General features: G+C 71.3%; 54 protein-coding genes and 1 pseudogene. 34 read left to right on the top strand and 21 right to left on the bottom strand.

All coding sequences use genetic code 11. The annotated features are described in order from the left end of the window. Window positions 1-58 precede the first annotated feature (58 nt). Complete coding sequence (locus tag BUB75_RS38235) at window positions 59-1,792, bottom strand: thiamine pyrophosphate-binding protein (protein WP_084742214.1); 1,734 nt, start codon at window positions 1,790-1,792, stop codon at window positions 59-61. 173 nt (window positions 1,793-1,965) lie between these two features. On the opposite strand from BUB75_RS38235, the gene sucC reads away from it, so the two are divergent. The 6 genes and pseudogenes from sucC (at window position 1,966) to gcl (ending at window position 8,028) form a co-directional block, all read left to right on the top strand. Next, window positions 1,966-3,132: an ADP-forming succinate--CoA ligase subunit beta gene (gene sucC, locus BUB75_RS38230; RefSeq protein ID WP_073264655.1), complete on the top strand. Its 1,167-nt coding sequence runs from the start codon at window positions 1,966-1,968 to the stop codon at window positions 3,130-3,132. A gap of 1 nt (window position 3,133) precedes the next feature. Further along, the gene (gene sucD, locus BUB75_RS38225) at window positions 3,134-4,015 is read left to right on the top strand and encodes a succinate--CoA ligase subunit alpha (protein WP_073264653.1); all 882 of its coding nucleotides are present in this window, start codon (window positions 3,134-3,136) and stop codon (window positions 4,013-4,015) included. Window positions 4,016-4,085: 70 nt separating this feature from the next. Beyond that, window positions 4,086-4,445 carry a helix-turn-helix domain-containing protein gene (locus BUB75_RS38220; protein WP_073264651.1) on the top strand — a complete coding sequence of 120 codons (360 nt, stop codon included), beginning with the start codon at window positions 4,086-4,088 and terminating at the stop codon, window positions 4,443-4,445. A 130-nt stretch (window positions 4,446-4,575) separates the two neighbouring features. Then, window positions 4,576-5,382, top strand: a pseudogene (locus BUB75_RS48670) (hydroxypyruvate isomerase family protein); the annotation flags it as partial. 84 nt (window positions 5,383-5,466) lie between these two features. Next, window positions 5,467-6,330, top strand: a complete 864-nt coding sequence (locus BUB75_RS48665; protein ID WP_342761170.1) for an NAD(P)-dependent oxidoreductase — start codon at window positions 5,467-5,469, stop codon at window positions 6,328-6,330. Beyond that, a complete protein-coding gene (gene gcl / locus BUB75_RS38205; protein WP_073264649.1) occupies window positions 6,331-8,028 on the top strand; it encodes a glyoxylate carboligase in 1,698 nt (565 codons plus the stop codon). Here gcl and BUB75_RS38200 read toward each other — a convergent pair. Genes BUB75_RS38200 through BUB75_RS38185 form a run of 4 tightly spaced genes read right to left on the bottom strand, consistent with a single transcriptional unit; the run spans window position 8,025 to window position 12,701 of the window. Next, entirely contained in the window at window positions 8,025-9,509 is a 1,485-nt protein-coding gene (locus BUB75_RS38200; RefSeq protein WP_143175683.1) for a hypothetical protein, read from the bottom strand. The two genes, gcl and BUB75_RS38200, sit on opposite strands and share 4 nt — an antisense overlap. A 16-nt stretch (window positions 9,510-9,525) precedes the next feature. Then, complete coding sequence (locus tag BUB75_RS38195; protein ID WP_073264645.1) at window positions 9,526-11,796, bottom strand: ATP-binding cassette domain-containing protein; 2,271 nt, start codon at window positions 11,794-11,796, stop codon at window positions 9,526-9,528. A 52-nt stretch (window positions 11,797-11,848) separates the two neighbouring features. Further along, window positions 11,849-12,196, bottom strand: coding sequence for a TraR/DksA family transcriptional regulator (locus tag BUB75_RS38190; protein WP_073264643.1), 348 nt, complete (start codon window positions 12,194-12,196; stop codon window positions 11,849-11,851). Window positions 12,197-12,200: 4 nt separating this feature from the next. Next, the gene (locus BUB75_RS38185; RefSeq protein WP_073264641.1) at window positions 12,201-12,701 is read right to left on the bottom strand and encodes a mycothiol transferase; all 501 of its coding nucleotides are present in this window, start codon (window positions 12,699-12,701) and stop codon (window positions 12,201-12,203) included. A gap of 103 nt (window positions 12,702-12,804) precedes the next feature. Between BUB75_RS38185 and BUB75_RS38180 the strand changes: the two genes are divergently transcribed. Together BUB75_RS38180 and BUB75_RS38175 are read left to right on the top strand one after the other, a co-directional pair. After that, window positions 12,805-13,605, top strand: coding sequence for a hypothetical protein (locus BUB75_RS38180; protein ID WP_143175682.1), 801 nt, complete (start codon window positions 12,805-12,807; stop codon window positions 13,603-13,605). A gap of 71 nt (window positions 13,606-13,676) precedes the next feature. Continuing rightward, a complete protein-coding gene (locus BUB75_RS38175) occupies window positions 13,677-14,081 on the top strand; it encodes a DnaJ family domain-containing protein (RefSeq protein WP_073264638.1) in 405 nt (134 codons plus the stop codon). A gap of 41 nt (window positions 14,082-14,122) precedes the next feature. Here the strand turns inward: BUB75_RS38175 and htpG are convergent, their stop codons facing one another. Further along, window positions 14,123-15,967, bottom strand: coding sequence for a molecular chaperone HtpG (gene htpG, locus BUB75_RS38170; RefSeq protein WP_073264636.1), 1,845 nt, complete (start codon window positions 15,965-15,967; stop codon window positions 14,123-14,125). Between the two features lie 71 nt (window positions 15,968-16,038). Between htpG and BUB75_RS38165 the strand changes: the two genes are divergently transcribed. The 5 genes from BUB75_RS38165 (at window position 16,039) to BUB75_RS38145 (ending at window position 20,558) form a co-directional block, all read left to right on the top strand. Continuing rightward, window positions 16,039-16,698, top strand: a complete 660-nt coding sequence (locus tag BUB75_RS38165) for a TetR/AcrR family transcriptional regulator (RefSeq protein WP_073264740.1) — start codon at window positions 16,039-16,041, stop codon at window positions 16,696-16,698. A 144-nt stretch (window positions 16,699-16,842) separates the two neighbouring features. Continuing rightward, complete coding sequence (locus tag BUB75_RS38160) at window positions 16,843-18,009, top strand: thiolase family protein (RefSeq protein WP_073264634.1); 1,167 nt, start codon at window positions 16,843-16,845, stop codon at window positions 18,007-18,009. 13 nt (window positions 18,010-18,022) lie between these two features. After that, a complete protein-coding gene (locus tag BUB75_RS38155) occupies window positions 18,023-18,790 on the top strand; it encodes a 3-hydroxyacyl-CoA dehydrogenase (RefSeq protein WP_073264632.1) in 768 nt (255 codons plus the stop codon). Then, the gene (locus BUB75_RS38150; RefSeq protein ID WP_073264630.1) at window positions 18,787-19,785 is read left to right on the top strand and encodes an NAD(P)H-dependent flavin oxidoreductase; all 999 of its coding nucleotides are present in this window, start codon (window positions 18,787-18,789) and stop codon (window positions 19,783-19,785) included. The genes BUB75_RS38155 and BUB75_RS38150 overlap by 4 nt, the downstream gene beginning before the upstream one ends. Beyond that, the gene (locus BUB75_RS38145) at window positions 19,785-20,558 is read left to right on the top strand and encodes an enoyl-CoA hydratase (protein ID WP_073264628.1); all 774 of its coding nucleotides are present in this window, start codon (window positions 19,785-19,787) and stop codon (window positions 20,556-20,558) included. Before BUB75_RS38150 ends, BUB75_RS38145 begins: the two co-directional genes overlap by 1 nt. 39 nt (window positions 20,559-20,597) lie before the next feature. Here BUB75_RS38145 and BUB75_RS38140 read toward each other — a convergent pair whose 3' ends face one another. Genes BUB75_RS38140 through BUB75_RS38130 form a run of 3 tightly spaced genes read right to left on the bottom strand, consistent with a single transcriptional unit; the run spans window position 20,598 to window position 23,393 of the window. Continuing rightward, a complete protein-coding gene (locus BUB75_RS38140; RefSeq protein WP_218618017.1) occupies window positions 20,598-21,596 on the bottom strand; it encodes an SMP-30/gluconolactonase/LRE family protein in 999 nt (332 codons plus the stop codon). A gap of 43 nt (window positions 21,597-21,639) precedes the next feature. After that, the gene (locus BUB75_RS38135) at window positions 21,640-22,242 is read right to left on the bottom strand and encodes a response regulator transcription factor (RefSeq protein WP_073264626.1); all 603 of its coding nucleotides are present in this window, start codon (window positions 22,240-22,242) and stop codon (window positions 21,640-21,642) included. Beyond that, window positions 22,239-23,393, bottom strand: coding sequence for a sensor histidine kinase (locus BUB75_RS38130; RefSeq protein ID WP_073264624.1), 1,155 nt, complete (start codon window positions 23,391-23,393; stop codon window positions 22,239-22,241). The genes BUB75_RS38135 and BUB75_RS38130 overlap by 4 nt, the downstream gene beginning before the upstream one ends. A 147-nt stretch (window positions 23,394-23,540) precedes the next feature. On the opposite strand from BUB75_RS38130, the gene BUB75_RS38125 reads away from it, so the two are divergent. The 5 genes from BUB75_RS38125 (at window position 23,541) to amaB (ending at window position 28,944) form a co-directional block, all read left to right on the top strand. After that, window positions 23,541-24,113: a hypothetical protein gene (locus tag BUB75_RS38125; protein ID WP_073264622.1), complete on the top strand. Its 573-nt coding sequence runs from the start codon at window positions 23,541-23,543 to the stop codon at window positions 24,111-24,113. Between the two features lie 18 nt (window positions 24,114-24,131). Further along, window positions 24,132-24,593 (top strand): Lrp/AsnC family transcriptional regulator, encoded by a 462-nt coding sequence (locus BUB75_RS38120; RefSeq protein ID WP_073264620.1) that lies wholly within the window; start codon window positions 24,132-24,134, stop codon window positions 24,591-24,593. Between the two features lie 95 nt (window positions 24,594-24,688). After that, on the top strand, window positions 24,689-26,017 hold the full coding sequence (lat, locus tag BUB75_RS38115; protein WP_073264618.1) for an L-lysine 6-transaminase: 1,329 nt from the start codon (window positions 24,689-24,691) through the stop codon (window positions 26,015-26,017). Continuing rightward, window positions 26,018-27,451 carry a 2-oxoadipate dioxygenase/decarboxylase gene (gene hglS, locus BUB75_RS38110; RefSeq protein ID WP_073264616.1) on the top strand — a complete coding sequence of 478 codons (1,434 nt, stop codon included), beginning with the start codon at window positions 26,018-26,020 and terminating at the stop codon, window positions 27,449-27,451. Then, window positions 27,448-28,944, top strand: a complete 1,497-nt coding sequence (gene amaB / locus BUB75_RS38105; protein WP_073264614.1) for an L-piperidine-6-carboxylate dehydrogenase — start codon at window positions 27,448-27,450, stop codon at window positions 28,942-28,944. Before hglS ends, amaB begins: the two co-directional genes overlap by 4 nt. Window positions 28,945-28,947: 3 nt before the next feature. Here the strand turns inward: amaB and BUB75_RS48315 are convergent, their stop codons facing one another. Beyond that, entirely contained in the window at window positions 28,948-29,973 is a 1,026-nt protein-coding gene (locus BUB75_RS48315) for a hypothetical protein (protein ID WP_143175681.1), read from the bottom strand. A gap of 101 nt (window positions 29,974-30,074) precedes the next feature. Here BUB75_RS48315 and BUB75_RS38095 point away from each other — a divergent pair, with 101 nt between their 5' ends. Beyond that, the gene (locus BUB75_RS38095; RefSeq protein ID WP_073264610.1) at window positions 30,075-30,461 is read left to right on the top strand and encodes a VOC family protein; all 387 of its coding nucleotides are present in this window, start codon (window positions 30,075-30,077) and stop codon (window positions 30,459-30,461) included. On the opposite strand, the gene BUB75_RS38090 is transcribed toward BUB75_RS38095, so the two are convergent. Together BUB75_RS38090 and BUB75_RS38085 are read right to left on the bottom strand one after the other, a co-directional pair. Next, window positions 30,425-31,540 carry a class II histone deacetylase gene (locus tag BUB75_RS38090; protein WP_073264608.1) on the bottom strand — a complete coding sequence of 372 codons (1,116 nt, stop codon included), beginning with the start codon at window positions 31,538-31,540 and terminating at the stop codon, window positions 30,425-30,427. The genes BUB75_RS38095 and BUB75_RS38090 overlap by 37 nt on opposite strands. A gap of 22 nt (window positions 31,541-31,562) precedes the next feature. Then, entirely contained in the window at window positions 31,563-32,399 is an 837-nt protein-coding gene (locus tag BUB75_RS38085) for a methyltransferase domain-containing protein (protein WP_073264606.1), read from the bottom strand. A 110-nt stretch (window positions 32,400-32,509) separates the two neighbouring features. On the opposite strand from BUB75_RS38085, the gene BUB75_RS38080 reads away from it, so the two are divergent. Both BUB75_RS38080 and BUB75_RS38075 read left to right on the top strand, forming a co-directional pair. Beyond that, window positions 32,510-32,902 carry a response regulator transcription factor gene (locus BUB75_RS38080; protein ID WP_073264604.1) on the top strand — a complete coding sequence of 131 codons (393 nt, stop codon included), beginning with the start codon at window positions 32,510-32,512 and terminating at the stop codon, window positions 32,900-32,902. Continuing rightward, a complete protein-coding gene (locus BUB75_RS38075; RefSeq protein ID WP_073264602.1) occupies window positions 32,899-34,953 on the top strand; it encodes an ATP-binding protein in 2,055 nt (684 codons plus the stop codon). The genes BUB75_RS38080 and BUB75_RS38075 overlap by 4 nt, the downstream gene beginning before the upstream one ends. Here BUB75_RS38075 and BUB75_RS38070 read toward each other — a convergent pair. Both BUB75_RS38070 and BUB75_RS38065 read right to left on the bottom strand, forming a co-directional pair. Continuing rightward, on the bottom strand, window positions 34,950-35,255 hold the full coding sequence (locus BUB75_RS38070) for a hypothetical protein (RefSeq protein WP_073264736.1): 306 nt from the start codon (window positions 35,253-35,255) through the stop codon (window positions 34,950-34,952). The genes BUB75_RS38075 and BUB75_RS38070 overlap by 4 nt on opposite strands. Before the next feature lie 49 nt (window positions 35,256-35,304). Further along, the gene (locus BUB75_RS38065; protein ID WP_073264600.1) at window positions 35,305-36,231 is read right to left on the bottom strand and encodes an EamA family transporter; all 927 of its coding nucleotides are present in this window, start codon (window positions 36,229-36,231) and stop codon (window positions 35,305-35,307) included. 46 nt (window positions 36,232-36,277) lie between these two features. Between BUB75_RS38065 and BUB75_RS38060 the strand changes: the two genes are divergently transcribed. Continuing rightward, entirely contained in the window at window positions 36,278-36,769 is a 492-nt protein-coding gene (locus BUB75_RS38060) for a MarR family winged helix-turn-helix transcriptional regulator (protein WP_073264598.1), read from the top strand. Between the two features lie 67 nt (window positions 36,770-36,836). On the opposite strand, the gene BUB75_RS38055 is transcribed toward BUB75_RS38060, so the two are convergent. Beyond that, complete coding sequence (locus BUB75_RS38055) at window positions 36,837-37,994, bottom strand: glycoside hydrolase family 16 protein (RefSeq protein WP_073264596.1); 1,158 nt, start codon at window positions 37,992-37,994, stop codon at window positions 36,837-36,839. Between the two features lie 102 nt (window positions 37,995-38,096). On the opposite strand from BUB75_RS38055, the gene BUB75_RS38050 reads away from it, so the two are divergent. Further along, window positions 38,097-38,642, top strand: a complete 546-nt coding sequence (locus tag BUB75_RS38050) for a hypothetical protein (protein ID WP_073264594.1) — start codon at window positions 38,097-38,099, stop codon at window positions 38,640-38,642. On the opposite strand, the gene BUB75_RS38045 is transcribed toward BUB75_RS38050, so the two are convergent. Together BUB75_RS38045 and BUB75_RS38040 are read right to left on the bottom strand one after the other, a co-directional pair. Further along, a complete protein-coding gene (locus BUB75_RS38045) occupies window positions 38,621-39,205 on the bottom strand; it encodes a DUF2238 domain-containing protein (RefSeq protein ID WP_073264592.1) in 585 nt (194 codons plus the stop codon). The genes BUB75_RS38050 and BUB75_RS38045 overlap by 22 nt on opposite strands. A 106-nt stretch (window positions 39,206-39,311) precedes the next feature. After that, window positions 39,312-40,070, bottom strand: a complete 759-nt coding sequence (locus BUB75_RS38040; protein WP_073264590.1) for an IclR family transcriptional regulator — start codon at window positions 40,068-40,070, stop codon at window positions 39,312-39,314. A 140-nt stretch (window positions 40,071-40,210) separates the two neighbouring features. Here BUB75_RS38040 and BUB75_RS38035 point away from each other — a divergent pair, with 140 nt between their 5' ends. The 9 genes from BUB75_RS38035 to BUB75_RS37995 all read left to right on the top strand — a co-directional run bounded on the left by BUB75_RS38035 (window position 40,211) and on the right by BUB75_RS37995 (window position 51,429). Next, window positions 40,211-41,065: an MIP/aquaporin family protein gene (locus tag BUB75_RS38035; protein ID WP_073264588.1), complete on the top strand. Its 855-nt coding sequence runs from the start codon at window positions 40,211-40,213 to the stop codon at window positions 41,063-41,065. A gap of 29 nt (window positions 41,066-41,094) precedes the next feature. Continuing rightward, window positions 41,095-42,600: a glycerol kinase GlpK gene (glpK, locus tag BUB75_RS38030; RefSeq protein ID WP_073264586.1), complete on the top strand. Its 1,506-nt coding sequence runs from the start codon at window positions 41,095-41,097 to the stop codon at window positions 42,598-42,600. 57 nt (window positions 42,601-42,657) lie between these two features. After that, the gene (locus BUB75_RS38025; RefSeq protein WP_073264584.1) at window positions 42,658-44,370 is read left to right on the top strand and encodes a glycerol-3-phosphate dehydrogenase/oxidase; all 1,713 of its coding nucleotides are present in this window, start codon (window positions 42,658-42,660) and stop codon (window positions 44,368-44,370) included. A gap of 74 nt (window positions 44,371-44,444) precedes the next feature. After that, on the top strand, window positions 44,445-45,953 hold the full coding sequence (glpK, locus tag BUB75_RS38020) for a glycerol kinase GlpK (protein WP_073264582.1): 1,509 nt from the start codon (window positions 44,445-44,447) through the stop codon (window positions 45,951-45,953). A 64-nt stretch (window positions 45,954-46,017) separates the two neighbouring features. After that, on the top strand, window positions 46,018-46,350 hold the full coding sequence (locus tag BUB75_RS38015; RefSeq protein WP_073264580.1) for a TfoX/Sxy family protein: 333 nt from the start codon (window positions 46,018-46,020) through the stop codon (window positions 46,348-46,350). 82 nt (window positions 46,351-46,432) lie between these two features. Next, the gene (locus BUB75_RS38010; protein WP_073264578.1) at window positions 46,433-49,714 is read left to right on the top strand and encodes an NACHT and WD40 repeat domain-containing protein; all 3,282 of its coding nucleotides are present in this window, start codon (window positions 46,433-46,435) and stop codon (window positions 49,712-49,714) included. 9 nt (window positions 49,715-49,723) lie between these two features. After that, a complete protein-coding gene (locus BUB75_RS38005) occupies window positions 49,724-50,113 on the top strand; it encodes an MmcQ/YjbR family DNA-binding protein (protein WP_073264576.1) in 390 nt (129 codons plus the stop codon). Window positions 50,114-50,123: 10 nt separating this feature from the next. Continuing rightward, complete coding sequence (locus BUB75_RS38000) at window positions 50,124-50,996, top strand: helix-turn-helix domain-containing protein (RefSeq protein ID WP_073264734.1); 873 nt, start codon at window positions 50,124-50,126, stop codon at window positions 50,994-50,996. Window positions 50,997-51,000: 4 nt separating this feature from the next. Next, the gene (locus BUB75_RS37995) at window positions 51,001-51,429 is read left to right on the top strand and encodes a VOC family protein (protein WP_073264574.1); all 429 of its coding nucleotides are present in this window, start codon (window positions 51,001-51,003) and stop codon (window positions 51,427-51,429) included. A 394-nt stretch (window positions 51,430-51,823) separates the two neighbouring features. Here the strand turns inward: BUB75_RS37995 and BUB75_RS37990 are convergent, their stop codons facing one another. After that, entirely contained in the window at window positions 51,824-52,942 is a 1,119-nt protein-coding gene (locus BUB75_RS37990) for an acyl-CoA dehydrogenase family protein (protein ID WP_073264572.1), read from the bottom strand. A 125-nt stretch (window positions 52,943-53,067) separates the two neighbouring features. Here BUB75_RS37990 and BUB75_RS37985 point away from each other — a divergent pair, with 125 nt between their 5' ends. Next, entirely contained in the window at window positions 53,068-53,340 is a 273-nt protein-coding gene (locus tag BUB75_RS37985; protein WP_143175680.1) for a hypothetical protein, read from the top strand. Between the two features lie 506 nt (window positions 53,341-53,846). Continuing rightward, entirely contained in the window at window positions 53,847-54,323 is a 477-nt protein-coding gene (locus BUB75_RS37980; protein ID WP_073264568.1) for a hypothetical protein, read from the top strand. A gap of 463 nt (window positions 54,324-54,786) precedes the next feature. Here BUB75_RS37980 and BUB75_RS37975 read toward each other — a convergent pair whose 3' ends face one another. The 3 genes from BUB75_RS37975 to BUB75_RS47405 all read right to left on the bottom strand — a co-directional run bounded on the left by BUB75_RS37975 (window position 54,787) and on the right by BUB75_RS47405 (window position 56,208). Then, entirely contained in the window at window positions 54,787-55,053 is a 267-nt protein-coding gene (locus BUB75_RS37975) for a hypothetical protein (protein WP_143175679.1), read from the bottom strand. A gap of 262 nt (window positions 55,054-55,315) precedes the next feature. Next, window positions 55,316-55,801, bottom strand: coding sequence for a hypothetical protein (locus tag BUB75_RS37970; protein ID WP_073264564.1), 486 nt, complete (start codon window positions 55,799-55,801; stop codon window positions 55,316-55,318). 230 nt (window positions 55,802-56,031) lie between these two features. Continuing rightward, window positions 56,032-56,208: a hypothetical protein gene (locus BUB75_RS47405; RefSeq protein WP_218618014.1), complete on the bottom strand. Its 177-nt coding sequence runs from the start codon at window positions 56,206-56,208 to the stop codon at window positions 56,032-56,034. Window positions 56,209-56,358 lie beyond the last annotated feature (150 nt).

Raw genomic sequence — 56,358 nt, 5'->3', positions numbered from 1 at the left:
ACACTTTGTGCCCCTCCAGGGGCACAAAACGTTCATCCTCGATTGTGGACGGACGAGGCTACTTGTACATCGTCTGGTTCATCGTGCCGGGGGCGTAGGCATCGGGGTCCACCCAGACGTTGATCAGGGACGGCAACCCCGACTCGCGGGCCCGCCGTAGCGCCGGGGCGATGTCCGCGGGGTCGCGGACCTCCTCGCCGTACCCGCCGAGCATCTGGGCGAACTTGTCGTAGTGCACGTCGCCGAGCGTGTTCCCGACCCGCTGCCGCGCCTCGCCGTACTTGCGCATCTGCCCGTACCGGATCTGGTTCATCGACGAGTTGTTGCCGACCACCCCGACGAACGGCAGGTTGAACCGCACCATCGTCTCGAAGTCCCACCCGGTGAGGCTGAACGCACCGTCGCCGAACAGGCAGACGACCTCCTTGTCCGGCCGGGCGTACTTCGCCGCCAGCGCGAACGGGACGCCGACGCCGAGCGTCCCGAGCGGGCCCGGGTCCATCCAGTGCCCGGGGGACTTCGGCTGGACGACACCGCCGGAGAACGTCACGATGTCGCCGCCGTCCCCGATGAAGATCGAGTCGGGGGTGAGGAACTCGTTGATCTCGTGTGCGAGCCGCAGCGGGTGGATGGGGGAGGCGTCGGACAGCTGCCGCGGCAACCGCTTCTGGTAGGCGGCGTTCTCCTCCGCGCGCAGCTCCTCGAACCACGCCCTGCGCGACGTGACCCGCCCGGTGACGGCGCGGGTCACCGCGGCCAGCACCGCCCCCGGGTCGCCGACGATGCCGAGGTCGATGTCCCGGTTCTTGCCGACGGTCCGGTAGTCCAGGTCGATCTGGACGACGGTCGCGTTCGGCGGCAACCGGCGGCCGTAGCCCATCCGGAAATCGAACGGCGTCCCGACGATGAGGATCAGGTCGGCATTGTTGAACGCGTACCGGCGGGACAGGTGGAAGTGGTGCGGGTCGCCGGGCGGCAGCGAGCCACGCGCGGAGCCGTTCATGAACACCGGGACGCCGAGCGTGCGGGCGAAGTCGATCGCCGCGTCGGTGCCGCGGCCGGTCCAGACCTGGCTGCCGAGAAGCACCGCCGGCTTCTCCGCGTGCTGGACGAGGTCCGCGAGCCGCTGCACGGATGCGGGATCACCGGCGCTCTTCGTCGACGTCCGGTAGCGGCCGCTCTGCGGGATCGTGCAGTCGGCGAGCGCTACCTCGGCGTCCAGGACGTCCCGCGGAATCTCCAGGAACGACGGCCCGGGTGCGCCGGCGTAACACTCGCGGAACGCCATCGCGACCATGTCCGCGCAGCGGGTGGTGTGCGGGACCGTCGCCGCGAACTTCGTGATCGGCGCCATCATGTCGACGTGCGGTAGGTCCTGGAGCGAGCCCATCTTGTGCTGGCTCAGCGCGCCCTGCCCGCCGATCAGCAGCATCGGGCTCTCCGCCCGGAAGGCGTTCGCGACCCCGGTGACCGCGTCGGTGGTGCCGGGCCCCGCGGTGACGACCGCGGCGCCGGGCTTGCCGGTGATCCGCGCGTACCCGTCGGCGGCGTGGGCCGCGACCTGCTCGTGCCGGACGTCGACCACCGCGATGCCCTCGTCGACGCACCCGTCGTAGATGTCGATGATGTGGCCGCCGCAGAGGGTGAAGATGACGTCGACGCCCTCGGCCTTGAGGGCCTTGGCGACGAGGTGCCCGCCGGAGATGCGGTCCGGGTCCTGGCTGCGCTTCCGCAGGATCTCGGCGGTCGCTTGTGATTCGGACGCCAAGGTGGGCTCGGTTGCGGTGCTCATGTCCCTCAACTCCTCGCAGAACGGGGTCGGGTTGCAGACTGCATACCGTATGCGGCATCCATATCGTCCACCCGTCCGGACGTACTGTCTAGCGGATCGTCTGCAGAACATTGCATACAGTATGGCGCGCGGTTACGCTCGCCGCATCATCCGCACGACCGGAGGACGGTGCTGTGGACCTGTACGAGTACCAGGCCAGGGATCTCTTCGCGGCGTACGGCGTCCCGGTGCTGCCGGGCGTCGTCGTCGCCACGCCGGAGGACGCACGGGCCGCTGCGGCCGACCTCGGGTCCGCGGTGGTCGTGAAGGCGCAGGTGAAGACCGGCGGCCGGGGCAAGGCCGGCGGCGTCAAGCTGGCGAAGGATCCCGACGAGGCGAAGCTGCGCGCCGAGGAGATCCTCGGCATGGCCATCAAGGGCCACCGGGTGAACCGCGTGCTGGTCACCGAGGCCACCCGGATCGTCGACGAGTACTACTTCGCCTACCTCCTCGACCGTTCGGAGCGGACGTTCCTCGCGATGGCGTCGCTCGCGGGCGGCGTCGAGATCGAGGTGACCGCGGCCGAGCGGCCCGAGGCGCTGGTACAGGTCCCGATCGACCCGCTGACCGGCGTCGACGAGACCAAGGCCAGGGAGATCGTCCGGGCCGCCGGACTGCCCGAGGAGGCCGTCGAAGCCGCGCTCACACTCTGGACGACGTTCGTCGCCGAGGACGCGCTGCTGGTCGAGGTGAACCCGCTGGTCCGGGACGCCGACGACACGATCGTGGCGCTGGACGGCAAGGTCACGCTCGACGACAACGCGGCGCCGCGCCACCCCGGCCACGCCGCGCTCCGCGACCCCGACGCGGCCGATCCGCTGGAGGCCAGGGCCCACGCGAAGCACCTGAACTACGTCCGGCTGGACGGCCAGGTCGGGGTGATCGGCAACGGCGCCGGCCTCGTGATGTCGACGCTCGACGTCGTCGCGTACGCCGGGGCGACGTACGGCGGTGTGACACCGGCGAACTTCCTCGACATCGGCGGCGGCGCGTCCGCCGAGGTGATGGCGAACGGCCTGGAGATCGTGCTCGCCGACCCGGGCGTCCGCAGCGTGCTGGTCAACGTCTTCGGCGGCATCACCGCCTGCGACGCGGTCGCGGACGGGATCGTCCGGGCGTTCGCGCTGCTGAAGAGCCGGGGCGAGCCGGTGGACAAGCCGGTCGTCGTCCGGCTGGACGGCAACCGGGCCGACGAGGGCCGGCGCATCCTCCGGGTCGCCGCGTTACCCGGCCTGGAGCTCGTGGACACGATGGACGGAGCAGCGGCCCGAGCCGCCGAGCTCAGCGTCCGGGAGGTGTGAGATGGCGATTTTCCTGACCGAGAAGAGCCGTGTCCTGGTCCAGGGCATGACCGGCGCCGAGGGCACCAAACACACCCGGCGGATGCTCACCGCGGGCACCACGGTGGTCGGCGGAGTGAACCCGCGGAAGGCCGGGACGACCGTGGACTTCGACGGTACGCGGCTGCCGGTGTTCGCCGGGGTCGCCGAGGCGAAACGTGAAACCGGCGCGGACGCCACCGTCCTCTTCGTGCCGCCGGAGCACACGTTGAAGGCCGGGCTGGAGGCGATCAGCGCCGGGATCGAGCTCGCGGTCGTGATCACCGAGGGCGTGCCGGTTCACGACACGGCGGTCCTCTGGGCGCACGCGGTCGCGGCGGGCAACACCACGCGGATCATCGGACCGAACTGCCCCGGCCTGATCAGCCCGGGGAAGGCGAACGCCGGCATCATCCCGGCCGACATCACCGGCCCCGGGCGGATCGGATTGGTGTCCAAGTCCGGGACGCTGACCTACCAGCTCATGTACGAGCTGCGTGATCTCGGGTTCTCCACCTGCGTCGGGATCGGTGGTGACCCGATCGTCGGCACGACCCACGTCGACTGCCTGCGGGCGTTCGAGGACGACCCGGAGACCGACGCGATCGTGATGATCGGTGAGATCGGTGGGGACGCCGAGGAGCGCGCCGCCGAGTACATCGCTGACCACGTGACCAAGCCGGTCGTGGGCTACGTCGCGGGGTTCACCGCGCCGGAGGGCAAGACGATGGGGCACGCCGGGGCGATCATCTCCGGCTCGTCCGGCACGGCGGACGCGAAACAGAAAGCCCTCGAAGTCGCCGGGGTGCGGGTCGGTCGCACGCCGTCCGAGACCGCATCGCTGCTTCGGGAGGTTCTTGCCTAGTCCAGAGAGGACCACTCTGGGTGCGATACGTTCGTTCGCGGCGATCCTTCGACGACGAGGGGAGCGTGCGGTGCGGTGGAACCTGCGGTGGGTGGCGGCGAACGCCGGCGTCTGGCGAGCGAGTGACCTCCTCATCGCGTGCCGGGAGGCCGGGTACTCACCCTCGCTCGGCAAGGTCGCTTCCTGGTGGAACACCACGCCGACGACCGTGCGGCTGGCCGACCTCGACATGATCTGCACGGCGCTGCACTGCCGGGTGGCCGACCTACTCGAGTCCGAGCCCCCTGCCCCGGACCGCAGTGCCCCGGCCGACGCCCGGTCCCCGGCCGACACCCGGTCCCCGGCCGACACCAGGCTCCCGGCCGATGGCGCCGCGCCGCCCACGGCGGCGGTCCCGCCCGAGGCGGGCTCGCCGGCCACCCCCGGCTGAGACGCGCGCCCGGGCTGAGACGTGCGCCCGGCTCGAGTCCTGCCAAGCAGCCCCCGACCTCCCGGTCGGGGGCTGCTTCGTGTCGGCGCGGGCATTGACCGGGTGCCATACTGCATACAGAATGCAATGCATGACGGAGCTACTGCGCTACGACGTCAACCTCTCGATCCTGTTCACCGAGTTACCGCTCCTGGAGCGGCCCGCCGCGGCACGGCGTTCCGGGTTCGACGCGGTCGAGTTCTGGTGGCCGTTCACGGACGCGGTCCCGTCCGATGCCGAGGCAGAGCGGTTCGTCCGCGCGATCCGGGACGCCGGTGTGCAACTGGTCGGCCTCAACTTCTTCGCCGGCGACCTGGCGGGCGGCGACCGGGGCGTCCTCTCCTGGCCGGGCCGCACCGGCGAGTTCCTCGACAGCGTCAACGCCGCGGTCGCGATCGGCGCGCAGCTCGGGTGCCGCCGCTTCAACGCGCTGTACGGCAACCGCCTGGACGGCGTCGACCCCGCCGAGCAGGACGACGTCGCGACCGAGGCGCTGATGCTCGCCGCCCACGCCGCGGCCCGGATCGACGGCGAGGTGCTGATCGAGCCGCTCTCCGGCGCGCCGCGCTACCCGCTGCGGACCGCCGCGGACGCGCTCGGCGTCTTCGACCGGCTCCCCGGCCGCAGCAACCTGCGGTTACTCGCCGACCTGTACCACCTGGCCGTCAACAACGACGATCTGGACGCGCTCGTCGAGCAGCACGTCGCCCGCATCGGCCACGTCCAGATCGCCGACGCGCCGGGCCGGCACCAGCCCGGCAGCGGCACGCTCCCGCTGCGCCGGTACCTCGACCGCCTGTCCGCGAACGGCTACCGCGGCTGGGTCGGCCTCGAGTACGCCCCGGAAGGCCCCAGCGCCGACAGCTTCGACTGGCTGCCGTGTGAGCAGCGAGCATCCGCCGAGCAGATTGCATTTGCGAGGGCTGGGGGTCTTCCGAATGCAATCCGCCCGGAGGTGTCGGCGCCGCGCGGCGCCCGCACGATCGGGTTTCTCGGGCTGGGTGTGATGGGGGCGCCGATGTCCCGGCACCTGGTCGCCGCCGGGCACACCGTCACCGGCTACGACGTCAACGCGGCCGCGGTCGAGGCGTTCGTCGCCGACGGCGGCGCGGGCGCGGGCAGCGTCGCCGACGCGGTGCGCGGCGCCGACGTCGTGATCACGATGCTCCCGAACCACCCGCAGGTGGAGGAGGTCGCCGACGAGGTACTGGCGGTCGTACGGCCGGGCACGCTCTGGATCGACATGAGCACGATCCGTCCCGAGACGTCGGTGGCGGTCGCGGAGCGCGGCGCGGAACAGCGCGTCCGGGTGCTCGACGCCCCGGTCTCCGGCGGCCAGGCCGGGGCGCAGCAGGCGACGCTCTCGATCATGGTCGGCGGCGACGAGGCCGACGTCGCCGACGCCCGGCCGATCCTCGACACGCTCGGCACCACCGTGCGGCACGTCGGTGGCCACGGCGCCGGGCAGGTCGTCAAGGCGGCCAACCAGCTGGTCGTGGCCGGGATCTACGCGCTGGTCAGCGAAGCGATCGTGCTGCTGGAAGGTGCGAAGGTCGACCCGAAGACCGGCCTCGACGTGCTGGCGGGTGGCCTGGCCGCGAACCGGATCCTCGACCTCAAGCGCGAGTCGATGATCGCGCGCGAGTTCGCGCCGGGCTTCCGGATCGACCTGCACCACAAGGACATGACGATCGTGCTCGACGCCGCCCGCCGCGCCGGCGTCGCGCTGCCGGTCACCGGCCTGGTCGCCCAACTCGTCGCCGCCGGTCGCGCGATGGGCTACGGCTCCCTGGACCACTCCGCCCTGCTCAAGGTGGTCGAAGCTCTCTCCGGACAGGAGCACTGAATGCCCAAGATCCCCGCGATGCAGGCCGTGGTCGACGTTCTGGAGTCCGAGGGCGTCGACACCGTGTTCGGCTGTCCTGGCGCCGCGATCCTCCCGCTCTACGCGGCGCTGGAGGTCCACGGCGGCATCGAGCACCTGATCGTCCGCCACGAGGAGGGCGCCACCCACATGGCCGACGGGTGGGCCCGCACCACCGGCAACGTCGGCGTCGCGATCGGCACCTCGGGCCCGGCGGGGACGAACATGATCACCGGCCTCTACACCGCGCAGGCCGACTCGATCCCGATCCTGTGCATCACCGGCCAGGCGGTCTCCAGCAAGCTCCACCAGGAAGCGTTCCAAGCGGTGGACATCGTGGAGATCGCCAAACCGGTCACGAAGTGGGCGGTCCAGGTGAAGGAGGCCGCGCAGGCACCGTGGATCTTCCGGAAGGCGTTCCAGGTCGCTCGTGAGGGACGGCCGGGACCGGTGCTGATCGATCTGCCGCTCGACGTCCAGAAGGAATTGATCGAGTGGGATGCGTCGATCGACGCGCCACTGCCGGTCACGCCGGTCACCCCGCACGGGCCGCGGGTGGAACGCGCGCTCGACCTGCTGCTGGCCGCGCAGCGGCCGTTGATCCTCGCGGGCGGCGGGGTCATCCTCGCGGACGCCGCCGAGGACCTGCGCGAGCTCGCCGAGTACCTGCAGATCCCGGTGCAGGTGACGCTGATGGGCAAGGGCGCGCTCGACGACGACCACGCGCTGCACGCCGGGATGACCGGGATCCAGACGTCCCAGCGGTACGGCAACGCGTCGTTCCTGGAGTCGGACCTGGTGCTCGCGGTCGGCGCGCGGTTCGGTGACCGGCACACCGGCACGCTGGACGTGTACCGCGGCGACCGGGTGTTCATCCACGTCGACGTCGAGCCGACGCAACTCGGGCGGGTGTTCGGGCCCGACCTCGGGGTGGTGTCGGACGCGAAGCTGTTCCTGCGGGCGCTGCTGGAGGCCGCGAAACGGCGCCGGGCCGGACGCCGGCCGGGCGGCTGGGTCACCCGCGTCCAACGGCTGCGCCGCGAACTCACCCGCCGCGAGGACTTCGACGACGTCCCGGTGAAGGCGCCGCGCGTGTACCGGGAGATCAACGACGCGTTCGGCCCGGACACGTACTTCGTCACCGCGATCGGGCTGTACCAGATCTGGGGCGGCCAGCACCAGAAGGTGCACCGGCCGCGGCGCTACCAGGTGTGCGGGCAGGCCGGTCCGCTCGGCTGGGAGATCCCGGCCGCGATCGGGGTCAAGAAGGCCGCGCCGGACGCCGAGGTGGTCGGTGTGGTCGGCGACTACTCGTTCCAGTTCCTCGTCGAGGAGCTGGCGGTGGCCGCGCAGTACGACGTGCCGTTCGTGCTGATCATGCTGAACAACGAGTACCTCGGGCTGATCCGGCAGGCGGAGATCCCGTACGGGATGAACTCGCAAGTAGACATCCACTACGACGTCGTGGGCACCGACAACGTGAAGATCATGGAGGCCTACGGCTGCGCGGGGCGGCGGGTCACCGAGCCGTCCGAGATCCGCGACGCGATCGAGTGGGCGCGCAAGGAGGCCGCACGCACCAGCCGTCCGGCGCTCGTCGAGATCTTCATCGAGCGCGAGGCGAACACGCCGCACGGAGCCGCGATCGACGCGGTGGCTGAGTTCGAACCGCTGCCCTAGTCGTCGGCGTCGTCGCCGTCGGGCTCCTGCGCCGCGGGAGCCCGGCGTGCTTCGGTGCGGATCGCCAGCCGGTCCAGGTAACCGACCTGGGCGAGGATGGCCAGCCCGAGCAGGGCCATGAACACCGGCAGCGGCAGGATCATGTCGACGGCGAGCGCCCGGGTGAGGCTCTCGCCCAGCCCCGCCGTCATCGTCGCCAGCGGTGTCGTCGTGATGTGCGTGTACCCGTCATTGCCGGCCATCGCGGGCCACAGCAGGTCCTGGGCGCCGAGCATCCAGTGCACGACCACGGCGATCCCGGCCAGCGGTATCGCCGACCGCACCGCGGCCTTGGCGGTGGCGCCCTGAGCGAGCCGCCCGCGGAAGAACAGCGTGAAGACGACGAGCGCGGGGATCGAGACCCAGACCGGCGGGACCAGGTCGAACCAGCGGGGATCACCGCCGGTGATTCGGTTCTCGTAGGCGAACACCAGCGGCCCGATACCGACGAAAAGCCAGGGCGCGAACAGCAGCAGCGCCTGCTCGCTCCGCTCGCCCAGCGGGCGCAGGACGCCGAGCGCGTACCCGCCCAGCGCCGCGACCAGCACGCTGACCACGGCGGAGATCAGCGGCGGCAGCCAGGTGTCCCGGTAGATCTCGGCGGCGGAGAAGTCACCGGAGCCGTTCGCGTCGGGCAGCGACTGCCACCAGGGCCCCGCGGTGAGGGCCACGATCGCCAGGAGCAGAACCAGCAACGGCGCCAGCAGGAGCCAGGCCCCGCGCCGCGGCGGCTCGGTGCCTACCACCGGCGCGAACTCGATCCGGGCGCGGCTCCGCAGCAGCAGCCAGGTCGCGAGCAGACCGAGCACGGCCAGCGGGACGAGGAGCAGCAGCGACACTACTGACTGCTCACCCGGCTCGGCGCCGTACAGCGCGGCGCCCAGCGGCGTCGTCATCGGCCGGTGGAACGGATCGGCGACCACCACCACGTACGGCGCAGTGAACACCTGGAGGGCCCCGGCGAGCGAGGCCGCCGCGAGCACGGCCCCGACGACGTACAGCGAACCCTTGGGCCGGTCAGCGTCGCGGAACGCCGCGAGGTACACCGTCGTCGCCGCCGCGATCACGGCACCGGCGGACGCCACCGCCAGCGCCAGGAAAACCGAGTCGGGGCGGCCTTCGTCCCTGGACAGGAACGTCCAGCCGAGCAGGTAGGCGGCCGGCGCGAACCCCGCGAGCGGCACGCAGAGCACTATCCGGGTGACCAGCCGTCCCCGCCGGCCCGCCCGCTGCGCCGCCCACGCGAGCGCCGGAGCCGCCAGCAGCGTGAGGACGAGCGGCACGACCGCCAGTAGCGCGGCGCGCCCCAGGTACTCCGGGTACGACGAGTCGCGCGTCGAGCCGTCGATGTCGAACGTCATCGCGGTCGGGATCACATAGGACCAGAGCAGCGCGAGGAGCGCAGGCGTCAGCAATAACCACCCGAGGCGCGTCCGGCTCATCGTTGACACGGTAGTGCTAACGACCCAGGTATGTCCGGAGATGTTGGGCGGTCAGCGTCTCCGCGTTCGCGACCAGCTCAGCGGGCGTGCCGGTGAACACGACCTCACCGCCGTCGTGGCCGGCGCCGGGGCCCAGGTCGATGATCCAGTCGGCGTGCGCCATCACGGCCTGGTGGTGCTCGATGACGATCACCGTGTTGCCGCCGTCGACCAGGCGATCGAGCAGCCCGAGCAGCTGGTCGACGTCGGCCAGGTGCAGGCCGCTGGTCGGCTCGTCGAGGACGTACGTCACGGCCTTGTCCGCCATCCGGATCGCGAGCTTCAACCGCTGGCGTTCACCGCCGGATAGCGTGGTCAGCGGCTGGCCCAGGCTCAGGTAGCCCAGCCCGACGTCGTCCAGACGCTCGAGGATCACCCGCGCCGCCGGGGGACCCGGGGCGAAGAACGCACGAGCCTCCGCCACCGGCATCGCGAGAACCTCGCTGATGTTCTTGCCGCGCAGCGTGTAACCGAGCACCTCGGGCGTGTACCGCTTGCCCTCGCACTGCTCGCACACCGTGGCGACCCCGGCCATCATCGCCAGGTCGGTGTAGATCAGCCCGATGCCGTTGCACTTCGGGCAGGCGCCCGCGGAGTTCGCGCTGAACAGCGCTGCCTTGACGCCGTTGGCCTTGGCGAACGCCGTGCGGATCGGGTCGAGCAGGCCGGTGTAGGTGGCCGGGTTGGATCGGCGCGAGCCCCGGATCGCGGACTGGTCGACGACCACCACGCCTTCCCGGCCGGGCAGCGCACCGTGGATCAGGGAGCTCTTGCCGGAGCCCGCGACGCCGGTGATGACCGTGAGCACACCGAGCGGGACGTCGACGTCGACGTTCTTCAGGTTGTGCTGGGTCGCGTTCCGGATCGGCAGGTGCCCGGTCGGCGTGCGGACGCTCGGCCGGAGCGTCACCCGGTGGTCGAGATGCCGCCCGGTGAGCGTGCCACCGGCGCGCAGCCCGGCGACGTCCCCGGCGTAACAGAGCGTGCCACCGTGCGGGCCCGCGCCGGGGCCGAGGTCGACGACGTGGTCGGCGATCGCGATGACCTCGGGTTTGTGCTCGACGACCAGCACCGTGTTGCCCTTGTCGCGGAGGAGCAGCAGCAGGCCGTTCATCCGCTGGATGTCGTGTGGGTGCAGCCCGACGGTCGGCTCGTCGAAGACGTACGTGATGTCGGTGAGGCTCGAACCGAGGTGCCGGATCATCCGGACCCGCTGCGACTCACCGCCGGAGAGCGTGCCGGACTCGCGGTCGAGGCTCAGGTAGCCCAGTCCGATCTCGACCAGCGAGTCGAGCGTCTGGCGCAGCGTGGCGAGCAGCGGCGCCACCGACTCGTCGTCGATCGCGTGCACGAAGTCGGCCAGGTCGCTGATCTGCATCGCGCAGCACTCGGCGATGTTCTTGCCGGCGATGCGCGCCTCCAGCGCCGCCGCGTTGATCCGGGCGCCACCGCACGCCGGGCACGGCGCGAACGTCACCGCCCGCTCGACGAACGCCCGGACGTGCGCCTGCGCCGGCTCGCCGCCCTTGTCGATGAACAGGCGCTTGACCTTCACCACCAGGCCCTCGTAGGTGGTGTTGATGCCGCCGAGCTTCATCTTCGTGGCCGGCTTGTAGAGGAAGTCCTCCCGCATCTGCGGCGAGAAGTCCTTCACCTTGAGGTCCGGGTCGACCAGGCCGGACTGCGGGAACGCCTTCCAGTACCAGGAGTCCGGGGTGAAGTTCGGGACGGTGATCGCGCCTTCGTTGAGCGAGCGCTCCTCGTCGACGAGCTCGGCGACGTCGATCGTGGAGACCTTGCCGATGCCCTCGCACTCCGGGCACATGCCCTCGGGCAGGTTGAAGCTGAACGCGCTGGACGTGCCGACGTACGGCTTCCCGAGGCGGCTGAACACGATGCGCAGCATCGTGTGCGCGTCGGTCGCGGTGCCGACCGTCGAGCGCGAGTTCGCGCCCATCCGCTCCTGGTCGACGATGATCGCCGCGGACAGGTTGCGCAGCGCGTCGACGTCGGGGCGGCCGATGCTCGGCATGAACGACTGCAGGAACGCGGTGTAGGTCTCGTTGATCAGGCGCTGCGACTCGGCCGCGATCGTCCCGAACACCAGCGACGACTTGCCCGAGCCGGAGACGCCGGTGAAGACCGTCAGGCGCCGTTTCGGGATGTCGAGCGAGACGTCGCGCAGGTTGTTCTGGCGGGCCCCCCGGACCTCGATGACGTCATGGCTGTCGGCGGCGGGCGAAGACACGGGACCCCCTCGGTCGGCTCGTGTCGAACCTAACCGCCGGGACCGACAATTCTCAGCGCGCGCACCCGATGCAGGTCGTCGCCGCCGGACGTACGGCCAGCCGTTCGGGATCGATCGCACCACCGCACGCCTCGCAGCGGCCGTAGTCGCCGGCCGCGTGCCGGGCGAGCGCGCGGTCGAGCTCCTCCAGCCGGTTCACGGCCGCGGCCAGCTGCGCGGCGGTGTGCGCGCGCTCGTAGGCGATCGTGGTGCCCTCGGGGTCGTGCTCGTCGTCGGTGGCGACCATCGCGGCGGCCTCGATGATCCCGTCGAGGTCGTGGGTGAGCGCGCGGATCTGGGCCGCGGTGTCCGCGCGCTCCTCGGTGAGCACCTGCTGGATCCGGTCGGCGTACTCGTCCATCGGACTAGGAGAGCAACCCGCGGACGTAGGCGGCCTGACCGACGTGCTGGGAGTCGTCGTCGAGGACGCTGACCAGCCGGACGCCGAGCGTGACCGGCGGATCCCACCGCTCGTCGACAACCCGGTCCAGGTCGGCGGGGGAGAGGCCGGCGAGGAACTGGCGGGTGCGGGCGTGCACCGCGTCGTAGTAGTCGATCAGCGCCTGGTCGCTCTCCGGGCGGACGGCCGCGACCTGGGCCGGGGTGTGCCCGTAGCCGGTGTCGGACGCGTCGGACAGCCCGAACCGCCGCGGCCAGCCGTCGGCCGCGTACACCTGGTCCTGCTCCAGGATCTCGGCGACGTGGTCGTCCTGGACCCGGGTGAGGTGCCAGACCAGCCAGCCGATCGAGTTCGCGCCCTCGGCGGGCGCCCAGCGCAGTTGCTCCGGGCTCAGCCCTTTGACGGCGTCGCGGACCAGGTCCGGCAGGCGGTCGTAACCCTCGGTGAGCAGTTCGTTGACGTTCATTCGTCGCGCATTCCCCGGTCGTGGTTTCGATAATCCCGGCTGTTTTCACACTGTAGGCTGCCGATCTGCGCAGACCGTCCGTCCCCGTTCTGGAGTGAGCCGGGTGCAACCACCCACATCAGGAGCCGACCCGTACTACCCGTCCGGCCAGTCGGCCTACCCGGCGTCCGGTGTGCCTGCCTCCGGAGCGCCCGCGTCGCCGTCATCGGGTTACGCGCCGACGTCGAGCTTCCCGGCCGCCGGTTACCCCTCGTACCAGGAGACGCCCGGCTACTCGACGACGCCGCTGCCGCCACCACCGCCCGGCGGGTTCGCCGGGGCGCCGGGGACGTACGGGGCACAGCCGCCCGGGTTCCCACCGCCACCCGCGCCGCCGAAGCGCAACCTGTTACCGCTGATCCTCGGCATCGTCGTGGCGCTGATCGTGGTCGGCGCCGGCTGTTTCGGGTCCGGGTACCTGTTCGGCAAGAACCGCGGTGAGGCGGCGGCGGACTCCGGGCCCCGGGTCGCGGCCACCCCGAAGACGACGACGCTCGGCTCGGCGTCGCCCACGGCCGAGGCGCCCGCCGCGCAGGACGGCGTCACCGGCACCTGGAAGGGCACGTACACGTGCAACCAGGGCGAGACCGGGCTGACGCTGACGATCGAGGGGCAGGACAGCGCGCTGACCGCCACGTTCGAGTTCTATCCGACGTCGTCGAACCCGAACGTCGAGAAGGGCTCGTACAAGATGGGCGGCAACGTCACCGACGGGAGGCTGGCGCTGATCGGCACCGACTGGATCGAGCAGCCCGCCGGCTACGAGATGGTCGACCTCAGCTCGTCGGACTTCAGCGGGACGACGATGAACGGCACGATCGACGGTGCCCCCGGCTGCACGACGTTCTCGGTCACGAGGTCCTGACCCGGGCGTCCTGACCCGGGCGTCCTGACGCGCGAGGGGCGGCGCGCCCGGCGTCCGGGCAGACTGGGGGCATGGCGGAACCCCAGCGGCCGACCGGGCCGATCGAGTCGTGGGTCGAGCGGATGATCAGCGAGGCCATCGAGCGCGGCGAGTTCGACAACCTGCCCGGGGAGGGCAAACCGATCCCGGGCATCGACGACCCGCCGGACCCGCTCTGGTGGGTCAAGCAGAAGATGCGCCGGGAGAACCTCTCGGTGGTGCCGCCGTCGCTGGCACTGCGCAAGGAGGCCGAGGACGCCCTCGATAAGGCGTACGCGGCCCGGAGCGAGCAGCAGATCTGGGACCTGCTGGAGCCGCTCAACAAGAAGATCCGGGCGGCGATCCGGGTGCCGCCACCCGGACCGCCGCTGAACCTGATGCCGATCGACATCGACCGGGTCGTGCGCCGCTGGCAGGAGCAGCGCCGAGCGAGCTGAGCCCGCCCGCGGCCGCGCGGGCGGCCCCAGCGAGCAGCCCGCTACAGCGTCTTCGCCAGACGCTCGGCGAGCAGCCGTGCGAAGCGCGCCGGGTCGGCCAGGTCACCGCCCTCGGCGAGCAGCGCCATCCCGTAGATCAGCTCCGCGGTCTCCGGCAGCGCCGGGTCGTCTGCGGCCCGCCCGTACGCGTCCCGCAACCCGGTGACCAGCGGGTGCGACGGGTTGAGCTCGAGGATCCGCTTCACCGGCGGCAGCGGCTGACCCATCGCCCGGTACATCTTCTCCAGCGTCGGGGTCAGGTCGTCGGCGTCGCCCACCACGCAGGCCGGCGAGCTCACCAGCCGGGTCGACAGCCGCACCTCCTTGACCGTCTCGGACAGCGCGCCGGTCATCCAGGTCAGGAACGCTTCGAAGCCCTCGGCCTCCGGCGGAGCGTCCGCCAGGTCCACCTGCCCCTTCGCCACCGACTTGAGCGGGATGCCGTCGTACTCGGTGACCTGGTCGACCCACACCTCGTCGACCGGGTCGGTCAGCACCAGCACCTCGTACCCCTTGGCGCGGAACGCCTCCAGGTGCGGCGAGTTCTCGATCGTCGCCCGCGAGTCGCCGGTCAGGTAGTAGATCTCGGTCTGCCCCTCCGGACGCCGGTCGACGTACTCCCGCAGCGTCGTCGTGGCCGAGGGATCGGCCGTCGAGGAGAACGACAGCAGGTCGAGGATCTGCTCGCGGTTCGCGGAGTCCTCGATCAGGCCCTCTTTGAGCGCCCGCCCGAACTCGCCCCAGAAGGTGGCGTACTTCTCCGGGTGCTCGGTCTGCAGGTCACGCACCGTTCCGAGCACCTTCTTCACCAAGCGCCGCCGAACCGCCTGGATCTGCCGGTCCTGCTGCAGGATCTCCCGCGACACGTTCAGCGAGAGGTCGGCGGCGTCCACCACACCCTTGACGAAGCGCAGGTACTGCGGCAGCAGCGCCTCGCAGTCGGCCATGATGAACACCCGCTTGACGTACAGCTGGACGCCGCGCTGGGCGTCCCGCGAGTACAGGTCGAACGGCGCGCGGGCGGGCAGGAACAGCAGCGCGTCGTACTCGAACGTGCCTTCGGCCTTGACGTGGATCGTCTCCAGCGGATCGGTCCAGTCGTGGCTGACGTGCCGGTAGAACTCGTGGTACTCGTCCTCGGTGACCTCGCTGCGCGGGCGAGCCCACAGCGCCTTCATCGAGTTGATCGGCTCGTCCGAGTCGCCGAGCCGGATGGGCCACGCGATGAAGTCCGAGTACTTCTTGACGATCGAGCGCAGGACGGCCGGGTCGGCGTAGTCGTGCAGCTGGTCGTCGGTGTCGACCGGCTTGAGGTGCAGCGTGACCGCGGTGCCCTGCGGGGCGTCGTCCACGTCCTCGATCGTGTACGTGCCCTCGCCGCTCGACTCCCACCGGGTACCGGTGGCCTCGCCCGCCTTCCGGGTCACCAGCGTGACCCGGTCCGCGACCATGAACGACGAGTAGAAGCCGACGCCGAACTGGCCGATCAGCTCGGCGGTGTCGTCCGACGACTCGCGCAGCTTCCGCACCAGCTCGGCGGTGCCGGACTTGGCGATCGTGCCGATCAGCGACACGACCTCGTCGTGGGTCATCCCGATGCCGTTGTCGCGGACGGTGAGCGTGCGGGCGTCCCCGTCGGGTACCAGCTCCAGGTGCAGGTCGGAACGGTCGACGTCCAGGTCGGAGTTCACCAGGCTCTCGATACGGAGCTTGTCCAACGCGTCGGAGCCGTTGGAGATCAGTTCGCGCAGGAAAATGTCCTTGTTCGAGTAGATCGAATGGATCATCAGCTGCAACAGCTGCCGCGTCTCGGCCTGGAATTCCAACGTCTCGGTACGACCGGTCACCGTGCGTCCTCTCTGTGTCGTCGCCGGACGAAAATCTTAAGCCGCGCCCGGCGGCTCGTATGCTCGACCGCATGTCGAGTTCGCCGGACGCACCCACCACCGAACCGGAGGCCGTCCGGCGGCGGGGCGCTGAGCGGCGTCCCCAGGCCGAACGGAGCCAGGAAACCCGCACGCGGATCCTCGACGCGGCGGTCGCGCTGCTGGTCGAGGAGGGGTACGCCCGGGCCAACACGCTGGCGATCCAGGCGAAGGCCGGGGTGTCCCGCGGCCGGCTGCTGCATCAGTTCCCCTCCAAGGAGGAACTGCTGGTCGCGGCCGCGCACCACGTCTGGGAGCAGCGGCGCGGGAAGAACGCGCAGGCCGAGACGTCGCTGCCGACCGAACCCGGCGCGCGGATCGACGCGGTCATCGAACTGCTCTGGTCGACGTTCAACGAGAACCAGTTCTGGGCCGCGACCGAGCTCTGGGTGGCGTCCCGCACCGAACCGGCGCTCGCCGACGTGATCCGCCCGGCCGAACGGCGGCTGGGCCGGGCGATCTGGAAGTCGATGGACGACCTGTTCGGCCCGGAGCTGGCGGCGCACCCGACCTACCCGGTCGTGCGGCACACGTTGTTCACGAGCATGCGCGGGGTCGCGCTGACCTACGCGTTCGACCAGCGGGACCCGTCCACCGAGCCGAGCCTGGCGAACTGGAAGCAGCTCGCGAAGGCCCTGCTGCTGCGGGACTGACCCCGACTGACCCGGGAAAGCGACCTGGATCACGTCGCTCAATTTACGGTCTGCCTTGACTGTTTCTGGCTCGCCCGACGAGACTCGGCGGTAGCGAGGGGCGCCGATCGGTGCCCGACGACGGGTCAGCCAAGGGAGGCACCTGTGCGTGACGCGGTCATCGTGGAAGCCGTTCGTACCCCGGCCGGTAAGGGCAAGCCGGGCGGCGCGCTCTCCGACATCCATCCGGTCGACCTGCTCGCCGGTGCGCTGACCGCACTGGTCGAGCGCTCCGGCATCGACCCAGCAGTCGTCGACGACGTGATCGGCGGCTGCGTCGGCCAGGCCGGCGAGCAAGCGCTGAACATCACCCGCAACGCGGTGCTGGCCGCCGGGTTCCCGGAGGCCGTGCCGGCCACCACCGTCGACCGGCAGTGCGGCTCCAGCCAGCAGGCCGCCCACTTCGCCGCGCAGGGCGTGATCGCCGGCGCGTACGACGTCGTGATCGCCTGCGGTGTGGAGTCGATGAGCCGGGTGCCGATGGGCACGTCGGCGGCGGGCAAGAACCCGTTCGGGACGCTGATGCCGCAGCGGTACCCCGAGGGCCTGGTCAACCAGGGCGTCTCGGCCGAGATCATCGCCGCGAAGTGGAAGCTCAGCCGCGAGCAGCTGGACGAGTACTCGGCGACGTCGCACGCGCGCGCCGCCGAAGCCGCCACGACCGGCGCGTTCGAGCGGGAGATCGTGCCGGTCGGGGCCGTCACGACCGACGAGACCGTCCGCGGCGGCACCACCGTCGAGAAGCTCGCCGGCCTCAAGCCCAGCTTCTACTCCGAGGCGTTCGCCGCCCGGTTCCCCGACGTGACCTGGTCGATCACGCCCGGCAACTCGTCGCCGCTGACCGACGGCGCGTCCGCGGTGCTGATCGTGTCCGCCGAGAAGGCCGCCGAGCTCGGCCTGCGGCCGCGGGCCCGGTTCCACTCGTTCTCGGTGGTCGGCGACGACCCGCTGCTGATGCTCACCGGGCCGATCCCGGCGACCCGCAAGGTCCTCGACCGGGCCGGCCTGAGCATCGACGACATCGACGCCTACGAGGTCAACGAGGCGTTCGCGCCGGTGCCGCTGGCCTGGGCGCACGACCTGGGCGCCGACCCGGCCAAGCTCAACCCCCGGGGCGGTGCGATCGCGCTCGGCCACGCGCTCGGCTCGTCGGGCACCCGGCTGCTCACCACGCTGGTGAACTACCTGGAGGACACCGGCGGTCGCTACGGGCTGCAGACCATGTGCGAGGGCGGCGGCATGGCCAACGCCACGATCATTGAACGGCTCTGAGAGGACCTCACCTGTGAAGTTTTTCGACAGCGACGTCGCCCTGGTCACCGGGGGGTCGTCGGGCCTCGGCCTGGCGACCGTCGAGAAGCTGGTGGAGGACGGGGCGACGGTCGTCGTTCTCGATCTCCCCGGCTCGGACGGTAAGGCGGTCGCCGAGAAGTTCGGCCCGAAGGTGACGTTCAGCCCCGGCGACGTGACGTCCGAGGCCGACGTGGAGCAGGCCGTGCGGGTCGCGTCCGAGCAGGGGACGCTGCGGGTCGCGGTCAACTGCGCCGGGATCGGCAACGCGTTCAAGACCGTCGGCAAGGAGAACAAGCCGTTCCCGCTGGACGCGTTCACGAAGGTCATCCAGGTCAACCTGATCGGCACGTTCAACGTGATTCGGCTGGCCGCGGCGCAGATCGCGCAGGCCGACGAGGTCGACGGCGAGCGTGGCGTCATCGTCAACACCGCGTCGGTCGCGGCGTTCGAAGGTCAGATCGGGCAGGCCGCGTACTCGGCGTCCAAGGGTGGCATCGTCGGGATGACGCTGCCGATCGCGCGTGACCTCGCGGCGCTGAAGATCCGGGTCAACACCATCGCGCCGGGTCTGTTCGACACCCCGCTGCTCGGCGGGCTGCCGGACAACATCAAGGCCGCGCTCGGCGCCCAGGTGCCGCATCCGTCCCGGCTCGGTTCCCCGGCCGAGTACGGGCTGCTGGCGAGCCAGATCGTCGCGAACCCGATGCTCAACGGCGAGGTCATCCGCCTCGACGGCGCGATCCGGATGACGCCCCGATGAGCATTCTGAAGACGCGGTTCACCGAGGCTTTTGGTGTCGAGCACCCGATCGTCCAGGGTGGTATGCAGTGGGTCGGCCGGGCCGAGCTCGCCGCCGCGGTCTCCGAGGCCGGAGGCCTCGGCCTGATCACCGCGCTGACCCAGCCGACCCCCGCCGACCTGGCGAAGGAGATCGCCCGGGCGCGGACGCTGACCGACAAGCCGTTCGGCGTCAACCTGACGATCCTGCCGACGATCAGCCCGCCGCCGTACGACGAGTACCGCCGGGTCATCGTCGACGAAGGCATCCGGATCGTGGAGACCGCGGGCTCCAACCCGGAGCCGCACATGGACCTGTTCAAAGAGCACGGCGTCAAGATCATCCACAAGTGCACGAGCGTGCGGCACGCGCTCAAGGCGCAGCGGATCGGTGTCGACGCGGTCTCGATCGACGGGTTCGAGTGCGCCGGTCACCCCGGTGAGGACGACATCCCCGGCCTGATCCTGATCCCGGCCGCGGCCGACAAGCTGACGATCCCGTTCGTCGCCTCCGGCGGGTTCGGGGACGCCAGGGGCCTGGTCGCGGCGCTGGCGCTCGGCGCGGACGGCATCAACATGGGCAGCCGCTTCATGTGCACGGTCGAGTCGCCGATCGACGAGGCCGTCAAGAAGGCCATCGTGGCCGGCGACGAGCGCGACACCGAGCTGATCTTCCGCCCGCTGCGTAACACCGCACGGGTGGCGAAGAACTCGGTGAGCACCGAGGTCGTGCGCATCCTCAACGAGGGCGGCGAGTTCGCCGACGTCCGGGAACTGGTCGCCGGCGCACGCGGCAAGCTGGTGTACGAGAACGGCGACGTCGAGGCCGGGATCTGGTCGGTGGGCCTGGTCCAAGGGCTGATCAACGACATCCCGACCGCCGGTGAGGTGGTGCGCCGGATCGTCACTGAGGCCGCCGACCTGATTCGCGGTAGGCTCGCCGGCCTGGTGGCGGCTGACCCGGTGGGGGTGGCGTGATGGGCGAAATCACGGTCCAGCGCGACGGCGCGGTCCTGACGATCGCGCTCAACCGGCCGGAGCGGCTGAACTCGGTCACCACCGACGTGCTCAACGACCTCGCCGACCTGATCGAGGAAGCCGCGGCGGACGCCGAGGTGCGGGTCATCGTGCTGACCGGCACCGGCCGGGCGTTCAGCTCCGGCGCGGACCTCAAGAGCGGCGCCACGGCGACCGGGAAGCCGGGCACCGACACGATCCTCGCGGCGAACCGGGTCATCCGGGCGCTGCGGGACGCGCGTCAGCCCACGGTCGCGGCGGTCAACGGCCCGGCGGTGGGTGTCGGCTGCTCGCTGGCGCTCGCGTGCGACCTGACGCTGGCCTCGTCGGACGCGTACTTCCTGCTGTCGTTCACCAGCATCGGGCTGATGCCGGACGGTGGTGCGACGGCGCTGGTGCCGACCTCGATCGGCCGGGCTCGGGCGATGGCGATGGCGATGGTGCCCGAGCGGATTCCGGCAGCCGAGGCGGTGGCCTGGGGCCTGATCTACAAGGCGGTGGACGCCGCCGAGCTGGCCGCCGCGCTCAAGGCGCTGACCGACCGGCTCTCGACCGGGGCGCCGCTGGCGCTGGCGGCCACGAAGCGGGCGGTGAACGAGGCGACGCTCACCGCGCTGGAGGGCGCGCTCGGGCGCGAGCTGGAGGGTCAGGGCCGTCTGCTGCAGACCGCGGACGTCGCCGAGGCCGTGATCGCGTTCATCGAGAAGCGCCCGCCGAAGTTCACCGGTAGCTGAGCGGGACGGGCCGGGGCCGCGGGGCCCCGGCCCGATCCGTTACGGCAGGGGGACGCTCACCGCGGTGTACGTCGTGGTGGGCGTCGGCGTCGTCGTGAAGCGGGCGTTCGGCGCGTAGAGCCGGTCACGGAAGACCGCGAGCGTCGTCGGCACGTCGAAGCGCGGATCGGTGATCGTCGTGGTGACCTCCGCGCTCGACCGTCCCAGCGTCAGCGCTGCGATCGTGTTGAGCCGGTTCTGCACCACGAACAGCGTCTGTCCGATCCGGAGCAGCCCGTCGCCGTTCGTCAGCAGGTACTCCGTGCCGTCCCTGGTGACCGGGATCCGCGTCGTCACCCCGGTGCGGGGATCGACGTGGAACAGGAAACCGGTGTTCGACTGGACGATGATCAGGCCCTTGCCGTCCGGCGTCCGCGCGATGCCGTTGGCGTTGTTCACCGCCGGGTCGACCACGAGCGCGCCGCTGAGCCTGATCGTCGTGACGTCCTTCTGGGTCGGTGCGCCCTTGCGCGGGATCGCGACCCGGTAGAGGACCGGCTGCCGCGAGTCGGTGAAGAACGCGGCGGACGGCGTCAGGATCACGTCGTTGACGAACGTCGGGGTGGTCGTCGAGAACGTGAGGTTCGACAGCGTCTTGCCGGTCTCGGTGTCGATCACGCGGCCGGTGCCCGCCACCCCGCCGGCGACGAACAGCCGGCCGCGGTCGTCGAGTTTGAGACCGACCGACGGGGTGCCCGGGCCCTGCGCGAGAACGCGCGATCGCCCGTTCGTCAGGTCCATTTTGAGGATGTCGCCGTCGGCCAGCGATCCGAAGTAGGCGACCGGACGGCGTCCGATCGCGATGCCTTCGGGCCGGAAGCCGTCCGGGAGCTGGTATGTGGTCGGGAACTGGGACTGGGTAGCCGGGGCGGTGGCCGCGGCCGGAGCGACGACGGTGGTCAGGGTCGCGGTGGTCGTGACGCCGGTGAGCAGCGCGGCGACGACGGCCAGGCGCGGTGCGGACTTCCAGAGCCGGGTGTCTCGCGAGTTGGCATCCATAAACCCACTAAAACTACTACAAGCGCCTGTAGGACACACGCCCTCAGATCCAGCCCTGTTGCCAGGCGTGGTGGGCGGCGGCGTGGCGGGTGGGGGCACGCAGCTTCGTCATCGCGGCGGAGAGGTAGTTGCGGACCGTCCCCGGCGCGAGGTGGACCTCGGCGGCGATGTCGTTGATCGAGCCACCGCTGCGCGCGGCCCGCAGCACCTCCAGCTCCCGGTCGGTGAGCGGGCAGTCGTCCTCGGTCAGCGCGGAGGCGGCGATGTCCGGGTCGACGTAACGGCGCCCGGCGGCGATGTCCCGGAGGATTTCCGCGAGCCGCGCGGCGGACGTGGTCTTCGGGACAAAACCGCGGACGCCTGCGGCGAGCGCCCGGCGCAGCACGGCGGGGCGGGCATGGCGGGTGACCAGCACGATCTGGGTGGGGGACCCGTTCCGGATCTCCTCGGCGGCCCGTAAGCCGTCGGTCGGTGGCATCTCCAGGTCGAGAACCGCGATGTCCGGCCGGTGCTCGCGTGCGAGCCGCACGGCCTCCGTCGACGTGGACGCCGTGGCGACGACCGTGAGGTCGTCCTCGAGCGCGAGGAGCGAGGCCAGGGCGCTCCGGAGCAGGTCCTCGTCGTCGGCGAGCAGCAGGCGGATCATCGTGTCTCCTTCCCGGCGGGCAGACACGCGGTGAGTTCGAACCGCTCGCCGTCCCGGGTCCACTCCAGAACTCCACCGGCGGCGTCGAGCCGTTCGGCCAGCGCGCTCAGCCCGGTGCCGGTGTCGGCCGCGGGCTCGAACGCACCGTCGTTGCTCACCTGGAGTCGGGCGACGCCGTCGGCGACCCGGTACTCGATCGACGTCGTCCGGGCCCGGCTGTGGCGGAGCAGGTTCGTGGCCGCCTCCCGCATGACCAGCCCCAGCAGGTGGCGGGCGGACTCGGAGATCGCGCCGGGCTCCACGGTCGTCCGGGCGTCGATGCCCGCCGAGGCGAGCACCCGGGTCGCGTTGGTGATCTCCTCGTTCAGGCTCGTGCGCCGGTATCCGCGCACCACCTCGCGGGTGTCGCGCAGCGCATCGGTGGCCAGCCGCCGCACCTCCTCCATCTCGGCGGCGGCGCGCGTCGCGTCGGCCTCGGCGAGCCGGGCCGCGAGTTCGCTCTTCACCGCGATCACCTGCAGATGATGACCCTGGATGTCGTGCAGGTCGGCGGCGAAGCGGAGACGCTCGTCCTTGACGGCCAGCTCGGCGGAGAGCCGCCGCGCCTCCTCGAGCCGCCCGGCGACGTCCCACGCCCACAGTGGACCGAGCACCGCCCAGCTGGTGAACGCGGTCACGCCCACCGGGAACAGGGCCGCGTACACCAGCTGCCCGTCCCCGGCGAGGAGGCTGACCGCGCCGCCCGGCAGCGCCGCGACCGCGGTCGCCGTCAGCACCAGCCGCCGCCGGGCTCGGCGATCCAGATAGGTGGCGATGACCGCCATCATGATCGCGGGCCCCACCGGCCAGAGACCGTAGTTGCGCAGGGCCAGCGGGCAGACGCCGAGCACGATGGCGGCGAGGACCCCGGCCACCGGCCAGCCCGCCGGCAGACGAGCGGGGGTGCCGCGCAGCCGTACGTCGAGCAGCACCAGGACCGCGGCGACCTCGACCACCAGCGCTGCGGCGCAGAACACGCGCGGCTGGAGCGGCACGTCGCTGTCGAGGACCCACTCGGCGGTGAACAGGATCAGCACACCGACGTTGGTGCCCGGCACCGCCCACCACGTGTACCGGCGGAACCCGGCCAGCCCCGTGCCGGCGTCGCTCACCCCGCCATTGTTTCAGCGGCGCGCTGATCAGGGGCGGTGTCATCCGTCCGGTCTTCGCATGACAGATGTCATCCGGACAGGGCGTGATCCGCCACTACTGCGCCCCGTCCGTGCTCGGCACCGTGAGGACGTCGAAAGGAGAACCTCATGGCTGACGTGGTGGAGGAACGGCCGGGCCTGCTTCGGATGCTGCTGCGGCGCTGGCCCACCGCGGCGGCGCTGGTGGCCGCCGTACTGATCTGGAGCGACGTCGGGGACCTCACCGACACGATTGCCGACCTCGGGCCGCTGGTGCTGCTGTTGGCACTGGAGTACCTGATCCTCAACCAGATCGGCCGGCGCGGGGCGTCCTGGCCGGTGGTGGGCGGCATGGTCGTGGTGATCGTCCTGCTCGACCTTCTTGACGTCGTGTCCCTGTCCACCGCCCTGGTCGTGGCCGCGCTAGTGCTGCTGGTGGCGGGTGCGGTCACCGGAACGCCGAACGGCCGGGCGTCGTTCGGGATCCAGGCCGCCGGGATGGTCGGGTTCGGGGCCATCGCGCTGGTGGGTCTCGCCGTCGATCCCGACCTCGGCCGCTACCTGATCGCGGCCGGGTGGTTGGCGCACGGGGTGTGGGATGCCGTGCACTGGAAGCTCGAGCGGGTGGTGTCCCGCTCCTACGCCGAGGCCTGCTTCGTCGTCGACATCGCAGTCGGTGTGCTGCTGCTGTTCGCGGTCTGACCGGTAGCGTCCCGAGGCGTGACTTCGCCACTGGAAGACGACGTCGACCGCGCGCTCGTCGCGCTGCTGGCCACCGACGGGCGCGCGACGCTCTCGACGCTCGCGGCTGCCGCCGGGCTGTCGGTGTCGGCGACCCAGGCCCGGGTGCGGCGGCTCGAGCAGCGCGGCGTGATCCGCGGGTACGCCGCGGACATCGACCCGGAGGCGCTCGGGCTGCCGCTGGCCGCGTTCATCGCGATCTCGCCGCTCGACCCGGCCCAGCCCGACGACGCCCCGGAGCGCCTCGCCGAGCTGCCCGCGGTGGAGGCGTGCTACTCGGTGGCGGGGGAGGAGAGCTACGTGCTGTTCGTCCGGGTGCCCTCACCGCGTGCGCTCGAGGGTCTGATCCGCGAGATCCGCTCGGTCGCCAACGTGCGCACCCGGACGACCGTCGTGCTCCAGACGTTCTTCGAGCGCACCGCCGCCCTGGACACCGACTGACGGGAGCCAGGAATTCCTGCGGCACGGGAGCCTGAGGCAGGAAAATTTCCGGTGGGGCCGTTGTGAAACCGTAAAGATCCTCTTAACGTGGTGTCATGACCCAGATGGTGGACGCCCCCGGCACGGTTCGCCCCAGCGACGTGCACGCCGTCATCGGCGCGCACCTTCTCGCCGACGGGCTCGATCTTGTGCTCGATCTAGAGGCCTCGCACGGCTCCACGCTCGTGGACGCCCGCGACGGCCACGAGTACCTGGACCTGTTCACGTTCTTCGCGTCCTCGGCGCTCGGCATGAACCACCCCGCGCTCGCCGAGCCGGCCTTCCGCGCCGAGCTGCTCCGCGCCGCGACGAACAAGCCGAGCAACTCCGACATCTACACGGTGGAGATGGCGCGGTTCGTCGACACGTTCGCCGCGGTCCTCGGCGACCCACGGCTGCCGCACCTGTTCTTCGTCGAGGGCGGCGCCCTTGCCGTCGAGAACGCGCTCAAGGTCGCGTTCGACTGGAAGAGCCGCTGGAACGAGGCGCACGGCATCGACCCGGCGCTCGGCACCCGCGTCCTGCACCTGGAGCATGCCTTCCACGGACGCTCCGGCTACACGATGTCGCTCACGAACACCGACCCGAACAAGGTCGCGCGCTTCCCGAAGTTCGACTGGCCGCGGATCCCGGCGCCGTACCTCCGCGAGGGGGCCGACCTGGATGCCCTCGAGGCCGAGGCGCTCGCCGCGGCCCGGGCCGCGTTCGAGGCCCACCCGCACGACATCGCCGCCGCGATCATGGAGCCGATCCAGGGCGAGGGCGGCGACCACCACTTCCGCCCGCAGTTCGTCCGCGCGCTGCGCGACCTGTGCCATGAGCACGACGCGCTGTTCCTCCTCGACGAGGTGCAGACCGGCGTCGGCCTGACCGGCACCACCTGGGCCTTCCAGCAGCTCGACGTCGTCCCGGACGTCGTCGCGTTCGGCAAGAAGACCCAGGTCTGCGGCATCATGGCCGGCGGCCGCGTCGACGAGGTGCCGGACAACGTGTTCGCGATCGCGTCCCGGCTCAACTCCACCTGGGGCGGCAACCTCACCGACATGGTGCGGGCCCGCCGCATCCTCGAGGTGATCCGCGACGAGAAGCTGGTCGCGCGGGCGGCGTCGCTCGGCGAGTACCTGCAGGACAGCCTGCGCGCGCTCGCCACCCGGCACCCCGGCGTGAGCAACGTGCGCGGCCGGGGCCTGATGTGCGCGTTCTCGCTCGCCGACGCCGCGACCCGGGACGCGCTGCTCGACGGCCTGCGCCAGGACGAGAGCGTGATGATGCTCGGCTGCGGAAACCGGAGCGTCCGCTTCCGCCCGGCCCTCACGATCAGCGAGGCTGAGCTGGACAACGGTGTCGCCGCGATCGATCGGGTGCTGAGTCGACTGGGGGCCTAGGTGCAGCAATGGGAGCTGCGGGCCGCGTTCGCCCGCGCGCTGTCGGACATGTACGGCCGGGAGGTTCCGGCCTACCAGACGCTGCTGCAGGTGTCGGCCGAGGTCAACGCCGACGTGCTCGCGAAGCACGGCGCGGACGCCCAGCGGCTGGGCAGCATCGACCGGGTGACCGCCGAGCGGCACGGCGCGATCCGGGTCGGCACGCCGGAGGAACTACGCCAGGTCGGGCAGATCTTCGCCGGCTTCGGCATGCACCCGGTGGGGTTCTACGACCTGCGTGATGCCTCGTCCAGCGCGGTGCCGGTGGTCTCCACCGCGTTCCGGCCGCTGGACGCCGATGAGCTGGCCCGCAACCCGTTCCGCGTCTTCACGTCCGTGCTGGTCACCGACGACCGCCGGTTCTTCGACGCGGACCTGCAGGCCCGGCTGGAGACGTTCCTCGGGCGCCGGGAACTGTTCCCGCCCCGGGTGCTGGAGCTCGCCGCACGGGCCGAGGCCGCCGGTGGCCTCGACGGCGACGAGGCCGACGAACTGGTGGCGGGCGCGACCGCCTGCTTCGCGCTGTCCCGGGAGCCGATCGACCGGTCCTGGTACGACGAGCTGTCCCGGATCTCCGCGGTCGCCGCCGACATCGGCGGGGTGGCGTCCACACACATCAACCACCTAACGCCGCGGGTGCTCGACATCGACGAGCTCTACCGCCGGATGACCGACCTCGGCGTCACGATGATCGACGAGATCCAGGGCCCGCCCGCCTGGGAGGGGCCGGACGTGCTGCTCCGCCAGACGTCGTTCCGGGCGCTGGCCGAGCCGCGGGTGTTCACCGATGGGCCGGGCGAGCTGCGGGTGCGGTTCGGTGAGGTCGAGGCGCGGGGGATCGCGCTGACCGCCGACGGCAGGGCCCTCTACGACCGGATGCTCGCCGAAGTGGACACCCGCCGGGCGTCCACCGGCCGCCCCCGCGCCGAGGTGGCCGCCGAGGTCTGGCGCGAATCGTTGCCCCCGACCGAAGGCGCCCTGGACCACGCCGGGCTGGGCGCGTTCACCTACCGCGCCACCCCGGATGCGGCCGCGCGGCTGAGCACGTTGCTCGCCGCCCGCGGCGCGGACGACCCGGCCGCCGGCGCTGCCCCCGCGACCGCTGGTCACACTCTGGTCCGCGGTCACCCGCAGCTGGACGTGCACGCGCTGGTGAGTGCCGGGGTCGCGGTGCGGGAGCCGATCGTCTACGAGGACTTTCTGCCCCGGTCCGCGGCCGGGATCTTCCAGTCCAACCTGTCCGACGCCGGACGGCGCGACGACGCGCTCACCGGCACCGCCCGGGACGCCGGCTGGCTGAGCGACGCGCTCGGCCGCGATGTCGCCGACCCGATCGTCCGCAATGACGAATTGACGCGCGCCTCTCTGCAGGCGCTCAACCTGGAGATCTCATGATCGACCTGCGCGAGAGCGCGCTCACCGCCCTGAAGTCCTGCGGCGTCGAGGCCGCCGCGCTGACCGGCACGCTGTCGGTCCGCACCCCGCTGACCGGCGCCGAGCTGCTCAGCGTGCGCCAGACCGAGGACGTCGGCGCGGTCGTTTCCGCCGCCCACGCCGCCTACCAGGAGTGGCGCACGGTCCCCGCCCCGGTCCGTGGCGCGCTGGTCAAGCGGCTCGGTCAGCTGATCGGCGAACACAAGGACGACCTGGCCACGCTGGTGACGCTCGAAGCGGGCAAGATCCGCTCCGAGGCCCTCGGCGAGGTCCAGGAGATGATCGACGTCTGCGACTTCGCGGTCGGCCTGTCCCGCCAGCTCTACGGGCGCACGATGCCCTCGGAGCGCCCCGGCCACCGGCTGATGGAGACCTGGCACCCGCTCGGCGTCGTCGGCGTCATCTCGGCGTTCAACTTCCCGGTGGCGGTCTGGTCGTGGAACACCGCGATCGCGCTGGTCTGCGGCGACGCGGTGGTCTGGAAGCCGTCGGAGAAGACGCCGCTGACCGCACTGGCCTGCACCGCGCTGGTCGACCGCGCGATCGCGGAACTCCACGCCCCGAAGGACCTTCACCGAACCGTCATCGGCGGCCGGGAGGTCGGCGAGGCCCTGGTCGACTCACCGCTGGTACCGCTGGTCAGCGCGACCGGCTCCACCCGGATGGGACGTGAGGTCGGCCCGCGCGTCGCGGCCCGCTTCGGCCGCACCCTGCTCGAGCTCGGCGGCAACAACGCCGCGGTCGTGACACCGTCCGCCGACCTCGACCTCGCCACCCGCGCGATCGTGTTCGCCGCCGCGGGCACCGCCGGGCAGCGCTGCACGACGCTGCGGCGGCTGATCGTGCACACCTCGGTCGCCGACGAGCTGCTCGGGAAACTGACCACCGCGTACGGCAAGCTGCCGATCGGCAGCCCGCTGGACGCCGGGACGCTCGTCGGGCCACTGATCGACGAGGCCGCCTACGAGAACATGACCGCCGCGCTGGACGCAGCCCGCAAGGACGGCGGTGAGGTGCTCGTCGGCGGTGGGCGGCGCGAGATCGACGGCGACGGCTACTACGCCGAACCGTCCATCGTCCGCATGCCGTCGCAGACCGACATCGTCCGTACCGAAACGTTCGCGCCGATCCTCTACGTCCTCACCTACGAGACGCTCGACGAGGCGATCGCGCTGCACAACGACGTACCGCAGGGCCTGTCGTCCGGCATCTTCACCCGCGACCAGCAGGAGGCGGAGCGATTCCTGGCCGCCGACGGCTCCGACTGCGGGATCGTCAACGTCAACATCGGGACGTCCGGCGCGGAGATCGGCGGCGCGTTCGGCGGCGAGAAGGAGACCGGCGGCGGGCGAGAGTCCGGTTCGGACGCCTGGCGCGCCTACATGCGACGGGCGACGAACACCGTCAACGCGTCCGGCCAGCTCCTGCTCGCGCAGGACGTGTCGTTCCTCTAGAAATCACTGCAGCGACGTCGTCGGGGTCACGTCGGTCTGCCGCAGCTTCGCGTAGACGGCGTCCGAACCGAGGCCCGCGGTGAACCCGATCGCGAGGACGACGTACACCAGGTTCTTCGCGGACTCCGCGGAGAGCACGTCCGGGTTGGCAGCGGTCTGCGCGGCGACGAACAGCAGGAACGTCACCGCGCCGGCCGCCGCTCCCCGCACCGCCGCCCACAGCCAGCCGGTCCCGTCGTCGAACGCGTTGCGGATGATCGCACCGCAGATCCCGATCATCACCGGCCCGGCCACCAGCACGGCCGCGGCGCGCCACGCCGGAGCGTCCGCCGACGTGGACAGCGGGATACACGCCAACGCGCCGGCCAGCATCACCAGCGCGAACACCAGGCCGTACGCCCGCAGCCGGGCCGACGCCGCCCCCGTGCGCTCCGCGGCCCGCGCCGCCTCCACCCGGCGGTCGTGCCGGCTGACCAGCGACTCCACCAGCTGCGCCGCCGACTCCGGCCCCCAGTCGGCCGCCGCGCGGGCCAGGTCCTCGTCGGTCGCGTCGTTCGGCGCGGCGCGGTGCCGTTCCCACACCCGCTCGGCCTCCCCGCCGAACGCCGCCACCGGGACGACCGGCACCTCCCGGGACAGCCCGATCACGCCCGCGTTGAACGTCGTCCGGCCGCCGCCGATCAGCAACAGCGCGTCGGCGGCGAGGATCGCGCGGTAGAAGCCGACCTCCCAGTCGCTCCCGCTGTCCGGTCGGGGATCGAAGATCTCCGGCCGGTCCCTGGCCTCGGGGAACGGCGCGCCCTCCTGCCGGAGCGGCGCGTGCACCTCGATCGATCGCGCGGACGCCCGCCCGGACGTGAGGTAGCCGCGCACCACCGCACCCTCGATGAAGTCGTCGCTCCCGGAGAAGACCACGATGCGACAGCCCTGCTTCGCGAACTCCCGGCCGAGCTCCTCCGCGGCGGTGACGGCTAACTCCGGCTGCCGCAGCGGCGTCCGGTACGGCCGGTCCGTTGCGGCGCTCCCCACGATCGCTACCGTCGGCGGCACAAGTTCCCCCTTCGACTCGTAAGACGTCTATCACTCCGGGGGTTGAGCGTCGGACCGGTTCTGCGTTTAGGTAGGTGGCCATGGAAGGCGCGCTGGAAGTGGTCGTTCTGCCGGTACGGGACATTGAGGCATCCAAACGGTTCTACGCCGAGCAACTCGGCTTCACCGTCGACATCGACGAGCCCGGCTTCGTCCAGCTCACCCCGGTCGGCTCGGGCTGCTCGGTGCAGGTGAAGCCGCTGGCGGAGAGGCAGGAGTTCGGCGTCCGGCCCACCCTGCTGCTGGTCGTCGCCGATGTGGACGCCGCCCGTGCCGAGCTGGCCGGGCGCGGTGTGGCGGTCAGCCCGGTGAGCCACTACGAGAGCACCGGCGTGGTCGAGGGCCGGGGTGGACGGTGGAACTCGTTCGTCTTCTTCGACGACCCCGACGGCTACCCGTGGGCGATCCAGGAACGTCCGGCGGAATGAACCGCGGCTGCCGCCGCGACCGCGTCCGCCTGGTGCGGCCATAACTGCCCCCCGTAGTTCTCGACGATCGGAAGGAACGGGTCCTCCACGCCGGTCCGGACGCCGCTGAGCTGCTCGACGACCGCCAGCCCGCAGAACGGCACCGCGAAGGGGGAGTAGCCACCCTCGTGGGCCAGGACCAGGCGTCCGTCGCAGTGCCGGGCGGCGGCGTCGGCGACCCGGCGGGTGAGCTCGCGGAACGACTCCGACGAGAGCATCTGCCGGGCCAGCGGATCGAAACCGTTCGCGTCGAAGCCGCACGCGACCAGGATCAAGTCCGGTGCGAACCGGTCCAGCGCCGGCTCGACGACCTCGGTGAACGCGGCCCGGTACGCGCCGTCCCCGGAGCCCGGCGGCAGCGGGACGTTGATCGTCGTGCCCTCGGCTCCGGGCCCGCCGACGTCGGTCACCGGACCGGACTGCGGCGGGTAGACGCCGTCCTGATGGATCGAGACGGCCAGCACCGACGGATCGTCCCAGAACGTGTCCTGCGTGCCGTTGCCGTGGTGGACGTCCCAGTCGACGATCGCGATCCGTTCCAGTCCGAGCGTGGCCTGGGCGTGCCGCGCAGCCACCGCGACGTTGTTGAACAGGCAGAAGCCCCGGCCGTGGTCCGGTGTGGCGTGATGACCGGGCGGGCGCACCAGCGCGTACGCGTTGTCGACCACGCCGCCCGCCACTGCCTCGACCGCGGCGAGCACACCCCCGGCGGCCAGCAGGGCGATCTCGTACGAGAACTCGCCGAACGGCGTGCCGCCGCCGAGGTTCCCGCCGCCCGCGGCGGCCTGCCGGTCGACGTCCGCGACGTACTCGGGCAGGTGGACGCGAGTCAGCTCGGCCACCGTCGCCGGACGCGGCGCCAGCGGGGTGAGGTGCTCGAGCAGACCGGACGCGGACACCAGGTTCGCGAAGCGGCGCTTCGCGTCCGGGCTCTCGACGTGCTCCATCGGTTCGACCCAGCGGCTCACCGGCAGCGGCCCACCCGCGGTGCCGGTGTCGTGCCACATGTACCGCTCGTGCCAAACCCATCCCGTCGCCATGCGCACACGCCTATCACAGGGGTCAGGGACGCCAGATCAGCACCGCGATCGGGCGGGTGCGCTCGGCGAACCACCCGTCGTCCGACGCCTCGGTCAGCAGCCGCCGCAGGTCCGCCTCGAACCCGGGCAACTCCGCCCCGAACAGGTGCGGCGCCGAACTGGAGAGCGAGAACACCCCGGCCGTGATCTGGTCGACGCTACGGTCCACGACCCGGTCCCCGCCGACCTCGAACCGGGTCGGACCGGAATACCCGGCGCGCCGCATCACCTCGTCCTCACCGCTGCGCGTCCCCTGCGGCAGCGCGCTCTGCCCGGCACGGCGCACCGGCCCCAGATACTCGGCGACCAGGGTGTTGATCCGATCCCACGGCGGCCGCGGGCGCGGCAGCGGATCGTCGCCGTCCACCCCCTGGTGCGTCGTGGCGCCGACGTGCAGCCACACACCGCCCGGCTCCAGCAACCCGCGCACCCGCTCCGCCACGGCCGACCGATCCATCCAATGGAACGACTGTGCGAACGTCGCCACCCGGAACGTCCCGAGATCCGGCGGCAACTCCTCGGCCCGCGCGTGCACCCACCGGGCGGTGGTGACCCCGGCCTCGCGGGCGCGGCGCGACGCCTCCGCGACCATGCCCCGGTCCGCGTCGACGCCGACTACCGCCTCGAACAACGGCGCGAGGACCAGCGTCAACGACCCCGGCCCGCACCCTACGTCCAGCAGCCGCCCCCGCCCGTCCAGACCCAGCTCCGCGCCGATCGCCTCCGCGAGCTCCGGCGGGTACGGCATCCGGCCCACCGCGTAGTACGGCGCGCTCCCCGCGTACAGCGTCTCGTCCCACTCCCACTCGGTCACCGCCAGAGGCTATCTCGGCCAAAATAACAAGCCCAAACACCCACAGCCGGACGAGACGACTCAGAGCAACCGCTCGCCTGCCGATGAGGAAGGGAACTCTGACGGGGGGTCCGGCGATGGCGCGGTTGCTGGTGGTCGAGGACGAACCGGATCTGCGGGACCTGCTCGTTCAGCGCGTCGAAGCCGCCGGGCACGAGGTCATCCCGGTCGCCACCGGCGCCGCCGCGCTGCGGGCGGTCACCGAGAACGGCGTTCCGGACGCCGCGATCCTCGACGTCGACCTGCCGGGCCAGGACGGCGTCACGCTGCTCGGGGAGCTCCGCCGCGTCCACCCGGATCTGCCCGCGCTGTTCATCACGGTGCTCTGGTCCGGCGAACTGCTCGCCCGGATGAAGGCCACCGGCTGCCCGTACCTGACCAAGCCGTTCGCCGCCAAGGACCTGCGCGACGCTCTCGACGTCCTGCTCGGTGACGCCCCGGGCGTGGCCGATCACTCGGCGCCCGGATGAGTCCTGCCGCGGCCCTGGCCCGGTCGGTCGGTTTCGCGGCCCTGTTTCTGCTCGCCGCGATCGCGGGCCGGCTCACGCTCCTGGAAGGCACGGCGCTCAGCCTGGTCTGGCCGGCGGCGGGCGTCGCGATCGTCTGGTTCGTCGCGCAACGAGGCTCGCCGACGCCCGCGACGGACTGGGTCCTCCTGGCCGGCGTCACGCTGGCCGCGAACCTCTCGACCGGCGCCCCACTCACGCTGGCGGTCGGCTTCCTCTGCGCCAACGCGGTGCAGATCGCGGTCTTCCTGGGCGTGTTCGGGCGCCTGCGACCGGACTGGCGGCGGGGCGCGGAACCACCGCTCGTCCGGCTGGCCGACCTCTGGCGGATGATCGCCGCGACGCTGGCGAGCACGGTCTGCGGTGCGCTGATCGGCCCGACGCTGGCCAGCTGGTGGGCGGGCTCGTGGTCGTGGTTCGGCGAGCTGATCTGGCTCACCCGGAACATCTCCAGTGTCCTGCTGATCGGCATTCTGGGGATGCTGCTGATCGGCCGCCGTGGGGTCGGCGAGCGGTTCCGCGGCTGGCGGCTGGTCGAGTTGGGCGCGCTGACCGTGTGTTCGGTCGCGTGGTACGCGGTGGCGTTCGGGTTCTCGCAGGGCTTCCCGCTGGCGTTTCCGCTGCTCGTCGTCACGGTCTGGGCGGGCGCTCGATTCCCGTCGACGCTCGTCGCGGCGCACGGCGTGATCCTCGGGACGGTGGCGGTGCTGTACACGCTGCACGACGTGGGGCCGTTCGCCGCGATCGAGTCGAACCCGATGCGTGCGCTGGTGGCGCAGGCGTTCGTCGCGATGGTCGGGATACTCGGGCCGGTGCTGGCGCTCGGCCGGGACGAGCGGCAGGCGCTCAGCCGGGAGCTGTCAGCGGCGGCGGCGGCGAGCGCGGCGCAGGCCAGGACGCTGAGCACGATCGTCGATTCGATCAGCGACGGGCTGATGGTGATCGGTGCGGATGGCCGGATCCTGCTGCGCAACCCCGCGGCGGTGAACCTCTTTCCCGAGCTGTCGCGGCGCAGTCAGTTCGTCGGTGACAACCCCGAGGTCGTCCTGGCCGAGCCCGGCGGCGGACCGATCGAGATGGCTGACCTGCCGTTCTCCCTTGCGCTGGCGGGGGAGACCGTGTTGAACCGGGACCTCGCGGTGCGGCAGCCTGCCACCGGGAGCGAGCGGATCTTCCAGGTTTCCGCGGCGCCGCTGGCCGACGACGGCGCCGGCCGCCGGGCGGTCGTGCTGTACCACGACGTGACGTCCGACCGGCGGCACCGGGACGAGCTGACCGCGTTCGCCGGCGTCGTCGCGCACGATCTGCTCAATCCGCTGACGACCGTGGAGGGTTGGACCGAGGCGCTCGCCGAGGAGCTCTATGACCATCCCGAGATCGCCGGCGCGCGCGACAGCATCACCCGTATCCGCCGCGGTTCGACGCGGATGCGGCACTTGATCAACGATCTGCTCGCGTACACGACGGCCCGGGACGGCGCGCTGTCGCCCGCGCGGGTCGCGCTGGGGGACCTGGTCGCCGAGATCGTGTCCGCGCGGGTCGATCAGGCCACCGCGGCCGGTGCGCTGCCGCCCCGATTCTCGGTGGGGCGGCTGCACGACGTCGAGGCGGATCCGGTGCTGATCCGGCAGCTGCTCGACAACCTGGTCAGCAATGCGGTGAAGTACACGGCGCCGGCGACCGTGCCGCACGTGACGATCGAGACCGAGCTGGCCGGTGACGAGCGGGTCCGGCTGACGGTGACCGACAACGGCATCGGGATCCCGCCCGGTCAGCACGAGGCGATCTTCGCGAACTTCCACCGCGCGCATCGGGAGGCCGGGTACGCCGGTACCGGCCTGGGGCTGGCGATCTGCGCCCGGATCGTCGAGCGCCACGGCGGTGCGATCGCGGCGTCGGACAATCCGAACGGGCCGGGCGCCCGCTTCACGGTGCTGCTCCCTGCGGCGCGTACGGCCGTGGGTGGTGACGGTTCGGTCGCGCCCGCACCCGCCTCGGTCGGCCACCAGGTCTAGTCGGACGCCGTCCCGCGCGCCGCCGGAGGGTGGCTGGCGTCGCGGGGGCCGCGGGGAACCCGCACGACGGGCGCCCTGTCGGGGTCGTCGCTGTCGTCGTGGTCGTCGGGGGTGCGGTTCGGGGTCGTGCGCTCCTCCTCGGCGAGGATCTCGAACCGGGATTCGTGCGCGGTCGGGCGGTAGATCTGGTCGAAGACGTCGAGGATCGGCGCGCTGATGCCCCGGCGGCGCACCCTCGCGGCGAGGATCAGCAGGACGCCGATCACGGTGGCGTAGCAGGCGATCACGACGGCGACTCCCATGTCGTCACGGTACGCACCGGCCCGCCGCTCCGGGGCGAGCTCGCCCCAGTCACCGGCACACCGACGCGGGCCTGCTCCCACCCCGCAGCGGTGCCGCCACCGGTGGCTGGGCGTTGGTGGTGCTGCGGAGGGTGGCTCGGGTGGCGGCGAGGACGGCGCCGAGTACGACCGCGACGCCGAGGAGCTGAGCCGGGGTCAGCGCCTGGCCGAGCACCGCCCACCCCGCGAGCACCGCGACCACCGGGCTGAGCAGGCTGAGGAACGACGCCGAGGCGGCGGGCAGCGCCGCGATGCCGCGGAACCAGAGCACGTAGGCCAGTGCGGTCCCGACCAGCGCCAGGTACACGTACCCACCGACGGCGGGGGCGTCGAGGGCGGGCGGCGGGCCCTCGACCAGCAGCGCGACCGGCGTCAGGACGAGGCCACCGGCGATGAGCTGCCAGGCGGTGGTGGCCAGCGGCGACGCGGGCGGCGTCCAGCGCTTGGCGAGGACGATGCCCAGCGCCATCGATCCGGCGCCGGCCAGTGCCGCGGCCACGCCCAGCGCGTCGAGGCGGGCCTGCGCGGTGAGGACGACGAGCGCGACCCCGACGACCCCGGCGATACCCGCCAGGACGGTGCGGAGCCGGAGCCGTTCGCGCAGCGCCACCGTGGCGAGCGCGGCGACCAGCAGCGGCTGGAGCGCACCCGCGATCGCGGCGACTCCGCCGGGCAGCCGGTAGGCCGCGACGAACAGCAGCGCGAAGAACGCGCCGATGTTCAGCGTGCCGAGAACGGTCGCGCGCCACCACCACGAGCCACGGGGTAGCACCCGGACGAGCGCGAGCAGCAGCAGGCCGGCCGGGAGCGCGCGGAGCACCCCGGCGAGCAGCGGACGGCCGGGCGGTAACAGCTCGGTCGTCACCAGGTACGTGGTGCCCCAGGTCACCGGGGCGACCGCGGTGAGTAGCAGGACGCGGGCAGTTTTGCTAAGCACTTAGCGATAATAGCTAAGTGCTTAGCGATTTGGCTACCCTGAGGCCGTGGCTGATCACGTCGACGGAATCCTGGCCCAGTGGCGCCGTGAGCGGCCCGACCTCGACGTGTCGCCGATGGGGGTGATCGGGCGGCTGAGCCGCGCGGCGGCCGCCGTCGACGCGCAGCTCGCCCGGAACTTCGCCGCGCACGACCTGGACCGCGGCTCGTTCGACGTCCTCGCGACGCTGCTGCGCAACGGGGCGCCGCACCGGCTCACCCCGGCGGCGCTGGCCGCCGACGCGATGATCACGTCGAGCGCGGTCGCTCAGCGGCTCAACCGGCTCGAAGCACGCGGCCTGATCACCCGGACGCCGAACCCGGAGGACGGCCGGGGCAGCCTGGTCACGCTGACCCCGGCGGGGAAGGCCGCGGTCGAGGCCACGTTGCCCGCCCACCTGGCGACCGAGGAGGCGATGCTCGCCGACCTCACGACGGACGAGCGCGCCGCGCTGGCCACCCTGCTGTCCCGCCTCCTCCACAGCGCCGGCGGCCGCTGATCTTCTTCGGGCCGCAGCACCCCGCCCGCGGCCCGACCTGCGACGTCTCGCGCCTGCGGCGCGCCCCCTACTGGATCGGGTAGCGCTGGACGCGGAGCCAGTCGACGAGGGCCGTGGCCGGGAACGTCGTCGCCGCGTCGGGCTCGGTCGGCGCGTCGTCCACCGCCAGCTCGAGCACCAGCGCGTGCGGCCGCCGGAACGCCGCCCAGGCGGCCCCCGCCTGCGCCGCGGTCAGCTCGGCCGTGCGGACGCCGTCCACCGACCACTTCAGGTACCCGTCCGGCCCGGACCGCCAGTCCACCGCGTAGACGTGCCAGTCGGTGCTCCGCCCGTCGCCCGGCAGCGGCACCGTCCGGCTGAAGCCCAGGCTGCCCGCGACTCGCTGCCGCACGAAGCCCGGCCGGTGCCCCGGCGCCTCCACCACGTCGATGCCCCCGGCGGTGGCCAGGCCCGCGCTCGCCTGGTCCGCGCCGACCGTCCGGAGCGCCGGCCGCAGCCCCCGGCCCGCCGGGGCCTTCAGCCGCACGGAGACGTGTCCGCCCTGCTGGGACCACGCGGCGACGCCGTCGTTGCCGACCCAGTCGAGCATCGTCAGCCGCGGGCCGGCGTACCGGCACGAGTGACCACCGCACCGGGTGTCGGTGTCCGCGACCCGCTCCGCGACCAGCGCGAGGTGCCCTCGCCCGTCGAGCCGCGCCTGGTCCGGCGAGTACCGGGTGAGCGACCCGGTGCACCCCTCCCGGCACGGATCGGCGAACCACATCGCGGTCGACAGACCGTAGTTCGGGCCCGCTCCGGCCGGGCCGCTGAACTCCTGGCGGAACGTCACCGGGTTGGTCCGCACGGTCAGGTACCGGTGCGGCCTCAGGTCCAGCCAGCGCCCGGCGAGCTGCACCGCGACCTGGATCTCGTAGTCCCCGGCCGGGAACGTCCGGTGGCCGGTGGTGAACGTGTAGCCCTCGGCCGGGACCGTCGTCGCGTGGGCGCCGGGGAAGTCGAAGTGGCCGCCGTCGGAGTCGCGGACCGCGACCGTGAGCGCCTCCACGGCCACCGGCCCGCCGGTCGTCCGGAGCCGGGCGGTGGCCGAGAGCGCCTGGCCCTCCTCGGCGGTGGCCGGCACCGTCAATACGTCCAGGACGAGGTCCGCTGCCGCGGCCGGGGTCACCGGAGTGACCACCAGCGCGGCTAGTACGGCCAGCGCCGCGACAATCACCCGTCCACCCACGTCGCCCCCTTGTCTCGTGCGCGGGATGGTTCATACCGCACTTATCGGGTTGTTCGGGCGTGTCGTCTGCTCGTGGCGGCGAACCGGCGTTTGAGTGTCGTCATGCTGCTCTTCCGCCGAACAGGCGTCGTGTTCGCGCTGGTCGTGAGCCTGATCGTCGCCGCGGCCCCGGCCGACGCCGCGGACCGCCCCGCGTTCAACCGGTACTCCGCGGCCCAGCTCGCCCAGCAAATCCTCGCGCTGCGGGCCGCCGGGCGGATCGGCATCTACGACTACTCCGCGCGCAAGGCCGCGGATCGCCGCGACCGGTCACTGGCCAGCCAGCAGCTCGCGGACATCGCCGCCGGGCGCCGGGTCAACCTGTCCCGGCGCTGCCACGGCGGGCGGCTGGTGCGGATCCGGCCGGACATCCGGATCCTGCGGTTCCTCGCCGACCTCGGGGCGAACCACGGCCGGTACACGATCAACGTCCTGTTCGGGCAGTGCCACAGCCGGCGCTCGCTGCACTACGCCGGGCGCGCCGTGGACCTGCGGTGCGGCCTGAAGGTCAAGCGGGCCGACGCGTCCGCGCTGCTGTGGGGCGTTCGCCGCAACGCCGAGACGTGCCGCCGCCACTACCACTGGCACTACTCGGTCGGCGGCCGCTGACGCCGGGCGAGCACCAGCAGCACCACCAGCGCGAGCACCGCACCGCACGTGCCGAGCGTCATGTCGCCGAGCGTGTCCTCGTACGCGGTGTCCAGCTCGGTGCCGTGCCGGATGAACGCGTACCACTCGCCGAGCTCCCACAGCAGTGCCAGCAGTGCACCGCCGCCGATCACCACGACCGCCCGTGCCCAGGCCGGCCGGAGCGTGGCGACGTCCAGGACCAGCGCGAGCCCGAGGCAGAGCAGGAACCAGTTGACGAAGTGGTTCGCGTCGTCCCACCACGTGATCGAGTCGTAGAGGTCGAGCGTGTTGCCGGAGACGTCGACCAGGAACGGCAGCATGACGAGCGTGAAGCCCGCTGTGGGTGCGGTGTTCAGTTGACCCCGATGCGCCAGCCACCAGCCGACCGGGACGGCCAGCATCATCAGCGGGTACAGCACGAGCCGGGCCGCGAAGCCCTTGCCGGCGAACTGCGGCAGGTCGCTCGCGACGCTGGCCACCACCAACTGGGCCACGGTCAACGCCAACACGACGAGTGGAGCAGCCCAGCTTCGAAGACGCACGGCGCGCAGTCTGCCGCAGCGCAGCCCCTGGACGGACGGTGCCCCCCGAAGCTAGGCGCCGATGCCGGCCCGGTACCTTCCGGCGCCGTGCCGGGCGTCGTCAAAATCAGTTGTTGACCAGGTCGCGGGAGACCGCGCGGGCGGCCTCGCGCACGCGGTTGACCAGCGCGGACCGCGGCCGAAGGCCGGGATCGCAGATCCGGTCGACGGGACCGGACACGCCGATCGCGCCGACCACCAGCCCACCGTGCCCGCGGATCGGGACCGCGATCCCGGCCTGGCCGACGGTCATCTCCTCGACCTCGGCGGCCCAGCCGCGTTCGCGGACCTCCTCCAGGCCCGCGCGCAGGATCCGGGTGTCGGTGATCGTGCGGTGGCTGTAGGGCGGGAGGCCCTTGGCCAGGACGACGGCGGCGTTCGGCGCGTAGGCCAGCAGCGCCTTGCCGAGCGCGGTCGCGTGCGCCGGGAGCGTGGAGCCGACGTCGAGCTTCTGCTGGGTGTCGTCCGGACGGAAGACGTGGTGGACGACGATCACCGCGGCGCCCTGCAGCGCCCCGATCCGTACCGCTTCGCCGGTGCGCGCCGCCAGCGGATCGGCCCAGTTGATCGCGTGCGAGCGCAGCTCGTTGAGGTCGAGCCGGCCGCCGCCGAGGTCGAGCAGCGCGGTGCCCAGCCGGTATTTGCCGCCGCTGCGGTCCTGGTCGACGAACCCGACGCGGTGCAGCGTCCGTAACAGACCGTGCGCGGTCGCCTTGGCCAACCCGAGCGCTTCGGCGATCTCGCTGACGCCCAGCGGGCCGGGCGAACCGCCCAGGAGGCGGAGTATCGCCGCGGCCCGCTCGATGGATTGGACCGAGCCGGGCATGTCCCGATCGTAAGCATGCGCCCGGGTTCGACATTGTCGAACGCCCGCCGTTGAGTGCGCCCCGCAGCGTTCCTAGCGTCTGACAGGTGCCTGGCCGAGACGGCCGACGAAGGCCCTCGGCCCCAGCCCCGGGAGGTCCAATGGCGGAACGGTGGAAGATCCCGAGAGTCCCTGGCACCGTCGGCGAGATGGCGGCGGAGTTCGCCGGGACCCTGATCCTGATCCTGTTCGGATGTGGTGTGGTCGCCCAGGTCGTGGGCGGCGAGATCGGTGATCACGACAGCATCGCGTGGGCGTGGGGCTTCGGCGTCGCGCTGGGTGTGTTCGTCGCCGGCCGGATCAGCGGCGCGCACCTCAACCCCGCGGTGACGATCGCGCTCGCGGTGTTCAAGGGCTTCTCCTGGCGGAAGGTGCCCGGCTACATCGCGGCGCAGACCCTCGGCGCGTTCATCGCGGCGCTGCTGGTGCGGTGGAACTACAGCGAGGTGCTGGCGAGCGTCGACCCGGGCAACACGATCGCGACCCAGGGCGTGTTCTCGACGCTGCCCGGCAACGGCACGCTGCCGGTGTCGGAGTGGGGCGCGTTCCGCGACCAGATCATCGGCACCGCGATCCTGCTGTTCGTGATCCTGGCGCTGACCGACCTGCGCAACAACCCCCCGCTGGCGAACCTGACGCCGCTCATCGTCGGGTTCCTGGTGGTCGCGATCGGCATGGCGTGGGGCACCAACGCGGGCTACGCGATCAACCCGGCCCGTGACTTCGGTCCACGGCTCGCGTCCTACCTGACCGGGTACGAGACAGCGTGGAGTGATCAGTACGGGAACCTGTATTTCTGGGTGCCGATCATCGCCCCGATCATCGGTGCTCTTGTCGGCGCCGCGCTCTACGGTCTGCTCGTCGGCCGGTTCCTGCCGTCCGACGCGCCGCAGGAGCCGGGTGACCTGCCGTCGGCCGACGCGCGGGACGCCAGGACCACCGAGAAGATCGCCTGACCGCCACTTCACCTCGAGGAGCAAACCGCATGCCTGACTTCGTCGGCGCAGTCGACCAGGGCACGACCAGCACCCGGTTCATGGTCTTCGACCACGGTGGTAACGAGGTCGGCCGTCACCAGCTCGAGCACGAGCAGATCCTGCCGCAGGCCGGCTGGGTCGAGCACAACCCGGTGGAGATCTGGGAGCGGACGGCGTCGGTCATCCGCACCACGATGAACAAGCTCAACATCTCCGCGTCCGACCTCGCGGCGCTGGGCGTCACCAACCAGCGCGAGACGACCGTGGTGTGGGACCGGCGCACCGGCCGGCCCTACTACAACGCGATCGTCTGGCAGGACACCCGCACCGACCGGATCGCGTCCGCGCTCGACCGCGACGAGCGCGGGAAGACCATCCGGCAGAAGGCCGGTCTGCCGCCGGCGACGTACTTCTCCGGCGGCAAGATCCAGTGGATCCTGGAGAACGTCGACGGGGTGCGCGAGGCCGCCGAGGCCGGTCACGCGATCTTCGGCAACACCGACTCCTGGCTGCTCTGGAACCTCACCGGCGGGTCGCACGTCACCGACGTGACGAACGCCAGCCGCACGATGCTGATGAACCTGGAGACGCTCGACTGGGACGACGAGCTGCTCTCGTTCTTCAACATCCCGCGGTCGATGCTGCCGGAGATCCGGCCGTCGTCCGACCCGAACGGGTACGGGGAGGTCGTCGCGAACGGCCCGCTGGACGGGCAGGTGTTGCTCACCGGTGACCTGGGCGACCAGCAGGCGGCCACCGTCGGGCAGGTCTGCTTCGCGCCCGGCGAGGCCAAGAACACCTACGGCACCGGCAACTTCCTGCTGCTCAACACCGGCACCGAGCTGGTGCGCTCCGAGCACGGCCTGCTGACCACGGTCTGCTACCAGTTCGGCGACCAGCCCGCGGTGTACGCGCTCGAAGGGTCGATCGCGGTCACCGGCTCGGCGGTGCAGTGGCTGCGCGACCAGCTCGGGATCATCAGCGGCGCGTCGCAGAGCGAGGCGCTGGCCCGCCAGGTCGAGGACAACGGCGGCGTGTACTTCGTGCCGGCGTTCTCCGGGCTGTTCGCGCCGTACTGGCGCTCGGACGCCCGCGGCGCGATCGTCGGGCTCTCCCGGTACAACACGAACGCGCACCTGGCCCGGGCGACGCTGGAGTCGATCTGCTACCAGAGCCGGGACGTCGCCGAGGCGATGGAGCAGGACTCCGGCGTCCACCTCGAGGTGCTCAAGGTCGACGGCGGGGTGACGGCCAACAGCCTGTGCATGCAGCTGCAGGCCGACATCCTCGGCGTGCCGGTCAGCCGGCCGGTGGTCGCCGAGACCACCGCGCTCGGCGCGGCGTACGCGGCCGGGCTGGCGGTCGGGTTCTGGAAGAACACCGACGAGCTGCGGGAGAACTGGAACGAGTCGGAGCGCTGGCAGCCCAGCTGGGACGAAGAGCGGCGCGCCGAGGGCTACACGAAGTGGCGCAAGGCGGTCGAGCGCACGCTCGACTGGGTGGACGTCGACTGAATTTTCGGTGTGGCGGCCGGTCCCCGGCCGCCACACCACCGGCAGGGGAGGACGACGATGGACACCGGCAGGCTTTCGCCCGAGGCCAGGGGGAGCGCGCTGGACGCGCTGTCCGACGGCATCGAGCTGGACGTGGTGGTGATCGGCGGCGGCGTGGTCGGCGCCGGCACCGCGCTGGACGCCGTGACCCGCGGGCTGTCCGTGGCGCTGATCGAGGCCAGGGACTTCGCCAGCGGCACGTCCAGCCGGTCGAGCAAGCTGATCCACGGTGGCCTGCGCTACCTGGAGATGCTCGACTTCGGGCTGGTCCGGGAGGCGCTGCACGAACGTGGCCTGCTGGTGCAGCGGCTCGCGCCGCACCTGGTGCGGCCGGTCCGGTTCCTCTACCCGCTGAAACACCGCGGCTGGGAGCGGCTGTACGCCGGTGCGGGGGTGGCGCTCTACGACGCGCTGAGCGCGTCCGGGGGGCGTGGGCTGCCGCACCACCGGCACCTGTCCCGGCGCGGTGCGCTGCGGGTCTGCCCGTCGTTACGCAAGGACGCCTTGATCGGCGCCCTGCAGTACTACGACGCCCAGGTGGACGACGCCCGGCACACGTTGTACCTGGTGCGCACCGCCGCCGCGTACGGCGCGCACGTGCTGTCCCGGGCACCGGTGGTCGGGTTCCTCCGCGAGTCCGAGCGGGTCACCGGCGTCCGCGTGCGCGACCTGGAGCACGACCGGGTGCTGGAGATCCGCGCGAAGCAGGTGATCAACGCGACCGGCGTCTGGACCGACGACACGCAGGCGATGGTGGGCGAACGCGGGCTGTTCCACGTCCGGGCGTCCAAGGGCATCCACCTGCTGGTGCCCCGCGACCGGATCCAGTCCTCGACCGGGCTGATCCTGCGGACCGCGACGTCGGTGCTGTTCGTGATTCCCTGGGGCCGGCACTGGATCGTCGGCACCACCGACACCGACTGGGCGCTGGACAAGGCGCACCCGGCGGCGTCCAGCCGGGACATCGAGTACCTGCTCACCGAGGTCAACAAGGTGCTGCTCACCCCGTTGACCAAGGACGACGTGGTCGGCGTCTACGCCGGGCTGCGGCCGCTGCTGGCCGGTGAATCCGAGTCGACGTCGCAGCTCTCCCGGGAGCACACGGTGGCGTCGCCGCAGCCGGGGCTCGTCGTGGTGGCCGGCGGGAAATACACGACGTACCGGGTGATGGCCCGCGACGCCGTCGATGCGGCCGTGCACAACCTCGACCGGGGCGCGCCGAAGTCCTGCACGGAGATCGTGCCGCTGCTCGGCGCGGAGGGGTTCACCGCGCTGCGCAACCAGCGGCACACGCTGGCCGCGCGGTCGGGCCTGCACGTGGCCCGGATCGAGCACCTGCTCAACCGGTACGGGTCGCTGATCGACGAGCTGCTGGCGCTGATGGCCGACGATCCGGGGCTGCGCGCTCCGCTGGAGGGCGCCGAGGACTACCTGCGGGTCGAGATCGCGTACGCCGCCTCGCACGAGGGCGCGCGGCACCTGGAGGACGCGCTGACCCGCCGGACCCGGATCTCGATCGAGGTCGCCGACCGCGGCGTCACCGCGGCCCGGCCGGCGGCGCTGCTGATGGCCGGGGTGCTGGGCTGGAGCGACGAACAGGTCGACCGGGAGGTCAAGCACTATCAGCGACGGGTCGAGGCCGAACGGGCTTCGCAGGATCAACCGGACGACGAGACCGCGGACGCGACGCGGCTGGGCGCCGCGGATGTGGTTCCTTTAGTCGGATCGTGACCGTGGCAGTGCGCTGAGCGACTTACGCTGTTCACGGAAGCCGGCGCAGGACGCGACCGGGAGGAGACCGGGTGATGGTGTCGCGCTACGTGATCGCGATCGACCAGGGAACCACCTCCACCCGATGCATCGTGTTCGACCAGCGCGGACGCCTGGTGTCGGTCGCGCAGCGCGAGCACCGCCAGCTCTACCCGCGGCCGGGCTGGGTGGAGCACGACGCGCTGGAGATCTGGCGCAACGTGCGGCGGATCGTGCCGCGCGCGGTCGCCGAAGCCGGTATCGACGCCTCACAGGTGGTCGGGATCGGCATCGCGAACCAGCGCGAGACGTGTGTGCTCTGGGACCGGCGCACCGGGGAGCCGATCGGGCAGGCGCTGGTCTGGCAGGACATGCGGGCCGACGGCGTGGTGGAGGAACTGGCCGCGCACGCCGACGCCAAGGACGTCGAGACGCGTTGCGGGTTACCGCTGGCCACGTACTTCTCCGCGCCGAAGCTGCGGTGGCAGTTCGCGCACGTGCCGGGCCTGCGGGAACGGGCCGAGCGGGGCGAGATCCTGTTCGGCACGATGGAGACCTGGCTGATCTGGAACCTGACCGGGGGTGTCCACGTCACCGACGTCACCAACGCGAGCCGGACCATGCTGATGGACCTGCGGACGCTGCAGTGGAGCCCGGAGCAACTCGAGTTCTTCGGCATCCCGGCGGGGATCCTGCCGGAGATCCGGTCGTCGGCCGAGGTGTACGGGGTCTGCTCGACGGTGCTGCCGGGGGTGTCGATCACCGCGGCGCTGGGCGACCAGCAGGCCGCGCTGTTCGGGCAGGTGTGTTTCGCGCCGGGCGATGCGAAGTGCACGTACGGCACCGGGTCGTTCCTGCTGCTGAACACCGGTGCCGAGGTCGTGCAGTCGACGCACGGTCTGCTTTCGACGGTCGGGTACCAGATCGGCGGCGAGGCGGCGACGTTCGCGCTGGAGGGGTCGATCGCGATCACCGGGTCGCTGGTGCAATGGTTCCGCGATTCGCTCGGGCTGATCAGCACCGCGCCGGAGATCGAGACGCTGGCCCGCACCGTGGAGGACAACGGCGGCTGTTACATCGTCCCGGCGTTCTCCGGGTTGTTCGCGCCATACTGGCGGAGCGAGGCCCGCGGCGTCATCGTGGGTCTGACCTCGTACATCACCAAGGGCCACCTGGCCAGGGCCGTGCTGGAAGCGACCGGGTGGCAGACCCGCGAGGTCGTCGACGCGATGAACGCCGACTCCGGCCTCGAACTGCGGACGCTACGGGTCGACGGCGGGATGACGTCGGACAACCTGCTGATGCAATTCCTCGCCGACGTCCTGGACGTGCCGGTGGTGCGGCCGATGGTCGCCGAGACCGTGTCGCTGGGAGCCGCGTACGCGGCGGGGCTGGCCGTGGGGTACTGGGCGGACCTGGCCGCGCTGAGCCAGAACTGGCACCGCGCGGCGCAGTGGATGCCGGCGATGGCGGCCGATCGGCGGGCGGAGGAGTACGACAACTGGCAGCGGGCGGTGGAGCGGACGTTCGGCTGGATCAAACCCGGCGCTCACCACCCGGGATAGCGGCTCCAGGCTCGGTGACCTCGCGTCCAGCGGAATTGTCGGAGGGGGCGGCTATACCCGTGGCATGAGTCCGGACGAGTACTTCGACGACATCGTCGACGAACTGGCGCCCGAGGGCGTGCACACCGCCAAGTTGTTCGGCAGTCGGGCGTTGAAGCTCGACAGCAAGGTCTTCGCGGTCGTGCACAGCGACGACATGGTGTTCCGGCTCGGCGCGGGGACCCGCGCCCACACCGACGCGCTCGGGCTGGCGGGTGCGGAACTGTTCGATCCGTCCGGCAAGCAACGCCCGCTGAAGGACTGGGTGGCCGTCCCGGCCGACCACTCCGGGCAGTGGAGCCTGTTCGCCGAGGCCGCGCTCGCCCATCTCCGCCAGGAGCTACGCGCCCGGCGTTAGAGCGCCCGACCACCTTCGAGCCGTCGCGGCTGTCGGTGAAGGCTGCTATGAAAGGGCCCGGTGCGGGGGAGTTGGGGGACTCATGGTGTCCAACCGGGGGAAGACGCTCGCGTACGTCTTCGGTGGTGCGCTCGTGACCTTCGCCGTTCTGGCGCTGGTGACGAGCCTGACCGTGAGCGCCGTGGTCGTCGGCGTCGTCGTCAGCCTGTTCGGGCTGGCCGTCCAGATGGTCTCCAGCTGGAGGCCCCCGCGTCAGCCCCCCGACCCCGAGGTCGTGGCCCGTGACCTGGCGAAATCCCTCAACGCCCAGTGGACGAACGAGGCGTCCCAGCGCGGCCTGGAGCAGCACCGTGTCGTTCGCGTGACGTGGTCGCCCACCGCTCGGCCCGTCGTGGACGGCGCCCCGGTGGCCCCGGCGTCGACCGTGACGTTCGGCGGTGACGGGGCCATGTCCAGCCCGTTCGAGCAGCTGATCGAGGAGCTGGCCGCGGGTTATCGCGCGATCGAGAGCCGCCGCCTCGTCATCCTCGGACAGCCGGGCACCGGAAAGACGGTCCTCGCGCTGCTGCTGACCCTCGGGCTCGTCCGCGATCGCACCGAGGGCACCCCGGTCCCGGTCCTGCTGTCCGCCTCGACCTGGGATCCGGTCGTGGAGTCCATGGAGGACTGGTTCGTGCGCTCGCTGGCCGACGCCCAGTTCGCCGGCTCCCCGGCGCTGCCCCGGCTGCTCCTGGAGCAGAATCTCCTGCTACCGGTCGTCGACGGGCTGGACGAGGTACCCGAGGCGGCGCGGCGCGAGGCGGTCCGCCGGATCAACCGGGCGATCGCCGACGACCGCCCGATCGTCGTCACCTGCCGCGCCGCGGAGTACGAGGACGTCATCGCCGGCGGCGCCCCGGCGCTGCGCCGCGCTCCGGTCATCGAGGTCAACCCGCTGGAGCCGGACGACGTCGTCGAGTACCTGGGACGGGTGGCGTGGCCGGCCGAGATGTCCTGGGAGCCGGTATTCGCCGCGCTCCGGGACACCCCGGACAGCCCGGTGGCGCTGGCGCTGTCCACCCCGCTCACCGTCTGGATGACCCGGACGATCTACGACCGGTGCGGAGGTGATCCCGCCGAGTTGCTGGACGCGGCCCGGTTCGAGAATCGGCATGCGATCGAGGACTACCTGCACGCCAGGATCATCGAGGCGTCGTTCGTGGAGCCCCGCCGCCGGGCAGCCCCTGGGGCACCGCCCCACTGGAGCCCCGAGGACGCCCAGCGGTGGCTCACCTACCTGGCCCGGTACCTGCACGCGTACCGGGAACGGGACCTCGCCTGGTGGCGGATGAGCGACCGCTTACCCCCGCAGGTGGCGCTGTTCGCCGTCCTCGTCGCAGGCGGGTCGCTGCTCGCCCTGGTGTCGGCGCTGATCGCGGTGACGATCGTCGGGGCGAGCATCGAGACGTCGCTGATCAATTCCGGGCTGATCGGCGCGGCCGTCGCGATCGCGGCCGGGATGAGCTGGTCGATGTCCTCTGGGCGCCGCCCCACCCGCCTGGTGCTCTTCTCGCCGGGGACGGCCCGCCGGGTGGGCACGGCGTTCGGCCGCACGCTGGTGCCCGGGCTGCAGATGGTCCTGCTGGCGACCGCGGCCGCCGTCCTCTTCGCCGCGGTCGCGTCCGGCAGCTGGACGTTGGAAGGGGTCCGCGCCGTCAGCGCGCTGATCGGAGGCGGAACCGGGCTGGCCGTCGGAGTCGCACTCGTCCGGGCGATGGACGTGTGGTTCTCCGGGCCGGCGGAGAGCTCGCGAGAAGCCACCGCGCTCGGGCTGCTCCGGGAGGACTTCCGCGCCGCGCTGTTCAGCGCGGCAGCGTGCGGTGTCGTGGTCGTTCTGACGTGGGGGCCGCTGATCATCGTCGGGGCGTTCCTCGGCGACCTCGTCTCACAGCTGCTCGTCGAAGGGCCCGGGGCGCCGGGGGAGCCGTCCTGGGGCGAGCGTGCCGGTTGGGGTCTCAGCGCGTGGTGGGCGAGCACGACGGAGGACGTCGTGGCGATCCTGGTGATCGCCGGGCTGGTCGGTGCGCTGATAGCCCTTGTCGTCGTGCTCACCAGGGCGTGGGGGCGGTTCACGGTGGCGCGCGTGGCGCTGAGGGCTTCCCGGAGGCTTCCGCTGCGTCTGTTGACCTTCCTGTCGTACGCGCAGGAGGCCGGCTTGCTCCGGCAGTCCGGCGGTCAGTACCAGTTCCGGCACGCGAGCCTGCAGGAACAACTGATCAGCCGCCTGCTGACCGAGCCGGGCGCGGCGGACGCACCCTCGCCGCGGCGACTCAGCGCAGCCTGGGCCGCCGTCGTCTGGCTGACGGTCAGTGCGGTCCTCCTCGTGCCGACGGTGTCGGCGAAGCTGCCGCGGGACCGGTCGCACACGCTCACCGCGGGGTACGCCTGGGCAGTCGACAGGGTCGCGGTCCGCCCCGACGGTTCCGTGCACATCCTCGATCACGTCGGCAACTTATGGACGTTCGGCAGCACCGGCCTGAGCCGTGGCTGGAACGCGCTGGTGGACGACGACACCGAACACTGGGCATTCAGCCCCGACGGCCGGTACCTCGCGGCCGTCCGCCGAGGCACCACCGCACTCTGGGACGCGGACCGCGCCAAACCCGTGTCCGGCCCGCTCGCCGACCTGACCCGCGACGCGCGCGCCGTCGCGTTCGGCGCCGACGGTGAGTCGGTGGCGGTCCTCGGGCGGGACGGGGCCGTGCGGCTGTGGCGGCGGGACTCGATCTGGCACAGCGACAGCGCGTCCACGTCGGGTGAGCAGCCACCACGCCCGACGGTGGTGCGTCAACCGGCGGTGCGGCCGTGCGCGGAGCCCGCCGTACCGGGCGAACGTGTCCGGGCGGCCGAGGGGATGGCCCTGAGCCCGGACGGACGATCGGTGGCGGTGTCCTGCGGCACGTTCGTGCGTCTCTACGACCTGACGACCGGCAAGCGGACGAGACAGATCGTGCTCCGCGGGGTCGGCGGCGAGTACCGTGACCTCCTCCTTCTCGCGTTCTCGCGGCACGGTGACGTGCTCGTCGGCAGCGTGCACGACGTCGATCTGAAGCTCTGGGACCCGGCGACCGGCAAGACCGTAGGGCACTCGATCGACGACGCGCAGGTGGTCGCGGCGAGCCCGCTGGCGGACCTGGTCGTCACCGGCGACGAGGACGGTGTGATCCAGCGGTGGTCCACACGCACCGGTCTCCGCATCGGTGCTCCGCTGGTCGGCCACACGGACGGCATCCGGCAGCTCGCGGTGAGCGTGGACGGCCGGTGGCTGGTCAGCACCAGCGACGACGACACGATCCGTCGCTGGGACCTCGAAGTGACGCCCTAAGGTCGATCTATGGCTACCTGGGACGACGTGCGCCGGCTCGCCCTCGCGCTGCCGGAGACCACCGAAGCCGTCTCGTACGGCACCCCGGCGTGGAAGGTCCGCGACAAGGCGTTCGTCTGGGACCGGCCGCTGCGCAAGACCGACCTCACGCAGCTCGGCGACACCGCCCCGGACGGCCCGATCCTCGGCGTTCGGGTCGCCGACGAGGGCGTGAAGGAGGCGCTGATCGCCGACGACCCCGACGTCTACTTCACGATTCCGCACTTCGACGGCTACGCGGCGGTGCTCGTCCGGCTCGACCGCATCGACGTCGAGGAACTCGCCGAGGTCATCACCGAGGCCTGGCTGCTCCGCGCGCCCAAACGGGTTGCCCGCGCGTTCCTCGACGCGCGGGGGTGATGATGGGGTGGTGATCGACGAGGCGGTCCAGGCTCGGCCCGCCCCGGCGCTGCGGCCCTACGTCGCCTGGTACACCGGGTACCGGCAGGCGGGCATCGCCCCGGGGCGGCACCGCGGCCTGCCCTCGCCGTACCTGACGATGATCATCACCATCGACGACCCGCTGGTCATCGAGGCGCACCCGGACCCGGGGCAGCCGGGCGGTACCTACACGACGCTGGTCGGCGGTCTGCACACCGTCCCGGCGTTGATCACCCACGACGGCAGGCAGTCCGGGGTGCAGCTCGCGCTGCACCCGCTCGGCGCCCGCGCGCTGCTCGGCCTGCCGGCCGGCGAGATCGGCCACCTCGACGTCTGCGGCGAGGACGTGCTCGGACCGATCGCCGTCGAACTGCACGAACGGTTGCGCGCCGCGGCGACCTGGCCGGCCCGCTTCGCGGTGTTGGACGCCGTCCTGACGCGGGCCTGCGCGGGCCGGCACCGCCCCGACCCCGCGCCGGAGCTCACCGAAGCCTGGCGCCTGCTCGTCGCCGGCGACCGTACCGTCGCCGACACGGCCGACGCCGTCGGCTGGAGCCTGCGCAGGCTCTCCAGCCGGTTCGGCGCCGAAACCGGCGTGTCGCCGAAGACCGCGGCCAAGATCGCGCGGTTCGACCGGGTCCGCCGCCGCCTCGTCACCGAGGCCACCCGCCGCCCGTCGTACGGTCCGATGGACCGGCGGGACGGGCTCGGCCTGGCCGACCTGGCGGTCGCCTGTGGCTACTACGACCAGGCACACCTCGCGCGGGACTTCCGTGAGCTCGCCGGTGCACCTCCCAGCCAGTGGCTGGCCGAGGAGAGCCGATTCGTCCAAGCGCACGGGGACGCTCCGGAGGCAGGCTGAGGTCATGACAGAGACGACTGCAGCCCACAGCACTCCTACTGACCCGCCGCCCATGGTGTGGCCGACGCTGTCGGCCCGCGACGCCAGGGCCATCATCGACTTCCTGGTCGCCGCGTTCGGTTTCCAGGAGGTGGTGGCCTACGAGGACGGCGGCGTCATCCAGCACGCCGAGCTGGCCTGGCCGGAGGGCGGCGGTGTGATGCTCGGGGCCGTCCGGGACGACCCGGAGCACATCTGGAAGCTGCCGCCAGGCGGGTTCGGCGCCTACGTCGTGACCACTCGGACGGACGAGATCCACGAGCGAGCCGTCGCGGCCGGGGCGGAGATCGTCCGGAAGCCGTTCGACACCGACTACGGCTCCCGGGACTTCGCCGCCCGCGACCCGGAGGGCAACCTCTGGTCGTTCGGCACCTATCGAGGGCACCCGCACTGAGCCGGCACCCCCGCCGGACCGCAGACCCCGGCCGCGTACCACCGCTCGGGGTCGGCGTCCGTGCCGGGCAGCCGCTGCGGCGGGCTCCAGCCGGCGCGACCGGCCGCGCTCGTCGTCCTCGATGATGTCTGGGGAGCGCACGCGGAGCGGCTGGTCAACCGCGTGCGGCAGGCCCGGACTGGGAAGAGCGCTTCGCACTCCTCCAGGACGAGGTGACGCTCCGCTACCGGACCACCGTCGTCCCGATGCCGAGATCGCGGACGCCTCGCGGCGGATCGTGGAGCTGCGCGGACCTCTCCCAGTCCGATCAGTCCCACATGCACCGGGACTTCCACGAGTTCGCCGCCGCCACCCCTGGCTCGTTCCGCGGTGATCCGATCTGGAGCAGCCTGGATCAGATCCCCAGGATCTCCTGGCCCACCTGGCCGGACAGCACCTCGGTCGAGTACGCCATCAGCTGCCCGGCCTCGGCGTCCCGCAGGTGACGCTGGATCGGCGAGGTCTTCAGGTACCCGGACGCGCCGCCGATCCGGACGCCGAGCTGGGCAACCTCCACCGCGACCCGGTTCGCGAGCAGCTTCGCCCGCGACAGGCTGCCGAACGTCTGCGGCAGGCCGCTGTCGGCGTGCCAGAGCGCCAGCCGGGTGTACGCCTTGGCCGCCTCCAACCGGCTCTCCACCGCCGCGACTTCGAACTGGACCCACTGCTGGTGGGCGAGCGGGCGGCCCTGGATGACCCGGCTCCGGGCGTGGCCGACCAGGGCGCCGAGGGCGGCATCCGCGATACCCAGCGAGATCGACGGCAACCCGGCCGGGATCGCGGCGAAGTCGGTCGGCAGCAGCCCGCGGCCGCGGCGGTCCTCGCGGAGCAGCGTCCGGTGGAACGTGAGGAGCTGACTGCGGGTGGCGCGCAGCCCGAGAGTGTCCCAGATCGGAATCGTCTCGACGGTCTCGTCCGGTTCCACGCCGAAGAACGTGGGGACGTCGTCCACCAGCGCGTTGACCAGCAGGTGTTCGGCGATCTCGCTGCCGGACACGAACCGCTTGGCACCGTCGAGTGTGTGACCACCAGCGGTGGGCAAAGCGACCTGTTGCGGCTGCAGGAACGTATTGCCGCTGGCCGGCTCCGACAGCGCGTTGGCGAACCGGGCGCCGCGCAGGAACTCGTCCGCGTAGTAGCTGCCGAGCGTCGGTGCGGTCAGCTGCGCCAGCGCGATCCCGGCGCCCGCGTGCATCAGGAAAATCGTGGCGGTCGACGGCTCGGCCTGCGCGAGAACCCGGATCAGCTCGCCGAACGCCTGGTAACCGACGCCCTCGCCGCCGACGTCTTTCGGCAGCACGGCCCGCTCGACGCCGGCGGCGGTCAGCGCCCGCAGGTTCTCGATCGGGATCTCGGCGCGTTCGTCCAGGTCAGCGGCGGTCTCGGCGAAACCCGTGGCGAGTTCGGTGACGGTGGTCAGCAGTGACTGCTCGGCGTCGGTGAGGCGGTAGGGGCCGAGGGTGTCGGTCGTCATGGATGACACTATGGACGGTGGAGGCCGGTTATACACCGAGGGTTTCTCGATGTATTGACTTGTCGCGATTGCGTCGTTCTTACTCGGGCGTGGGGTAGCAGGACCACGATCCGCTGGGGGACGCCGTGAGACTCGTCGTGGCGATCATCGTGCTGGTATTCGGCGTCTTCGCGGCCGAGCGGGTGCTCGGCGCGACCGGGATGCACCTGGCAACCTATGTGCTGCTGGTACTCGGGGCGGCGGCGGCCGCGCCCTGGATGGTCCGCAGCTGGCCGCACCGTCATCCCGACCTCTGCGCGTACTGCCACGGCCGGGGCTCGACGACGTTCGTGGCCGCACGCCGCTTACGTACCCGGCAGTGTTTCTTCTGTCGCGGCACCGGCCGGATCGGTGCCTGATCCGCCCGCCCGCGCCCGCGGCCCCCACCCGCGGGCGGGAACACCGGCGTGGGCGCGGAGGCGTTCGCGCCGGACGACGAGACGCCGGCGACGAACCGTCCGGCCGGCCCGCGTCCCGACGCAGCGCCGCCCACCGAGCCCGCACCCTGACCGCCGCGGGTCGGCCGGGAACCGCGCGAGCGAAGAGCCTGCTTGGAAGGTGGCCTGGGCTCCGTCGGTGGTTCAGCGGAGCGAGCGCGTGGTCGCGTTGGCGAGGAATTGGCCGTGGGTGTTTCTTCGCGGGATGCACCGACGATCATCCCGCGGGTGCGCTCATGCTCGGTCATGTCGATGGGCGGGCGTTCGGCAAGTCCCGGCAGCCGGTTGTCTAGAATCCGCGACGTGAGTAGCGACTTCGCCTTGTGGGATCAGCTTCCGGTAGCGGTTGAAGGCCGTCAGGATGGCGGGGACTGGGGCCATCGATACGGGGCCGCTCGAGGAATCGATGTGAGTTTCGCGGTGGTGAGATGAGCGGATGGGTTCAGGTTTATCAACGCACTGACAGGCTGCTCTATATATCCAGCTCCTCCCACAACATGGAGGGGTGGACTGTCGCCAACGGTTGGTGCAAGGCGGTCTCTATCGACGTTCCGGACGGGCAACTTGGCGCCTTGATTCAGGAAGGCCTGCGTAGAGGCGACGACCCAGTGGATGTTTCCGTGGAAGAAAGCGAGAAGTTCCTGCGTCCGATCCTGAAGGAGGCGAACGTCAAGTCTTACACCGCCTTCGCGAAGGACACCCTTTCCGTTGGGATCGAACGGGATGCCGGAGGTGCATATGTCATCGTTCCTACGCGTAACCGGAACCGCCGAGGTAGCGGGTTCCTGTACCTTCCGGAGAAGCAGATGACTATATCTCCTGACGCGTCGGTCGACGAGATCGGAAGTGCTACTCGGAGCGGACTCGACCTGTCGATTGTCTCGGAGTCGAAGTCTAGAAAGTAGGTCGTCTGACCCTCTCAATTCGAGCTGTGGCGTTGATGCGCAGGTTTCGGGAGCCACCCAGTCACTGCGCCGTCACCAGCGTGCCTTGATCAACCCCAGCTGGCGGCGTGACCTCGCCTTGCTCCAGTCCTGGCAATACCGCAGCTTCTACGCCCAGGCCGCCGCGGCCACCGGCGCCAGCGAACGGACCCTCGCCCCAGGTTGGCACGACTGGCTGGCCGATGATCGCCACCTAACATCGGACGACAACCATTAACCGGTGTCCGGACACACGCCTCAGTTGCCGCCGGCGCCGCAGGCCTGGAGAGGTCCGCGGCGAGCCCGCCTTAGGCTCGCCGCGGACCGGCATCTGTCCTGGGAGGGGAAGACATGAACGAGGCGCTGAGCCCTTCGCGCAGCGTCGAAGCCTCCATTCGGCCTGAAAGCAGCTGCTTCCGGTGATCGCGAGCCGTCCGAGCGGCGGTTAGTGAGCTTTCGCCGCGTCGTCCCTAGTAGTGCCGGTCAATCGCAGGTGGGTGCCGCGATCAACATCGAGTTGGCGCAGCACGCTCTTCACAGACCTGACGGCGTCAGCTCCAGAGACCGAGTCATCGACCTCAAGGTCGATGTTACTCCCGCGTTCCCCGGTGCCCGCGCCGACCACCTCGAATCCGTCTAGGGCGGCCAAGGCGTCTTCGATGTCGTCCCGGTCGACCCGACACTCGTCTGTGAAGTAGATGTCGATGAACACCCTGATCTCCATGAGTCCAGTCGCCGGGCCTGGGCAGTCGACCGACCGCACCGCGGAGCGTTGATCGTCTGCGGAGTAGTCAACCTAGTGCGGCCTGCCATGACGTTGACTACTCAGCGATTCGCTTCTGGCCTTTCGCCCCTGACCCTACGGAGATCACTCTCGTGCCGCAATCAGCTCGTCACTTAGCGGACCGGTGGCGCGGCGGCTCGGCTCCCGGTCGCGCCGAGTAGAGTGCGCGTCCCGTCAGCACGATTTCCGGTCAACTGGTGCGGCGGATCAGCTGCTCACCGGCGCGAACCAGGTATGAATGACCGTCGCCGGCGCGGAGCTCGAGAACTGCGTCAACAAGAACGTCCGGGCCCCACTTGGGTCCCTCTCGGGCGATCACTTCGAATCGCGAATCATTCCGCATCCAGTGATGCTCCTCGATAACCCGAGTAATCCAGAGCGTCGAGCCGTAGACGAGCACGAGTCGGACAGCCTGGATCGCTGGCGGCAGGGGCGACGGCGGATCCGTGGTTACCGTAACGGCGGCGATCAAGGGACGGCCGTCCGGCGGACACGTCGGCATGAAGTCCCGCCAGAGGTGGGTGCTGATCCGCACTTTTGCGCCCGCTATCGAGACATCTGAAGGAATCGCCTTCAAGCCATCGAGGCATTCACCGAGAGTGTCATCCGAAACCACGCCATCACCGATGCTGTGCAGCCATTGGAGCAACTGTCCGCGCTTCATCGCGTTGCCCACACCAGCGCTCCGCTTTCCCGAGAATCGGCCGGACCAGCCAGCATCAACCGGTACAGCGTCCGACCTGGAACAAGGCGACCATCATATCCCCGACCGTCAACCTTTCGTTCTTCTGGCCAAGATCGATTGCAATCATCTGCCGTGTTCTGCCGTCACCGGCCGAACCTGCGGCTGAAAACGTCCTGGACACCTGGTCCGCTATACCGGCCACCGCCTCCCCGTCACGGGGTTCAGCAAGAGGCTTCTGACAGACCCTCGTTGGTGGTCTCGCGACGATCCGCTACGCCGAAGACGTGGCCACAGTGAGGACAGACCGCGTCGCCGAACAGATGGGTGAGACCGGCCGCCAACGTGTGTTCGTTGTGTTGGGAGGCGGTGTCGTACATCCACCGCGCGACGCCGGTCATGGCCCCAGGCTCCGCCGGCCGGAGCGGCAGACGTTGGATGTCACCATCGTGCCAGTGAGCCTTTTTCAACCTCTGTCCACTGAGGTCAGGGCGGTGGGATGACGCGAAGGAGCCCCTGGTAGGACGGGCGATTGCTGAAGTCGTTCCGCC

The sequence above is a fragment of the Cryptosporangium aurantiacum genome, from assembly GCF_900143005.1.
In the GTDB taxonomy this organism is placed as follows: domain Bacteria; phylum Actinomycetota; class Actinomycetes; order Mycobacteriales; family Cryptosporangiaceae; genus Cryptosporangium; species Cryptosporangium aurantiacum.
Note: the sequence above shows the minus strand (reverse complement) of the source record. Positions and strands in the feature narration are given on the sequence as shown.

Excerpts from the sequence above, each read along its gene's own strand:
- BUB75_RS38235 (WP_084742214.1), bottom strand. The coding sequence starts at position 1,792 with ATGAGCACCGCAACCGAGCCCACCTTGGCGTCCGAATCACAAGCGACC.
- sucD (WP_073264653.1), top strand. The coding sequence starts at position 3,134 with ATGGCGATTTTCCTGACCGAGAAGAGCCGTGTCCTGGTCCAGGGCATG.
- gcl (WP_073264649.1), top strand. The coding sequence starts at position 6,331 with ATGCCCAAGATCCCCGCGATGCAGGCCGTGGTCGACGTTCTGGAGTCC.
- BUB75_RS38200 (WP_143175683.1), bottom strand. The coding sequence starts at position 9,509 with ATGAGCCGGACGCGCCTCGGGTGGTTATTGCTGACGCCTGCGCTCCTC.
- BUB75_RS38190 (WP_073264643.1), bottom strand. The coding sequence starts at position 12,196 with ATGGACGAGTACGCCGACCGGATCCAGCAGGTGCTCACCGAGGAGCGC.
- BUB75_RS38185 (WP_073264641.1), bottom strand. The coding sequence starts at position 12,701 with ATGAACGTCAACGAACTGCTCACCGAGGGTTACGACCGCCTGCCGGAC.
- BUB75_RS38175 (WP_073264638.1), top strand. The coding sequence starts at position 13,677 with ATGGCGGAACCCCAGCGGCCGACCGGGCCGATCGAGTCGTGGGTCGAG.
- BUB75_RS38165 (WP_073264740.1), top strand. The coding sequence starts at position 16,039 with ATGTCGAGTTCGCCGGACGCACCCACCACCGAACCGGAGGCCGTCCGG.
- BUB75_RS38150 (WP_073264630.1), top strand. The coding sequence starts at position 18,787 with ATGAGCATTCTGAAGACGCGGTTCACCGAGGCTTTTGGTGTCGAGCAC.
- BUB75_RS38145 (WP_073264628.1), top strand. The coding sequence starts at position 19,785 with ATGGGCGAAATCACGGTCCAGCGCGACGGCGCGGTCCTGACGATCGCG.
- BUB75_RS38140 (WP_218618017.1), bottom strand. The coding sequence starts at position 21,596 with ATGGATGCCAACTCGCGAGACACCCGGCTCTGGAAGTCCGCACCGCGC.
- BUB75_RS38135 (WP_073264626.1), bottom strand. The coding sequence starts at position 22,242 with ATGATCCGCCTGCTGCTCGCCGACGACGAGGACCTGCTCCGGAGCGCC.
- BUB75_RS38125 (WP_073264622.1), top strand. The coding sequence starts at position 23,541 with ATGGCTGACGTGGTGGAGGAACGGCCGGGCCTGCTTCGGATGCTGCTG.
- lat (WP_073264618.1), top strand. The coding sequence starts at position 24,689 with ATGACCCAGATGGTGGACGCCCCCGGCACGGTTCGCCCCAGCGACGTG.
- amaB (WP_073264614.1), top strand. The coding sequence starts at position 27,448 with ATGATCGACCTGCGCGAGAGCGCGCTCACCGCCCTGAAGTCCTGCGGC.
- BUB75_RS38095 (WP_073264610.1), top strand. The coding sequence starts at position 30,075 with ATGGAAGGCGCGCTGGAAGTGGTCGTTCTGCCGGTACGGGACATTGAG.
- BUB75_RS38090 (WP_073264608.1), bottom strand. The coding sequence starts at position 31,540 with ATGGCGACGGGATGGGTTTGGCACGAGCGGTACATGTGGCACGACACC.
- BUB75_RS38080 (WP_073264604.1), top strand. The coding sequence starts at position 32,510 with ATGGCGCGGTTGCTGGTGGTCGAGGACGAACCGGATCTGCGGGACCTG.
- BUB75_RS38075 (WP_073264602.1), top strand. The coding sequence starts at position 32,899 with ATGAGTCCTGCCGCGGCCCTGGCCCGGTCGGTCGGTTTCGCGGCCCTG.
- BUB75_RS38070 (WP_073264736.1), bottom strand. The coding sequence starts at position 35,255 with ATGGGAGTCGCCGTCGTGATCGCCTGCTACGCCACCGTGATCGGCGTC.
- BUB75_RS38050 (WP_073264594.1), top strand. The coding sequence starts at position 38,097 with ATGCTGCTCTTCCGCCGAACAGGCGTCGTGTTCGCGCTGGTCGTGAGC.
- BUB75_RS38040 (WP_073264590.1), bottom strand. The coding sequence starts at position 40,070 with ATGCCCGGCTCGGTCCAATCCATCGAGCGGGCCGCGGCGATACTCCGC.
- BUB75_RS38035 (WP_073264588.1), top strand. The coding sequence starts at position 40,211 with ATGGCGGAACGGTGGAAGATCCCGAGAGTCCCTGGCACCGTCGGCGAG.
- glpK (WP_073264586.1), top strand. The coding sequence starts at position 41,095 with ATGCCTGACTTCGTCGGCGCAGTCGACCAGGGCACGACCAGCACCCGG.
- BUB75_RS38025 (WP_073264584.1), top strand. The coding sequence starts at position 42,658 with ATGGACACCGGCAGGCTTTCGCCCGAGGCCAGGGGGAGCGCGCTGGAC.
- glpK (WP_073264582.1), top strand. The coding sequence starts at position 44,445 with ATGGTGTCGCGCTACGTGATCGCGATCGACCAGGGAACCACCTCCACC.
- BUB75_RS38015 (WP_073264580.1), top strand. The coding sequence starts at position 46,018 with ATGAGTCCGGACGAGTACTTCGACGACATCGTCGACGAACTGGCGCCC.
- BUB75_RS38010 (WP_073264578.1), top strand. The coding sequence starts at position 46,433 with ATGGTGTCCAACCGGGGGAAGACGCTCGCGTACGTCTTCGGTGGTGCG.
- BUB75_RS38005 (WP_073264576.1), top strand. The coding sequence starts at position 49,724 with ATGGCTACCTGGGACGACGTGCGCCGGCTCGCCCTCGCGCTGCCGGAG.
- BUB75_RS37995 (WP_073264574.1), top strand. The coding sequence starts at position 51,001 with ATGACAGAGACGACTGCAGCCCACAGCACTCCTACTGACCCGCCGCCC.
- BUB75_RS37990 (WP_073264572.1), bottom strand. The coding sequence starts at position 52,942 with ATGACGACCGACACCCTCGGCCCCTACCGCCTCACCGACGCCGAGCAG.
- BUB75_RS37980 (WP_073264568.1), top strand. The coding sequence starts at position 53,847 with ATGAGCGGATGGGTTCAGGTTTATCAACGCACTGACAGGCTGCTCTAT.
- BUB75_RS47405 (WP_218618014.1), bottom strand. The coding sequence starts at position 56,208 with ATGACCGGCGTCGCGCGGTGGATGTACGACACCGCCTCCCAACACAAC.